Origin of the sequence: Streptomyces sp. NPDC002564, assembly GCF_042889645.1 — a bacterium.
Taxonomy (GTDB): Bacteria; Actinomycetota; Actinomycetes; order Streptomycetales; family Streptomycetaceae; genus Streptomyces.
Window position 1 is genome coordinate 110132 of the sequence record NZ_JBIARE010000006.1, and the last position, 55070, is coordinate 165201.

The 55070-nt window shown below is 73.4% G+C and carries 56 protein-coding genes and 1 riboswitch (2 of these 57 running past the window's edge); of the genes, 26 read left to right on the forward strand and 30 right to left on the reverse strand.

Annotated features, from left to right (window positions below):
* Together ACFYXE_RS22155 and ACFYXE_RS22160 are read left to right on the forward strand one after the other, a co-directional pair.
* Positions 1-785, forward strand: partial view of an aminoglycoside phosphotransferase family protein gene (locus ACFYXE_RS22155; RefSeq protein WP_389314850.1) — the 3' portion only. Its footprint begins 139 nt before the window's first position; the window shows 785 of its 924 coding nt (coding positions 140-924); the start codon falls outside the window, past its left edge; its stop codon occupies positions 783-785.
* 59 nt (positions 786-844) lie between these two features.
* The gene (locus ACFYXE_RS22160; RefSeq protein ID WP_389314852.1) at positions 845-1360 is read left to right on the forward strand and encodes a GNAT family N-acetyltransferase; all 516 of its coding nucleotides are present in this window, start codon (positions 845-847) and stop codon (positions 1358-1360) included.
* Here the strand turns inward: ACFYXE_RS22160 and ACFYXE_RS22165 are convergent.
* Together ACFYXE_RS22165 and ACFYXE_RS22170 are read right to left on the reverse strand one after the other, a co-directional pair.
* Positions 1357-2580, reverse strand: coding sequence for a GNAT family N-acetyltransferase (locus ACFYXE_RS22165; RefSeq protein WP_389315520.1), 1224 nt, complete (start codon positions 2578-2580; stop codon positions 1357-1359). The two genes, ACFYXE_RS22160 and ACFYXE_RS22165, sit on opposite strands and share 4 nt — an antisense overlap.
* Positions 2581-2681: 101 nt before the next feature.
* Entirely contained in the window at positions 2682-3728 is a 1047-nt protein-coding gene (locus tag ACFYXE_RS22170; RefSeq protein WP_389315522.1) for a zinc-binding dehydrogenase, read from the reverse strand.
* Positions 3729-3934: 206 nt separating this feature from the next.
* Between ACFYXE_RS22170 and ACFYXE_RS22175 the strand changes: the two genes are divergently transcribed.
* Positions 3935-4621 carry a pentapeptide repeat-containing protein gene (locus ACFYXE_RS22175; RefSeq protein WP_389314854.1) on the forward strand — a complete coding sequence of 229 codons (687 nt, stop codon included), beginning with the start codon at positions 3935-3937 and terminating at the stop codon, positions 4619-4621.
* Positions 4622-4636: 15 nt separating this feature from the next.
* On the opposite strand, the gene ACFYXE_RS22180 is transcribed toward ACFYXE_RS22175, so the two are convergent.
* From ACFYXE_RS22180 to ACFYXE_RS22190, 3 genes are all read right to left on the reverse strand, one after another.
* Positions 4637-5140, reverse strand: coding sequence for a hypothetical protein (locus tag ACFYXE_RS22180; protein WP_361180887.1), 504 nt, complete (start codon positions 5138-5140; stop codon positions 4637-4639).
* 203 nt (positions 5141-5343) lie between these two features.
* Positions 5344-5985 (reverse strand): response regulator transcription factor, encoded by a 642-nt coding sequence (locus ACFYXE_RS22185; RefSeq protein WP_361180888.1) that lies wholly within the window; start codon positions 5983-5985, stop codon positions 5344-5346.
* On the reverse strand, positions 5982-7301 hold the full coding sequence (locus ACFYXE_RS22190; protein ID WP_389314857.1) for a sensor histidine kinase: 1320 nt from the start codon (positions 7299-7301) through the stop codon (positions 5982-5984). Before ACFYXE_RS22190 ends, ACFYXE_RS22185 begins: the two co-directional genes overlap by 4 nt.
* 428 nt (positions 7302-7729) lie before the next feature.
* Here ACFYXE_RS22190 and ACFYXE_RS22195 point away from each other — a divergent pair, with 428 nt between their 5' ends.
* The 4 genes from ACFYXE_RS22195 to ACFYXE_RS22210 all read left to right on the forward strand — a co-directional run bounded on the left by ACFYXE_RS22195 (position 7730) and on the right by ACFYXE_RS22210 (position 11609).
* Positions 7730-8287 (forward strand): heme-binding protein, encoded by a 558-nt coding sequence (locus ACFYXE_RS22195; protein ID WP_389314859.1) that lies wholly within the window; start codon positions 7730-7732, stop codon positions 8285-8287.
* A 74-nt stretch (positions 8288-8361) separates the two neighbouring features.
* Positions 8362-8964 carry an ankyrin repeat domain-containing protein gene (locus ACFYXE_RS22200; RefSeq protein WP_389314861.1) on the forward strand — a complete coding sequence of 201 codons (603 nt, stop codon included), beginning with the start codon at positions 8362-8364 and terminating at the stop codon, positions 8962-8964.
* On the forward strand, positions 8961-10082 hold the full coding sequence (locus ACFYXE_RS22205; protein WP_389314863.1) for a hypothetical protein: 1122 nt from the start codon (positions 8961-8963) through the stop codon (positions 10080-10082). Before ACFYXE_RS22200 ends, ACFYXE_RS22205 begins: the two co-directional genes overlap by 4 nt.
* A 99-nt stretch (positions 10083-10181) precedes the next feature.
* Positions 10182-11609: a M1 family metallopeptidase gene (locus tag ACFYXE_RS22210; protein WP_389314865.1), complete on the forward strand. Its 1428-nt coding sequence runs from the start codon at positions 10182-10184 to the stop codon at positions 11607-11609.
* Between the two features lie 70 nt (positions 11610-11679).
* On the opposite strand, the gene ACFYXE_RS22215 is transcribed toward ACFYXE_RS22210, so the two are convergent.
* From ACFYXE_RS22215 to ACFYXE_RS22230, 4 genes are all read right to left on the reverse strand, one after another.
* Positions 11680-12189: a GNAT family N-acetyltransferase gene (locus tag ACFYXE_RS22215; protein WP_389314867.1), complete on the reverse strand. Its 510-nt coding sequence runs from the start codon at positions 12187-12189 to the stop codon at positions 11680-11682.
* 52 nt (positions 12190-12241) lie between these two features.
* Positions 12242-13306 carry a hypothetical protein gene (locus ACFYXE_RS22220; protein WP_389314869.1) on the reverse strand — a complete coding sequence of 355 codons (1065 nt, stop codon included), beginning with the start codon at positions 13304-13306 and terminating at the stop codon, positions 12242-12244.
* Entirely contained in the window at positions 13284-13646 is a 363-nt protein-coding gene (locus tag ACFYXE_RS22225; protein WP_389314871.1) for a PadR family transcriptional regulator, read from the reverse strand. The genes ACFYXE_RS22220 and ACFYXE_RS22225 overlap by 23 nt, the downstream gene beginning before the upstream one ends.
* Positions 13647-13879: 233 nt before the next feature.
* Positions 13880-14455 (reverse strand): TerD family protein, encoded by a 576-nt coding sequence (locus ACFYXE_RS22230; RefSeq protein ID WP_055696644.1) that lies wholly within the window; start codon positions 14453-14455, stop codon positions 13880-13882.
* A gap of 234 nt (positions 14456-14689) precedes the next feature.
* Between ACFYXE_RS22230 and arfB the strand changes: the two genes are divergently transcribed.
* On the forward strand, positions 14690-15118 hold the full coding sequence (gene arfB / locus ACFYXE_RS22235; RefSeq protein ID WP_361181696.1) for an alternative ribosome rescue aminoacyl-tRNA hydrolase ArfB: 429 nt from the start codon (positions 14690-14692) through the stop codon (positions 15116-15118).
* Here arfB and ACFYXE_RS22240 read toward each other — a convergent pair.
* Positions 15115-15606, reverse strand: coding sequence for a flavin reductase family protein (locus ACFYXE_RS22240; protein ID WP_389315524.1), 492 nt, complete (start codon positions 15604-15606; stop codon positions 15115-15117). The two genes, arfB and ACFYXE_RS22240, sit on opposite strands and share 4 nt — an antisense overlap.
* Before the next feature lie 465 nt (positions 15607-16071).
* Between ACFYXE_RS22240 and cdgB the strand changes: the two genes are divergently transcribed.
* Together cdgB and ACFYXE_RS22250 are read left to right on the forward strand one after the other, a co-directional pair.
* Positions 16072-17706, forward strand: a complete 1635-nt coding sequence (cdgB, locus tag ACFYXE_RS22245; protein ID WP_389314874.1) for a diguanylate cyclase CdgB — start codon at positions 16072-16074, stop codon at positions 17704-17706.
* Positions 17707-17793: 87 nt separating this feature from the next.
* The gene (locus tag ACFYXE_RS22250; RefSeq protein ID WP_361180349.1) at positions 17794-18777 is read left to right on the forward strand and encodes a carbohydrate-binding protein; all 984 of its coding nucleotides are present in this window, start codon (positions 17794-17796) and stop codon (positions 18775-18777) included.
* Between the two features lie 46 nt (positions 18778-18823).
* Here ACFYXE_RS22250 and ACFYXE_RS22255 read toward each other — a convergent pair whose 3' ends face one another.
* The 5 genes from ACFYXE_RS22255 to ACFYXE_RS22275 form a co-directional block, all read right to left on the reverse strand.
* The gene (locus ACFYXE_RS22255) at positions 18824-19672 is read right to left on the reverse strand and encodes a ketose-bisphosphate aldolase (RefSeq protein ID WP_389314876.1); all 849 of its coding nucleotides are present in this window, start codon (positions 19670-19672) and stop codon (positions 18824-18826) included.
* 98 nt (positions 19673-19770) lie between these two features.
* Complete coding sequence (locus tag ACFYXE_RS22260) at positions 19771-20709, reverse strand: 1-phosphofructokinase family hexose kinase (RefSeq protein WP_389315526.1); 939 nt, start codon at positions 20707-20709, stop codon at positions 19771-19773.
* Positions 20710-20876: 167 nt separating this feature from the next.
* Positions 20877-22016 (reverse strand): N-acetylglucosamine-6-phosphate deacetylase, encoded by a 1140-nt coding sequence (gene nagA, locus ACFYXE_RS22265; protein WP_361180347.1) that lies wholly within the window; start codon positions 22014-22016, stop codon positions 20877-20879.
* Positions 22016-22975, reverse strand: a complete 960-nt coding sequence (locus ACFYXE_RS22270; RefSeq protein WP_389314879.1) for an ROK family protein — start codon at positions 22973-22975, stop codon at positions 22016-22018. Before ACFYXE_RS22270 ends, nagA begins: the two co-directional genes overlap by 1 nt.
* A 798-nt stretch (positions 22976-23773) precedes the next feature.
* Positions 23774-24667: an SIS domain-containing protein gene (locus ACFYXE_RS22275; RefSeq protein ID WP_389314881.1), complete on the reverse strand. Its 894-nt coding sequence runs from the start codon at positions 24665-24667 to the stop codon at positions 23774-23776.
* A gap of 310 nt (positions 24668-24977) precedes the next feature.
* On the opposite strand from ACFYXE_RS22275, the gene ACFYXE_RS22280 reads away from it, so the two are divergent.
* Genes ACFYXE_RS22280 through otsB form a run of 3 tightly spaced genes read left to right on the forward strand, consistent with a single transcriptional unit; the run spans position 24978 to position 27364 of the window.
* A complete protein-coding gene (locus ACFYXE_RS22280) occupies positions 24978-26195 on the forward strand; it encodes an extracellular solute-binding protein (protein ID WP_389315528.1) in 1218 nt (405 codons plus the stop codon).
* 43 nt (positions 26196-26238) lie between these two features.
* A complete protein-coding gene (locus ACFYXE_RS22285; protein WP_361180344.1) occupies positions 26239-26481 on the forward strand; it encodes a DUF3263 domain-containing protein in 243 nt (80 codons plus the stop codon).
* A gap of 19 nt (positions 26482-26500) precedes the next feature.
* Entirely contained in the window at positions 26501-27364 is an 864-nt protein-coding gene (gene otsB, locus ACFYXE_RS22290; RefSeq protein ID WP_389314884.1) for a trehalose-phosphatase, read from the forward strand.
* Here otsB and ACFYXE_RS22295 read toward each other — a convergent pair.
* From ACFYXE_RS22295 to ACFYXE_RS22310, 4 genes are all read right to left on the reverse strand, one after another.
* Positions 27352-28836, reverse strand: coding sequence for a right-handed parallel beta-helix repeat-containing protein (locus tag ACFYXE_RS22295; RefSeq protein ID WP_389314886.1), 1485 nt, complete (start codon positions 28834-28836; stop codon positions 27352-27354). The genes otsB and ACFYXE_RS22295 overlap by 13 nt on opposite strands.
* 124 nt (positions 28837-28960) lie before the next feature.
* A complete protein-coding gene (locus ACFYXE_RS22300; RefSeq protein ID WP_389314888.1) occupies positions 28961-30355 on the reverse strand; it encodes a trehalose-6-phosphate synthase in 1395 nt (464 codons plus the stop codon).
* Positions 30356-30449: 94 nt separating this feature from the next.
* Positions 30450-32522, reverse strand: coding sequence for a hypothetical protein (locus ACFYXE_RS22305; RefSeq protein ID WP_389314890.1), 2073 nt, complete (start codon positions 32520-32522; stop codon positions 30450-30452).
* A 115-nt stretch (positions 32523-32637) separates the two neighbouring features.
* A complete protein-coding gene (locus ACFYXE_RS22310; protein WP_389314892.1) occupies positions 32638-33582 on the reverse strand; it encodes a glucosyl-3-phosphoglycerate synthase in 945 nt (314 codons plus the stop codon).
* A 137-nt stretch (positions 33583-33719) separates the two neighbouring features.
* A riboswitch (SAM riboswitch) is annotated at positions 33720-33868 on the forward strand.
* Here ACFYXE_RS22310 and thrC point away from each other — a divergent pair.
* The 5 genes from thrC to ACFYXE_RS22335 all read left to right on the forward strand — a co-directional run bounded on the left by thrC (position 33862) and on the right by ACFYXE_RS22335 (position 41579).
* Positions 33862-35181, forward strand: coding sequence for a threonine synthase (gene thrC, locus ACFYXE_RS22315; protein WP_389314894.1), 1320 nt, complete (start codon positions 33862-33864; stop codon positions 35179-35181). (Overlaps the previous riboswitch by 7 nt.)
* A 117-nt stretch (positions 35182-35298) precedes the next feature.
* On the forward strand, positions 35299-35574 hold the full coding sequence (locus tag ACFYXE_RS22320) for a ubiquitin-like small modifier protein 1 (RefSeq protein ID WP_361173416.1): 276 nt from the start codon (positions 35299-35301) through the stop codon (positions 35572-35574).
* A gap of 422 nt (positions 35575-35996) precedes the next feature.
* A complete protein-coding gene (locus tag ACFYXE_RS22325; RefSeq protein WP_005315736.1) occupies positions 35997-36200 on the forward strand; it encodes a cold-shock protein in 204 nt (67 codons plus the stop codon).
* Between the two features lie 355 nt (positions 36201-36555).
* On the forward strand, positions 36556-38181 hold the full coding sequence (groL, locus tag ACFYXE_RS22330) for a chaperonin GroEL (RefSeq protein ID WP_361173413.1): 1626 nt from the start codon (positions 36556-36558) through the stop codon (positions 38179-38181).
* 347 nt (positions 38182-38528) lie between these two features.
* Positions 38529-41579, forward strand: coding sequence for a helix-turn-helix domain-containing protein (locus ACFYXE_RS22335; protein ID WP_389314897.1), 3051 nt, complete (start codon positions 38529-38531; stop codon positions 41577-41579).
* Positions 41580-41642: 63 nt separating this feature from the next.
* Here ACFYXE_RS22335 and ACFYXE_RS22340 read toward each other — a convergent pair whose 3' ends face one another.
* The 3 genes from ACFYXE_RS22340 to ACFYXE_RS22350 all read right to left on the reverse strand — a co-directional run bounded on the left by ACFYXE_RS22340 (position 41643) and on the right by ACFYXE_RS22350 (position 45259).
* A complete protein-coding gene (locus ACFYXE_RS22340) occupies positions 41643-42908 on the reverse strand; it encodes an esterase/lipase family protein (protein WP_389314899.1) in 1266 nt (421 codons plus the stop codon).
* Positions 42909-43171: 263 nt separating this feature from the next.
* Positions 43172-43963, reverse strand: a complete 792-nt coding sequence (locus ACFYXE_RS22345; protein WP_389314901.1) for an alpha/beta fold hydrolase — start codon at positions 43961-43963, stop codon at positions 43172-43174.
* 105 nt (positions 43964-44068) lie between these two features.
* On the reverse strand, positions 44069-45259 hold the full coding sequence (locus ACFYXE_RS22350; protein ID WP_389314903.1) for an MFS transporter: 1191 nt from the start codon (positions 45257-45259) through the stop codon (positions 44069-44071).
* A gap of 213 nt (positions 45260-45472) precedes the next feature.
* Between ACFYXE_RS22350 and ACFYXE_RS22355 the strand changes: the two genes are divergently transcribed.
* Positions 45473-46045 (forward strand): TetR-like C-terminal domain-containing protein, encoded by a 573-nt coding sequence (locus tag ACFYXE_RS22355; RefSeq protein ID WP_389314905.1) that lies wholly within the window; start codon positions 45473-45475, stop codon positions 46043-46045.
* Between the two features lie 3 nt (positions 46046-46048).
* Here ACFYXE_RS22355 and ACFYXE_RS22360 read toward each other — a convergent pair whose 3' ends face one another.
* Together ACFYXE_RS22360 and ACFYXE_RS22365 are read right to left on the reverse strand one after the other, a co-directional pair.
* Positions 46049-46264: a DUF397 domain-containing protein gene (locus tag ACFYXE_RS22360; RefSeq protein WP_389314907.1), complete on the reverse strand. Its 216-nt coding sequence runs from the start codon at positions 46262-46264 to the stop codon at positions 46049-46051.
* Positions 46245-47087 (reverse strand): helix-turn-helix domain-containing protein, encoded by an 843-nt coding sequence (locus ACFYXE_RS22365; protein WP_389314909.1) that lies wholly within the window; start codon positions 47085-47087, stop codon positions 46245-46247. Before ACFYXE_RS22365 ends, ACFYXE_RS22360 begins: the two co-directional genes overlap by 20 nt.
* Before the next feature lie 116 nt (positions 47088-47203).
* Here ACFYXE_RS22365 and ACFYXE_RS22370 point away from each other — a divergent pair, with 116 nt between their 5' ends.
* Both ACFYXE_RS22370 and ACFYXE_RS22375 read left to right on the forward strand, forming a co-directional pair.
* Positions 47204-47416: a hypothetical protein gene (locus tag ACFYXE_RS22370; RefSeq protein ID WP_389314911.1), complete on the forward strand. Its 213-nt coding sequence runs from the start codon at positions 47204-47206 to the stop codon at positions 47414-47416.
* Positions 47413-47643: a hypothetical protein gene (locus ACFYXE_RS22375; RefSeq protein ID WP_361173380.1), complete on the forward strand. Its 231-nt coding sequence runs from the start codon at positions 47413-47415 to the stop codon at positions 47641-47643. The genes ACFYXE_RS22370 and ACFYXE_RS22375 overlap by 4 nt, the downstream gene beginning before the upstream one ends.
* Positions 47644-47700: 57 nt before the next feature.
* Here ACFYXE_RS22375 and ACFYXE_RS22380 read toward each other — a convergent pair whose 3' ends face one another.
* The gene (locus ACFYXE_RS22380; RefSeq protein ID WP_389314914.1) at positions 47701-48429 is read right to left on the reverse strand and encodes an SDR family oxidoreductase; all 729 of its coding nucleotides are present in this window, start codon (positions 48427-48429) and stop codon (positions 47701-47703) included.
* A 77-nt stretch (positions 48430-48506) separates the two neighbouring features.
* Between ACFYXE_RS22380 and ACFYXE_RS22385 the strand changes: the two genes are divergently transcribed.
* The gene (locus tag ACFYXE_RS22385) at positions 48507-48896 is read left to right on the forward strand and encodes a MerR family transcriptional regulator (RefSeq protein WP_389314916.1); all 390 of its coding nucleotides are present in this window, start codon (positions 48507-48509) and stop codon (positions 48894-48896) included.
* A gap of 23 nt (positions 48897-48919) precedes the next feature.
* Here ACFYXE_RS22385 and ACFYXE_RS22390 read toward each other — a convergent pair whose 3' ends face one another.
* Positions 48920-49135 (reverse strand): hypothetical protein, encoded by a 216-nt coding sequence (locus tag ACFYXE_RS22390; RefSeq protein WP_389314918.1) that lies wholly within the window; start codon positions 49133-49135, stop codon positions 48920-48922.
* A gap of 219 nt (positions 49136-49354) precedes the next feature.
* Complete coding sequence (locus ACFYXE_RS22395) at positions 49355-49483, reverse strand: hypothetical protein (RefSeq protein WP_389314920.1); 129 nt, start codon at positions 49481-49483, stop codon at positions 49355-49357.
* 614 nt (positions 49484-50097) lie between these two features.
* Here ACFYXE_RS22395 and ACFYXE_RS22400 point away from each other — a divergent pair.
* Positions 50098-50358 carry a hypothetical protein gene (locus tag ACFYXE_RS22400; protein ID WP_389314922.1) on the forward strand — a complete coding sequence of 87 codons (261 nt, stop codon included), beginning with the start codon at positions 50098-50100 and terminating at the stop codon, positions 50356-50358.
* A gap of 83 nt (positions 50359-50441) precedes the next feature.
* On the opposite strand, the gene ACFYXE_RS22405 is transcribed toward ACFYXE_RS22400, so the two are convergent.
* The 3 genes from ACFYXE_RS22405 to ACFYXE_RS22415 form a co-directional block, all read right to left on the reverse strand.
* Positions 50442-51953, reverse strand: coding sequence for a PTS transporter subunit EIIC (locus ACFYXE_RS22405; protein ID WP_389314924.1), 1512 nt, complete (start codon positions 51951-51953; stop codon positions 50442-50444).
* A 42-nt stretch (positions 51954-51995) separates the two neighbouring features.
* Positions 51996-53090 (reverse strand): N-acetylmuramic acid 6-phosphate etherase, encoded by a 1095-nt coding sequence (gene murQ / locus ACFYXE_RS22410; protein WP_389314926.1) that lies wholly within the window; start codon positions 53088-53090, stop codon positions 51996-51998.
* 79 nt (positions 53091-53169) lie between these two features.
* A complete protein-coding gene (locus ACFYXE_RS22415; RefSeq protein WP_389314928.1) occupies positions 53170-54093 on the reverse strand; it encodes a MurR/RpiR family transcriptional regulator in 924 nt (307 codons plus the stop codon).
* Positions 54094-54230: 137 nt separating this feature from the next.
* On the opposite strand from ACFYXE_RS22415, the gene ACFYXE_RS22420 reads away from it, so the two are divergent.
* The 3 genes in view from ACFYXE_RS22420 to ACFYXE_RS22430 are tightly spaced (at most 51 nt apart) and all read left to right on the forward strand, a layout consistent with a single transcriptional unit that may run on beyond the window.
* Positions 54231-54587: a hypothetical protein gene (locus tag ACFYXE_RS22420; protein WP_361173360.1), complete on the forward strand. Its 357-nt coding sequence runs from the start codon at positions 54231-54233 to the stop codon at positions 54585-54587.
* Complete coding sequence (locus tag ACFYXE_RS22425; protein WP_389314931.1) at positions 54584-54850, forward strand: DUF4031 domain-containing protein; 267 nt, start codon at positions 54584-54586, stop codon at positions 54848-54850. The genes ACFYXE_RS22420 and ACFYXE_RS22425 overlap by 4 nt, the downstream gene beginning before the upstream one ends.
* Before the next feature lie 51 nt (positions 54851-54901).
* On the forward strand, positions 54902-55070 hold the 5' portion of the coding sequence (locus ACFYXE_RS22430) for an NIPSNAP family protein (protein ID WP_389314933.1). It continues 134 nt past the right edge of the window; 169 of the gene's 303 nt are visible here — the first part of the coding sequence; its start codon is at positions 54902-54904; the stop codon falls past the right edge of the window.

Genomic DNA, 55070 nt, shown 5'->3' on the forward strand with positions numbered 1-55070 from the left:
ACATCGTCGAGCGCTGGGACCTGACGGTCGACGGTGCTCCGATGCACGGCATGGCCGCGCTCGTGCTGCCCGTGGTGCGCGCCGACGGGACGCCCGCCGCGGTCAAGTTCCAGCTCCTGGACGAGGAGACCGAGGGCGAGCCGGTCGCGCTGCGGGTCTGGGACGGCGCCGGGGCCGTCCGCCTCCTGGACCACGACCCGGAGACGGGCACGATGCTGCTCGAACGCCTGGATTCCGCACGGATGCTGTCGTCGGTGGCCGACACCCGCGAGGCGGTCCTCGTCATCGCCCGGCTGCTCGCGCGGCTGACGGCCGGGCCCGCGCCGCAGGGCATGCGCAGGCTGGGCGACATCGCCGCGGAGATGGTCGAGGATCTGCCGCGGACCCTGAAGGCGATCACCGATCCGGCCGAGCGCGCCGTCGTCGAGCGGTGCGGGGGCGCGGTGCGCGAGGTGATGGGCGAGCCCGGCGACCGGTTGCTGCACTGGGACCTGCACTTCGAGAACGTCCTCGCGGGCGAGCGCGAGCCGTGGCTCGCCATCGACCCGAAGCCGCTGGCCGGCGACCCCGGCTTCGACCTGTGGCCCGCCCTCGACAACCGCTTCGCGGCGGACGAGGTGCTGTGGCGCTTCGACGCGATGACGGACGTCCTCGGCCTGGACCGGGAGCGGGCGCGCGCCTGGACGCTCGGGCGGGTGCTGCAGAACGCGATCTGGGAGGCCGAGGACGGCCGGCCCGTGGCGGCGGACGATATGGAGATCGCGCGGCTGCTGCTGGCGCGCTGACCGCACCGGCCGCGGGGCCCGCGTTGACGCCGGCGGGGCGGGCATGGCTTGCTGCCCCCATGATTCGTACCGCCGCACCCGCCGACGTTCCCGTCATCCACGCCCTGGTCCGTGATCTCGCCGCGTACGAGAAGGTGCCCGACGAGGCCCGGGCCACCGAGGAGCAGCTGCGCGAGGCGCTCTTCGGCGAGCGGCCCGGCGCCTTCGCGCACATCGCGCAGGACGACGCCTCGGGGGAGGCGGTCGGCTTCGCGCTGTGGTTCCTGAACTTCTCCACCTGGCGCGGGGTGCACGGCATCTACCTGGAGGACCTGTACGTACGCCCCGAGGCGCGCGGCGGCGGGCACGGCAAGGCGCTCCTGACCGAGCTCGCCCGCATCTGCGTGGCGCGCGGCTACGAGCGCCTGGAGTGGTCCGTCCTGAACTGGAACGAGCCGTCGATCGACTTCTACCGGTCGCTGGGGGCGCTGCCCCAGGACGAGTGGACCGTCTACCGGCTGACCGACGGCGCGCTCGCCGCGCTGGGGGCGGCGGGCGCGCCGGGGCGGGCGGGCGCGAAGGGGCCGGTCGCCTAGAACTCGTCGACGGTGTGCGGCAGTCGGGGCGTGCGCAGGGCCGCGTCCAGTGCCGCCGCCGTGCCCGGTGTGTGCTCGGTGGCCAGGCCCGCGCCGAGCACGGCCCCGGCGCCGGTGCCGCCCAGGTAGCAGGCGGCCAGGTCGCGCACGTCCAGGGTGAGGTCCGCGGGGTCCCCGGTGGGCGTGTACGTGCAGCCGTCGGGGGACGCCGTCAGGCGGTGGCGGCCCCGGTTGGCCGGGACGCGGTCGTCGCGCACGTCGAGGACGACGTCGACCGGGGCCGCCCAGGAGCGGGCCTCCAGCGCCGCCCGCACGTCGACCAGGCGGACCCACAGGGCGGGGAACTCGCCCGTGACGCGGACCTGGTCGCGGTCGCCGGCGAAGAGGTGCAGGGGGTCGTCCACGGGCCGGCCCCAGGCGCGGACCAGGCCGGTCAGGTCGATCGAGGCGAGGTAGCGCCAGAGGGCGGCCTGGGCGGCCGGGGTGTCCGCCTCCAGCTCGTCCAGGCGGACCAGGCCGGGGGCGTCGTCCCGGGTCCTGGTGCGGTAGATCGCGTACCCGGCGACGGGGCCCGCCGGGTCGCCGAGGACGACCACGCGGGGCGGCGACAGCGCGTCGTCCTCCTCGTCCTCGGTGACCAGCCACTCCTCGCGCCACCACGCCTCGGTGCGGGCGATGCGTCCGGCGCGGTCGGCGCGGGTGCGGTCGTAGTACGGGCCGAGCAGCGCCGGGGCGTCGGCGGGGTCGACCAGGCGCAGCGGCCGGTCGTCCGGGGCGATGCGCAGGGCGAGCGGGCGCCGGGAGTCGATCTCGACGGTGTGGCCGCGGGTGGCGGGGCCGAAGCCGAACCTGCCGTAGATCGCGTCCTCCGACGCCCACAGGGCGGCGATCGGCGCGCCGTCCGCCGCCGCGCGCGCGAACAGCTCGCCGATCAGGCCGGAGAGCACGCCACGGCGCCGGTGGGTCGGTGCCACGGAGACGAACGTCAGGCAGGGGCAGGGCAGTTCGCCGCCCGGCACCGACACCGTGAAGGGGAAGGCGGCGAGCAGGCCGACGAGTTCGCCGTTCTCGTACGCGCCGATGCGGGTGCAGTCGAGCAGCAGGTCGTGGTGGTGCTTGCGCTTCTCCTCCTCCGGCGTCTCGTGGAAGACGAGGTAGGCGAGGGAGAGCGCGCGGTCGATCCCCGCCTCGGGGATGTCGCGGAACTGGACGGATTCCATACCCATATATCGGACGGTAGTTCCTGGATGCCGTACGGGCACGCGCATTTCCGGGGGACGGGGACGGGGCCGGGGACGGGGCCGGGGGAGCGGGGGTGCCGTCAGGGGACGAGGACGACCTTGCCCATCGTGGCGCGGTTCTGCAGCGCGCGGTGGGCGGCGGCCGCGTCCGCGAGCGGGAAGCGCTGCACGGCCGGGGTGAAGTGGCCCTGCGCCGCGGCGTCGAGGGCGGCGAGCTCCAGGACGCGGACGGGGTTGTCGCCGCCCGCCCTGCGCATCATGGCGGGGCCGAGGACGTCGATGCGGGTGATGCCGCGCGCGGCCCGTTCCTCGTCGGTGAACTCCTGCGTGCCGGGCTCCTGCGTGCCGGGCTCCCGGGCGTCGTCGCCTCGCGGGTCCCTGCCCGACCAGCCGAAGACGAGGTGCATGCCGCCGGGGCCGAGCAGGTCGACCGCCGCCCGGCCCGCCGCGCCGCCGACCCCGTCGAAGACGACGGTGGCCGGGCGGCCGCCGTGGTGCGCGGCGAGGTGCGCGCGGACCTCGCCGGGCCAGGCCGGGTCGGTGTAGTCGACGGCCAGGTCGGCGCCGTTCGCGCGGACGCGGTCGGTCTTCTCCGGGCCGCCGGCCAGGCCGATCACGGTGGCGCCCCGGTGCTTGGCGTACGCCGTGAGGAGGGTGCCGATGCCGCCCGCCGCGGCGGGGATCACGGCCACGGTGTCGGGGGTCGGCTCCGCGAACTGCAGGATGCCCATCGTCGTACGGCCCGTGCCGATCAGGGCGACGGCCTCGGCGGCGTCCAGGCCGTCGGGGATGCCGTGCAGGCGGGACGCCTCGGTGACGACGCGCTCGGCGTAGCCGCCGGGGGCGAAGCCGATGTGGACCACGACGCGTCTGCCCAGCCAGTGCGGGTCGACGTCCGCGCCGACCGCGTCGACGAGGCCGGCGACCTCGCGGCCGGGGACGGTGGGCAGGGCGGGGAGCTCGGGCAGCGGGCCCCGTTCGCCCTCGCGGAGGGAGGTGTCCAGGAGGTGCACGCCGGCCGCGGCGACGCTGATGCGGACCTGTCCCGCGGCCGGTTCGGGCACCGGGACGTCCTCGACGACGAGGTTCTCGGCGGGGCCGAAGGCGTGCAGGCGGACGGCGCGCATGGTGGGGACGGGCATCGGTGGCTCCTCGGGGCGGGGGGCCGGTCCGTGGGCCGGCCCCGGTGCTGCCGCGTCGTCGGCAGGCCCCCAGCATCCGACTTCAAGTGGACTTGAGGTCAACGGGACTTGAGGTCTAGGACCGGGGACGGGTGGGGCGTCCTGCCCGAGGGCGGGCTGTCGTTGTCGGTGGGGGCGGGCACGATGGGGGCATGGCTCAGAAGGCGAAACCGGTACGGGTGGTCAAGGCGGCGCGGCGGCCCGAGGTGCGGCTGCCCGCGCTGCGGCCCTTCGAGGGGGCTCGGCTGGCGCCCGACGGGGACTACGACGGGGTGGAGTTCGGCGGCCTCGACCTCGGCGGCCAGGACGGCGGCGGCGCGCTGTTCATGGACTGCGCGCTGACGGGCTGCGCGGTCGACGGGACGCGGCTGGCGCGGGCGCGGTTCGTGGACTCCGTGCTGACCGAGCCGCGCGGCGTCGGGACCGACCTGGTGGAGGCGTCGCTGCGGGACGTGGAGGTGGCCGACGCGCGGCTCGGCGGCGTACAGGCGCACGGGAGCGTGCTGGAGCGGGTGGTGGTCCGGGGCGGGAAGATCGACTACCTGAACCTGCGGAAGGCGCGGCTGCGGGACGTCGTCTTCGAGGGCTGCGTGCTGGTGGAGCCGGACTTCGCGGAGGCGTCGCTGGAGCGGGTGGAGTTCGTCGACTGCGTGCTGCGGGGGGTCGACTTCACGGGGGTGCGGCTGCGGGACGTGGACCTGCGGGCGGCGGCGGAGCTGGAGATCACGCGCGGGATCGAGCGGCTGGCCGGGGCGGTGATCAGCCCGGGCCAGCTGATGGAGCTGGCACCGGCGTTCGCCGCGCAGGTGGGGGTGCGGGTGGCGGGCCCGGGGGCGTGAGGCGCCGGCCCGGCGTCAGTGCGGGACGCGGGGGAAGCGGGAGAGGAGCGTCCAGATCGCCGGGTTGTCGGCGAGCGCGTCGTGCAGGTCGGTGAGGTCGGCGATCAGGTCGTGCAGGAAGTCCCGCGCCTCGCGCCGCAGCTCCGCGTGGGAGAAGGACAGCGCCGGCTCCTCCGGGTCCATCCAGTCCGCCTCCACGTCGACCCACCCGAAGCGCCGCGCGAAGAGCATCCGGTCCGTCGACTCCGTGAAGTCGAGCTCCGCGTACTGGGGGCGGGAGGCCCGGCTGCCCAGCGGGTCCTTGTCCAGCGTCTCGACGATGTCGCACAGCGCCCACGCGAAGTCCAGGACGGGCACCCATCCCCAGGCTGTGGACAGTTCCCGGTCCGCCTTGGTGTCGGCCAGGTACACGTCCCCGCAGAACAGGTCGTGGCGGAGCGTGTGGACGTCCGCCCGGCCGTAGTCCAGCTGGGCGGGGTCGGGAAAGCGGGCGGAGAGGGCGTAGCCGATGTCGAGCACGGGGTCGATGGTGCCACGCCCCGCCCACCCGCTCCCGCCCGCTCCCCTCAGCCACCCGCTCCCGCCCGCTCCCCTCAGCCACCCGCTCCCGCCCGCTCCCCTCAGTCACCCGCTCCCGCCCGCTCCCCTCACTCGCCCCCGCCCGCCCGTTCCCCCGGCCCGCACGGACGTGGCCGTGCATGCGGCCCGGCGAGGGGGCCGTGTCACGGCAGCAGCCGCTGCTCCTTGGCGACCGCCACCGCGCCCGCCCGGGTGTCCACGCCGAGCTTGTCGTAGATGCGGCCCAGATGGGTCTTCACCGTGGCCTCGCTGATGAACAGGGCGCGGGCGATCTCGCGGTTGCCGAGGCCCCGGGAGAGCTGGCCGAGGATGTCGCGCTCGCGGTCGGTGAGGGTGGGGCGCGGGGCGCGCATCCGGGCCATGACGCGTGAGGCCACCGGGGCGGAGAGCGTCGTGCGGCCCTGGGATGCGGCGTGGATCGCGGAGAACAGCTCCTCGGGGCGCTCCGCCTTGAGGAGGTAGCCCGTCGCGCCCGCCTCGATGGCGCGGGTGATGTCCGCGTCCGTGTCGTAGGTCGTCAGGACCAGCACGTGCGGGGCGGGGGAGGGTCCTTCGGGCGCGGTCATGCGGCGGGTCGCCTCCACGCCGTCGATGCCCTCGCCCAGCTGCAGGTCCATCAGGACCACGTCCGGCGTCAGCTTCGCGGCCAGCGCGACCGCCTCCTCGCCGGTGCCCGCCTCGCCGACCACCTCGATGTCCGGCGCGCTGCCGAGCAGGGCCAGCAGGCCCGCGCGGACGACGACGTGGTCGTCGCAGACCAGGAGGCGGACCGGGGTGGTGTTCATCGCTGCGGCTCCAACGGGATCGATACGGACAGGACCGCGCCCTCGCCCGGCGCCGACTCGATCGTCAGTGTGCCGCCGAGCTGGACCGCCCGCGCGCGGATCGCGGGCAGCCCGTGCCCCCGTACGCCCGCGGGGGACCCCGGCACGGCGGGCGGGGTGAAGCCGCGGCCGTCGTCCGCGACGTCCAGGACCACTTGGTCGTCCAGGAGCGTCAGGGTCAGCGCGGCCGTCGTCGCCGCCGCGTGTTCGCGTACGTTCGCCAGCGCGCCCTGCGCGATCCGCAGCAGCGCGGAGCTGACCCGGTCCGGCAGCGGCACCGGCGCGCCCTCCACGTGCAGGCGCACGGTGAGGCCCGTGTCCGACTCGCGCTCCGCCAGGGCCCGCAGGGCCTGTACGAGGCCGCCGCCGCCCGCGAGGTCGGCGGGCGCCAGGTCGTGCACGAAGCGGCGCGCCTCGGCCAGGCCGTGCTCGGTGATCGACGCGGCCGTGCGGACGTGGGTGCGCGCCCGTGCCGGGTCGGTGTCCCAGACGCGGTCGGCGGCCTGCAGCAGCATCTGCTGGCTGGACAGGCCCTGCGCGAGGGTGTCGTGGATCTCCATGGACAGGCGCTGGCGTTCGGCGAGGGTGCCCTCGCGTCGCTCGGTGGCGGCCAGTTCGCGGCGGGTGCGGACGAGGTCGTCGATGAGGTCGCGCTGGCGGGCGGCCTGGCGCTGCATATAGGCGAAGACGGCGGTGGCGATGGCCGACACGGCGGGCGGGCCGAGGATCAGGTCCGGGTCGTAGCGGCCCGCGAGCCGCACCTGGGAGGCGATGACGCAGCCGGTCAGGACGGCCACCAGGGCCAGCGCCGCGCGCGGCGGCAGGGTCCGCAGGCCGGTGTAGAAGAGCGGCACCGCGCACCAGCCGAAGCTCGGCGCGAGCACGACGAGCACGAGCCAGACCGCGACGACCAGCGCCAGCCAGGCGAGCCGCCCGGGCGTGGGGCGGGCGCCCGCCGCGAAGGGCGCGGCGGGCCGCTCCCGCAGGGTGGCGGTGAGCGGCGCGAGGGCGTACAGGGCGGCCAGGACGACGGAGAGCGCGATGATCCACGGGACGCGGGCGCCGCCGGGGTGGCGCAGCAGGAAGCGGGCCAGCGAGGTGGCGAGGAGCAGGTAGAAGGTCGCGTGCATGACGGCCGCGAGCCAGCGGGCGTCGGGGTCCGGCGTGCGGTGGTCGGGGCGGGGCGCCCGGCGGGCGGCGCCGGGGGTCCCGGGAGCGGTCGCCGCGGGTCCGGCAGCGGGGCCCGGGAGTCCGGGGTCCGGGGTGCGGTCTCCCACTGGGGGCTCCCTCTCGTGCTCGTGCTCGTGGCCGTGCCGGTGGTCGCGTACCGGGCGTCACGCGGTCGCTGAACAGGGCGGACAGCTTCATTGTGGCCCGCGCGGACCACCGGGGGGTCAACCGATCGGTTGACCCGGGTGTCGGCCGAGTCGCGTGCCGGTGCCAGCCGGTACGCCGAGGGGTGGGCCCCGGGGGCGGCCACAGGATTGAGGGCAGAGGCAAGAACCCCTCGGCCTCACCGAGAGCCTTCGCACGGAGAGCCTTCGCACCTCGCCGAGAGCCTTCGCACCGAGAGCCCTGGCACCCCGCCGAGCGCCCTCGCACCGAGAGCCCTGGCACCTCGCCGAGAGCCTTCGCACCGAGAGCCCCGGCACCCCGCCGAGCGCCCTCGCACCCCACCCCGCCAAGACCCCCCCTGGAGCCCCCGATGAAGAAGATCTCCCGCCGCGGCCGCGTCCTCACGATCGCCGCCACCGCCGCCGTCCTCGGCGCCGGCACCTTCGGCGCCGTCTCCGCCACCGCAGGCACCCCCGACGCCGCCGCCAAGGCCGCCGTCACCGCCGACGCGGGCAACAAGAACCTGACGCAGTCCACGCACCTGACCGTCGCCGCCGCCACCAAGGCCGCCGAGGCCACCCTCGACGCCGCGAAGAAGGAGAACCAGCGCGTCTCCGTCGCCGTCGTCGACCGCAACGGCAACACCGTCGTCTCGCTGCGCGGCGACGGCGCGGGCCCGCAGTCGCCCGAGTCGGCCGTGAAGAAGGCGTACACCGCCGTCTCCTGGAACGCCCCCACCTCCGAGCTGGCCAAGCGCCTGGAGCAGACCCCGAACCTCAAGGACATCCCCGGCACCCTCTTCCTCGCCGGCGGCGCCCCGGTGACCGCCAAGGGCGCGCCCGTCGCGGGCATCGGCGTCGCGGGCGCCCCGAGCGGCGACCTGGACGAGAAGTTCGCGAAGGCGGGTGTGGCGGCCCTCGGCCGCTGAGCCGCATGCTGCCGAGGCTGTTCCCGGTCCCCGCGCCCGTCCGCGCGGGGACCCGCACGACGAGGAGATCCGCCATGAACACCACCGCAGCCGACCGGCGACTGCTCGACGCCGCCCGGGCCGGGAACGCCGCCGAAGTGCGCGCCGCCCTCGCGGCGGGCGCCCGCACCGAGGTGCGGGACACCGAACTGCGCAGCCCGCTGCTGCTCGCCGCCGCCGGCGACCACGTCGACGCCGCCCGGGTGCTGGTCGCCGCGGGCGCCGACGTCGACGCCCAGGACCACCGCGCCGACAGCCCCTGGCTGGTCACCGGCGTGACGGGCAGCGTCGCGATGCTGCACGTCCTGCTGCCCGCGGGGCCCGACCTGACGCTGCGCAACCGCTTCGGCGGGATCTCCGTCATCCCCGCGTCCGAGCGCGGCCACGTCGCGTACGTACGGGAGGTCCTGCGCGTCACCGACATCGACGTCGACCACGTCAACGACCTGGGCTGGACCGCGCTGCTGGAGGCCGTGATCCTCGGCGACGGCGGGCGCGCGCACCAGGAGATCGTGGAGCTGCTGCTCGCCGCGGGCGCCACGCCCTCCCTCGCCGACCGGGACGGCGTCACCCCGCTCGCGCACGCCGAGCGCCGCGGCTTCGCGGAGATCGCCGGGCTGCTGCGGGCGGCGTCGTGAGGACGCCCCGGCGCGCCCTCGCGGCGGGCACGGCCGCGCTGGCCGCCGTCGTCCTCGCGGGCTGCGCGGCCGCCGACGACGGGCCCGCACCGGCCGGTCCCGGGCCCGCCCGCACGAGCGCCGCGCCGCCCGCCGGGTCCACGACCCCCGAAGGCACCCTCCTCGTCGCCGACTTCGGCTCCGACACGGTGACCTTCGTCGACCCGGCGAAGGGCCCCGTCGCATCGGTGCGGGTCGGCGAGGCGCCGTACGGGCTGGCCGTCGGCGACGACGGCCGGGCCTGGGTGGCCACCGCCGAGGGCGTCGCCGTCGTCGACACGAAGGCCCGCGAGCGGCTCGACCTCATCGCGTACCGGACGAGGACCGGGCCGGTGACGACCGGCGAGTACCGCGGCGGGGGCATGGGCATCGCCCTCGCGCCCGACGGCCGGCACGTCTACGTCGGCGTCAACGTCCCCGACGGCAGGGGCGCGTTGGAGGTCATCGACACGGACGCGCGCGAGGTCACCGACACCGTGCCCGTCGGGCGGCGGCCCTTCGACGTCGACGTGTCCGCGGACGGCCGCGAGGTGTACGCCACCGACCACGACTCCTTCGACGTCACCGTCGTGCGCGCCGACTCGCTGCAGCCGCGCCGCGTCGAGGTCGCCCCCTACGGCACCGAGGGCGGCCTCGGCTCCTGGCTGAAGCCGCACTACACCGCCGTACGGCCGTCCGACGGCAAGCTGCTGCTGCCCTTCGAGGGCGAACGGCTCGTCGTGCTCGACCCGCGCACCGGCAGGTACGACGTCGAGAAGATGACCGCGAACACGCACCAGCACGGCGTGACGGTCACCGGCGACGGCACGCTCTTCGCCGTCGGGACCGGGCCCATCGACCCGGACGCCGACGAGGGCCCCTCGCTGACCGTGCGGACGAAGGACGGCTCGGAGCGGGTGTTCCCGCTCGACGGGCCGCACGAGGACGTCGCCGTGGCGAAGGACGGCAGGACCGCGTACGTCACCGGCGGGTTCACGCGCGACGGCTACTGGAACGGCATCTCCGTGGTCGACACGGAGGACGGGTCGGTGCGCCGACTGCCCGCGGGCGAACGGCCGTTGGGCACCGCGGTCCTCTGAGCGGCACTCCGGGACCGCGGACGGCCCCGCCGCCGGCCCGCGGCAGGGAGGGTTCCATACCGCCTCCGGTCCGCACAATTGCCGCATAAGATCACCGATGTGGACCCGCGATCTCCGGCCGCCCGAGCCGCCGCCGTCAGCTGCGCCCTCACCCTGCTCGCGACCCTCGGCGCCTGCGGCGGCGGGGGCGGCACGCCGGGCGCCGACGGCGTCGGCGACCCGTTCTTCCCGCGCCTCGGCAACACCGGCTACGACGTCCGGCACTACGGCCTGACCCTCGGCTACGACCCCGGCTCCCGGCACCTCACAGGGACCGCCGTGATCACCGCGCGCGCCACGAAGCACCTCAGCTCCTTCCATCTGGACCTGGAGGGCCTGGACGTCTCCGGCATCACCGTCGGGGGCAAGGCCGCCCGCTTCCGGCGCGCGGGCCAGGAGCTGACGGTCCGCCCGGCCGACGAGATCGAGCGGGGCGACACGTTCCGCACGACCGTGCGCTACTCCGGCACCCCGCGGACCATCACCGACAAGGACGGCGCCGAGGAGGGGTGGCTGCCGACGGCGGACGGCGCGCTCGCGCTCGGCGAACCGGCCGGTTCCATGGCGTGGTTCCCCGGCAACCACCACCCGAGCGACAAGGCGTCGTACGACGTGGCGATCACCGTCCCGCAGGGCCTGCAGGCCGTCTCCAACGGCGAACCGGCCGGTGAGACCACCAAGAACGGCCGCACCACCTTCTCCTGGCACACCGCCGAGCCGATGGCGAGCTATGTGGCGACCGTCGCCATCGGCAGGTTCGAGATGCGCACCTCGAAGACGGCCGACGGCCTGCCCGTCATCACGGCCGTCGACCCGACGCAGGCCGCGGCGAGCAAGAAGGTCCTCGCGAAGATCCCGGACATCCTGAAGTGGTCGGCGTACAACTTCGGCCCCTACCCCTTCTCCTCGTCCGGCGCGATCGTCGACCGCGAAGGGGACGCGGGGTACGCCCTGGAGACGCAGAACCGTCCCGTCTTCCCCGGCGCCCCCGACACCGGCACCCTCGTCCACGAGCTGGCCCACCAGTGGTTCGGCGACTCCGTCACGCCCCGGACGTGGCGGGACATGTGGCTCAACGAGGGCTTCGCGACGTACGCGGAGTGGCTGTACGAGGAGGACCACGGCGGCGACAGCGCGCAGCGGACCTTCGACGCGCTCTACGACGGCGACTACTACGAGGACGACGACGACAACGAGGCGATCTGGGCCTTCCCGCCCGCCCGGCCCACCGACGCCGCCGTCATCTCGGACGCGCCCGTCTACGACCGGGGCGCCATGGTCGTCCACAAGATCCGGCAGGCCGTCGGCGACGACGCGTTCTACGACATCGTGCAGGGCTGGACGAAGACGTACCGGCACAAGAACGCCGACACCAAGGAGTTCACCGCGTACGTGGAGCGGCACGCGGGCGGCGAGCGGGCGCGCGCGAAGGTCGCGCGGATCTGGGGGGACTGGCTGTACGGGGACGGCAGGCCGGACCACCGCTGAGCCGGTGGGCGCGCGGGCCCGCCGCCGTGCGCCGCGCTCCGTGCGGAGCGTCCCGCGTCGCCGCGCTCCGTCAGAGCGTCTTGCGCAGGACCGCGCAGGGCCGGTGCAGCGCGCGGTCCTCGCGGTGGCCGACGACGAGGTAGCCGAGCGCGGTCCAGAAGCGCAGCGCGTCCGGGTTGTTCTCCAGGACGGCCAGGCGCACGGCGTCCCGGCCCGCCGCCCGGAACCGCTCCTCGACCGCCGTCGCCACCTCCCGCCCGACGCCCGTGCGGTGCAGGCCCGCGTCGACCATCAGGAGGCCGATCCACGGGTCGGGGTCGGCGGGGTCGGGGTGCCGGGCGAGGGTGACGGCGAGGCCCACGAGCCGCCCGCGCGAGCGGGCGAGCAGCACCTCGGCGTCCGGGTGGGCGAGTTCGTCCGCGAGGGCCCCGGCGACCTGCTCGACGCGGATGTCGTCCGGGTCGGGGAAGTCGCCGCCGAGCGCGAAGAACGCGTGGTTCGACGCGTACAGCGCGGTCACCTCGGTGAGCAGGTGGCCGGGCAGGGCGCCGTCGACGGCGGTGAGCGGTTCGAGGATCATGCGGGCAGGCTAGGACGTGCCGCCCGGGAGCGGGCGGACCCGCCCCGGGGCCTCACGCGTCCGGCAGGGCCGCGCGCTGCTCGCGCAGGGTGCGCCACTCCGAGACCGCGCCCCAGGCGGAGCAGCCGAACGCGCCGACGTAGCAGGCGATCCAGCCGGACGACCGGTCCTGGGCGTCGAGCAGCATGTCCACGGCCAGGACGCCGAAGAGGACGGTGGAGGCCAGGGCGGCCCAGAGCTTCTGGCGGGTGACGCGCTGCTTCCTGCGCGGGCCCTCGGACAGGCGCAGGGCGTAGATCTCGACGTCACCGAAGACGTCCACGGCGCGGCCTTCGCGCGGGGCGGCGGCCAGGTGCTGGCGGGCCTCCCCGACGTGGCCGCGGGCCTCGGCCGCCGTCATGCCGTGCCGGCCGCGCAGCAGGCTCTGCAGACGGGCCAGCCAGCGCTCGTCGTCGGGGCCGCCGTCCGGGCGCGCGGGCGTGAACCAGCGGTCGATCCGGCCGTCGGGCACGACGAAGGCGCAGGCCGCCCACGCGGCGCCGGCCAGCATGAGGACCGGGGCGGGCACCCGGAACAGCCGCTCGTCGGAGAGCGCGTCGGCCAGCGCGATCCCGCCGGCCAGGGCGGCGGCGGCCGTCCCGAGGAACCACCACAGCGCCCGCAGCAGTCCGGCGGCGCGGGCGGCGAAGGCGACGCAGCCGAGGAGGGCGGCCAGGGCGACGCCCAGGAACCCGGCGAGGGAGGACGGGCTCACCGGCACCCACAGGCCGTCCTGGATCCAGGTCAGGCCGAAGAGGGCGAACACGAGGAACCCGAGCGTGCCGACCGAGGCGGCGATCCGCTCCCCGGGGCGCATGCCGTGGGTGTCGATGCGCGCCCGGTAGCGCTCGCTGACGCGCTCGGCGGCGACCGTACGGGCGTACGCGGCGGGGTCGCCGAGCACCTCGGCGGCGGGCTCGCCCGCCTCGCCGACCAGCTGGTGGGCCTCGGCGAGCATCTCCTCGGCGAACCCGACGGGCACGTCCTCGTCGAGGGCGAGCCGCACGTGCACGGCGGCGGCCCAGTCCTCGTCCTCCTTGCGCGCCCAGCTGAGCTCAGGCGTGTGCGTCCTGGTCATTCTTCTCCTCCCCCAGCACCGGCAGGAGGGAGGCGACGGTCCGGGAGAAGTCCCCCCAGGCGGCCTGGTCACGCCGCAGCCTCGCCCGCCCCTGCTCGGTGATCCGGTAGTACTTCCGTCCGGGTCCGCCGTCTCCGGCGCCCCACTCGACCTCGACGGCGCCCGCCTCCTCGAGGCGGGCGAGCGCGGGGTACAGGGTCGCGGCCTTCACGCCGTCGAGCCCCGCGTCGCCGAGGCGGCTGAGCAGCGCGTATCCGTAGCTGCGCGGCTCGGCGTCGAGGATGCCGAGCAGGCAGAGGGGGAGCGCGGCGCGGGTCCACGCGGTGGGCGCGACGGTCATGGTTCCCCCTGGATCTCGGCTCTTCGGTCTTGCCGACTATTCAAGTATCCATAATAGTCGGCGATCTGTACAACCCCCGGGCCGGACGCGGGGCCGGGCGGGCGGCTCGGGGCGGGCGGTGCGGGGCGGGCGGTGCGGTGCGGGGCGGCGGGCGGGGACGCCGCAGGGCCCCGGCAGCGTGTGCTGCCGGGGCCCTGCGAACCGACCGGCCGTCAGGGGCCGGTGACGTCGTCTCAGACGTTCACGCCGAAGTCCTGGGCGATGCCGACCAGGCCCGAGGCGTAGCCCTGGCCGACGGCGCGGAACTTCCACTCGGCGCCGTTGCGGTAGAGCTCGCCGAAGACCATCGCGGTCTCGGTGGCGGCGTCCTCGGAGAGGTCGTAGCGCGCGATCTCGGTGCCGCCGGCCTGGTTCACGATGCGGATGAACGCGTTGCGGACCTGGCCGAAGTTCTGCGAGCGGTTCTCGGCGTCGTAGATCGAGACCGGGAAGACGATCTTCTCGATGTCGGCCGGCAGACCCGCGAGGTTCACGTTGATCTGCTCGTCGTCGCCCTCGCCCTGGCCCGTGACGTTGTCACCGGTGTGGACGATGGTCTGGTCCGGCGTCGCCTTGTTGTTGAAGAAGACGAAGTGCTGGTCCGAGAAGACCTTGCCCTGGGTGTTCACCGCGATGGCGGAGGCGTCCAGGTCGAAGTCGGTGCCAGTGGTGGTGCGGACGTCCCAGCCGAGGCCCACGGTGACGGCGGTCAGGCCCGGAGCCTCCTTGGTGAGCGAGACGTTGCCACCCTTGGACAGGCTTACTGCCATTGTTGGGAGTCCCTTCCCTCGTTAATCACGCGCCGCCGTAGGGGCGGCGCGCACGGGCTTCGTACTGGGGACGAAGCTACCTTCACTGGTACCAACGCCGACCGGGGTCCCCAAGGTTCCACTCGGCTTTACTTTCTTTACCTGCGGCCCCGGGCGGCCTCTTCGCACCGCACGGAAAGCGCCGCGCGGAAAAAGAGCGTGACGCGAACCCGACAGGCGCGGGACCATGGGGGCATGTCCGGTCCCCATGTCATCCGCGGCTCCGTCTCCCTGCCCGAGGCCGAGCTCATGTGGCGTTTCTCGCGGTCGTCGGGGCCGGGCGGGCAGCACGTGAACACCAGCGACTCCCAGGTCGAGCTGCGGTTCGACCTCGCGAACACGGACGCGCTGCCCGCGGTGTGGAAGGAGCGCGCCCTGGAGCGGCTCGCCTCCCGGCTCGTCGACGGGGTCGTGAGCGTACGGGCGAGCGAGCACCGCTCGCAGTGGCGCAACCGGGAGATGGCCGCGGTCCGGCTCGCCTCCCTGCTCGCCGAGGCGACCGCGCCGCCGCCCAAGCCGCGGCGCGCCACGAAGGTGCCCCGGGGCATCAACGAACGCCGCCTGCGCAACAAGAAGGCCCGCAGCGAGACCAAGCGGGGGCGCTCGGGACAGGGCTGGGGCTAGCCCAGACCGCGGTAGCGGCCGCGGAAGTAGGTCAGGGGGCCGCCGTCCGCGCTGGGGAGGGACGCGGTCAGGACGCGGCCGATGACCAGGGTGTGGTCCCCCGCGGTCACCGTCTGCTCGGTCCGGCACTCCAGCGTGGACAGCGCGCCGCCGATCAGCGGGGCGTCGGACGCCGCGCCCCGTACGTAGGGGATGTCCTCGAAGAGGAGCCGGTCGCTGATGCGGCCCTTCATCGCGAAGCGGCCCGCGATGTGGCGCTGGCTCTCCGCGAGCACCGAGACCGCCCACAGGGGCTGCTCGGCGAGCAGGTCGTCCATCCGGGAGCCCTCGCGCAGGCTCACCATGACCAGGGGCGGGTCGAGGGAGACGGACAGGAAGGCCGTGGCCGTCATGCCCACGTCCTCGCCCGCCGGGGCGGTCGGGTCGTCCGGGTCCAGGCCGGGCTCGCGCGCCGTCACCAGGACCACACCCGCCGCCAGACGGGACATCGCCGCGCGGAACTCGTCGTTGCTCACCCCATCAGCATGCCCACCCGGTGACGGGACGTGGGGGGCGGGCGGGGCCGGAAGAGTCTTCAGTACGTGAGCCACGAGAGGGACGCTAGCCCGTGGATCATCCGCGAAACATCGGGCTGTGGGACCATCCGGGACCTAGGTCCCGGGGCCGAGCCCGGCCGCCGACGGTGTTGATCACCCGCTGTAGGTAAAGAACTCCGGAATGTGGCACGCGGTGCCGTGAAATGAGGTGGACTAGCCCAAGGGTCTGGACCAACGGCGGCTCCCCACCTGTGACTTGAGTCACAGGACCCATATTTTGTTGACCCTGTGTACCGAGTGGAGAGCTCGCTGTGATTCAGTGACGGTGGCAATAAGACACTGAGGGCACAAGGGCGAAAGAACACTGCGGGCGCTGCGCATCCTGGAGTTGCTGTCGAGGTCTCGGGGAGAACGAGCATGGAGACCGAGTCGGAGCCGTACGTCCGTCTTGCGACCCTGCGGCAGCTGCACCAGGTGGTAGCGGAACTGAACACCGCCCGGAGCCTGGCGGACACGCTGCAGACCGTCGCCGACGGCGTCGTCAACGGCCTTGGCTATGAACTGGCGTGCGTGAACCTCGTGCGCCCGGACGGCGATCTCGTCGTGGCCGCCTTCGCGGGCAATCCCTCCGCGGAGGCCCTGATCACCGGCCGCGTCGGCTCCCGCGACGCCTGGGAGCGCCGCCTCGCCATGGGCGAGGCCTGGGGCGCGCTGCGCTTCATCTCGTACACCGAGGGCTGGGTCCTCGACGACGACGACGTGCCGCAGTGGTACACCGAGGGGCCCGAGCCCCGCTTCGAGGACGAGTGGCACCCCTCCGACCGCCTCTTCGCGCCCATGTACGCGACCGGCGCGGCCGGCGGCGAACTGCTCGGCGTGATCTCCGTGGACCGCCCGCGCAACGGCCGCAGGCCCGGCGCCTGGGGCCGCGAGGCCCTGCAGATGTACGCCTTCCAGGCCGCCATCGCGATCAGCAACGCGCGGCTGCGGGCCAACATGCAGCGCGCCCTGGTCCGCCTGGAGCGCGAGCAGCAGGCACTGCGGGCCAGCGAGGAGTCCTTCCGCCAGGCCTTCGAGTACGCGCCCTCCGGCATGGCCATCGCCGAGATGGGCGGCGACCAGCACGGCCGGATCCTGCGCACCAACGACGCGCTCTGTCGCCTCCTCGGCAGGCCCGCGTCGGCCATGCGGCGCTACTCCTTCTCCGACCTCGTGCACCCCGAGGACATCGGCACGCTCCTGCGCACCTCCGCCGAGGGCGGCCGCGCCGAGCTGCGCCTCGCCCGCCGCGACGGCACGTACGTCTGGGTGTCCCTGCGCAACTCCGTGGTGGCCGACGCGGCCGACGGGCCCCGCTTCCTGCTCACCCACGTCGAGGACATCGAGGAGCGCAAGCGCCGCGAGCTGCAGCTCGCCCACCGCGCCAGCCACGACTCCCTCACCGGCCTGCCGAACTCCGCCGAGCTGCGCGCCCGGCTCAGCGCCCGGCTCTGTCGCAGGCCCCATGCGGGCCAGCCCAGCGCCGTGGACTCCCTCGACGCCGCCTACGAGCACGGCTTCGACTTCGGCCCCTCCGCCCAGCAGGACGAGGGCTTCGACCACCACGTGCACACCGTCGCCCCCGAGGGCGGGGAGAACGACGTGGACGACGGCACCAAGGGCCTCGCCGTCCTCTTCTGCGACCTCGACGGCTTCAAGTCGATCAACGACCGGTTCGGCCACCACACCGGCGACGCCGTCCTCATCGAGGTCGCCAGGCGCCTCACCAGCGGCGTGCGGGACGGGGACACGGTGGCGCGGCTCGGCGGCGACGAGTTCGTCGTCCTCGCCGACGGCCTCGGCCGGGCCGACGCCCAGGACCTCGCCGTCCGGCTGCGCAACGCGATCATCCCGCCGATCCGGGTGGACGGCCGTGCGGTCCGGGTGGGGGCGAGTTTCGGCATCGGATGGGCCCACTGCGGGATGTCGGCGGACGAAGTGTTGCACTCCGCCGACCAGCGGATGTACGTGGAGAAACGCTCGCGTGCCAAACAGCACCGCCGGGCCGGATAGCGCCCTGGATGAGGCCCACGCCACCCCTTGGCCCCGCACGGACCGGGTAGGCTCCCCGCGTCAGCGATGTGAGGGAGTGACCTGGGAATGACGCCCGGCAATAACGGCGACAACACGCCGAGCGCGCCGCAGGGCGACGACGATCCGTTCGGCTACCTGTACGAGGACGGACAGGCGGCCGGAGCGACCCCGCCCAGCGGCGGGGGTGGCTACGGGTACCCGGGTCCCCGCTCCTCGTACAACCAGGTCAGAGCAGTCGGCGACCGCAGGCCGTACGCGCCCCAGCAGGGCCAGCAGACCTACGGCCAGCAGGTCCCGCAGCAGCACGGCCAGCAGGGCTACGGCCAGCCGAACGCGCACTACACCGCGCCCGAGGCACAGCCCGGCGGTACGCCCGTCGCCTCCCCCCAGTACGCGCCCGCGGGCGGCGGCCGGGGCCGCGGGCCCAACACCAAGGGCCTGCTGATCGCCGCGGTCGCCGTGGTGGCGGTCGTCGCGCTCGGCATCGGCGCCGCGCTGCTCACCGGCAACGACGACGACAAGGGCGACGAGGCGAAGCCGGGCGGCGAGCCCTCGCAGGCGCAGAGCGTCTCGCCGAGCGAGAAGCCGTCGAAGAAGCCCGACGACAAGGTCGACCTGCCCAAGACGGACGCCAAGGCCCTCAAGCTGGAGGGCGGCACGACCACCGCGTCCGACATCGACGGCGCCAAGGCCGCCGGCGGGGTCTACGTGGCCGGGTTCGACAAGGTCGGCGCCCAGCTCACCTGGACCGTCAACGGCATCCCCAAGGCCGGTGCGTACAGCCTGCGCGTGAACTACGGCGTGCCCGGCAAGGACTCCAACGCCACCATCCTGGTCAACGGCAAGAAGCAGACCCGGCCGCTGAACATGAAGAACTTCTCCGGCGCCGAGGAGGACGACTGGGAGAAGGGCTGGACCAACACCTGGGCGGTGGTCCAGCTCACCAAGGGCACCAACACCGTGACGCTCACCTGCGACCAGAGCAACCTGTGCGGGAGCGTCGGGGCCAACATCGACCAGATGTGGCTCGTCGAGGGCAGCAACGGCTAGTCGCGCGTCCCCTCCCGGGGGCCCCTTCCCGGGGCCCCGGCCGGGGCTAGGAGAGCAGCCCCAGGAATCCCGCCACCGTCCCGGCCATCGCCTCGCGGGCCGGGGCGAGGTATTTGCGGGGGTCGACGCCCTTCTCGTGCGCCGTCAGGTGGGCGCGGACCTCGCCGGTGAACGCCGTGTTGAGGGCCGTGCCGACATTGATCTTCACCATGCCGGACGCGACGGCCTGCCGGATCTCCGCGTCCGGCACGCCACTTGAGCCGTGCAGGACCAGCGGGACGGGCACGGCGGCCGCCAGGGAACCGATCAACGCGTGGTCCAGGGCCGCCGTGCGCTCCGTCATCGCGTGCGAGGAGCCCACCGCCACCGCGAGGGCGTCCACGCCCGTCTCCGCGACGTACGCGGCCGCCTCCGCCGGATCGGTCCGCACCCCCGGCGCGTGCGCGTCCAGCGGCGCCTCACCCTCCTTGCCGCCCACCTTGCCGAGCTCCGCCTCCACCCAGATGCCGCGCTCGTGCCCCCAGCGCACCGCGTCCGCCGTCGCCTTCACGTTCTCGCCGTACGTCAGCTTCGACGCGTCGAACATGACGGAGCTGAAGCCCTCCGGGTGCGCGGCCCGCAGCAGCTCGACGTCCGTGACGTGGTCCAGGTGCAGGGACAGCGGCACCGACGAGGCGCGGGCCACCGCGGTCGTCGCCGCCGCGATCGCCGCCAGGCGGCCGCCGTGGAACTTCACGGCGTTCTCGGATATCTGCAGGATCGCGGGCGCCCCGGCCCGCTCGGCGCCGAGGGCGACCGCCTCCGCGTGCTCCAGGGTGATGACGTTGAACGCGGCGACGCCGTGCCCCGCGGCGCGGGCCTTCGCGACGAGTTCTCCGGTGCTGACCAGTGGCACGGTGCTCCCCAAATCCCAGGGCGCTGCGCCCCGTTGTGCGGTGCGGATACGGCTCGGTGCGGATACGGCTCGGTGTGGCGGCGGCCCGGGAGGCCGCCCTAGGTGTGCGCGGTCACGGCTTCGCCCACCGCGACCCGCGGCAGCAGGTCCTCGTACGTGGCGGGGTCGAACTCGCCCGCCACCGGCGCCGCGACCGTGGCCGCCGACAGGGCGACCGCGCGGGCCAGGCGGTCCGGCCACGGCAGGCCCTCGGCGAGCCCGGACAGCAGTCCCGCGACGGCCGAGTCGCCGGCGCCGGTCGGATTGCCGTGGACCCGCTTCGGGGGCAGCGCGCGCCAGGCGCCGTCCGGGGTGACGGCGAGCAGGCCGTCGGCGCCCAGCGAGGCGACCACGGCGTGCGCGCCCCTGCGGCGGACGTCGCGGGTGGCCCGGCCCGGCTCGTGCGAGCCGGTCAGCTCGGCGAGCTCGTCCGCGTTGGGCTTGACCAGGTCGGGGCGGGCGGCGACACCGCGGCGCAGCGGCTCCCCGCTGGTGTCCAGCAGGACGGGGACGCGGGCCGTGCGGGCGGCGCGGACGAGCCGGGCGTACGCGCCCACCGGGACGCCCGGGGGCAGGCTGCCGCACAGGGCGACCGCGGCCAGGCCCGGTCGGTGCGCCAGCTCCTCGTACGCGCCCAGGAAGGCGGTCCACTCGGCGGGGGTGACGGCCGGGCCCGGTTCGTTGAGCTGGGTGGTGTCGCCGGTCGTCGCGTCGACCACGGCGAGGGTGCGGCGGGTGGCGCCGGCGACCGGGGCGAGGGCGTCGGTGACGCGCGGCTCGGCGGCCAGGCGCTCGCGCAGGGTGCGGCCGGTGTCGCCGCCCGCGAAGCCGGTGACGGTCACGTCGTGGCCGAGGGCGGCGAGCACCCGGGCGACGTTCAGGCCCTTGCCGCCGGGGCGTTCGGTCACCTCGGTGACGCGGTGCGAGGCGTGCGGGACGAGGGCGGGCACGCGGTAGGTGATGTCCAGGGCGGCGTTCAGCGTGACGGTGAGGATCATCCTGGCCACCCCCGAAGTACCTTTCCACCGGCCTCTCTAGGGTGCTGATCATGCCAAACGGAAAGCGGTTGGCCCAGAGGGGAGGGCCAACCGCCTTGTGTTCCGCACGAGATGACACGAGATGATCCGTGGGGGATGAACGGGTGCTCACATCACCCGTGTTGGGGCTAAAAGGGTGCAACCACCCATTCGCCCTTGCGCATCACGCCCTTGACGTCGAAGGACGCGTCGAGGACCACCAGGTCCGCGTCCTTGCCGGGCTCCAGCGAGCCGACCGTGTCGTACATCCCGAGGAGGCGGGCGGGGTTGGCGGAGAGGGCGCGGACGGTGTCCTCGACGGACAGCTTGTCGACGGTCACCGAGCGCTTGAACGCGCGGTCCAGGGTGAGGGTGGAGCCCGCGATCGAGCCGCCCTCGACGAGCCGCGCGACGCTGTCCTTCACCTCGACCTCCAGCGGGCCCAGCATGTAGCGGCCGTCGCCGAAGCCGGCCGCGTCCATGGCGTCGGTGATCAGCGCGACGCGGGCCGCGCCCGCGTGGTGGAAGGCCAGCTCGAAGGCGGCCGGGTGGAGGTGCGTGCCGTCGTTGATCAGCTCGACGGTGACCCGCTCGTCCTCCAGGAGCGCGGTGATCGGGCCCGGCGCGCGGTGACCCAGCGGCGGCATCGCGTTGAACAGGTGCGTGGCGACGGTGGCGCCCGCGTCGATGGCCTCGGCCGTCTGCTCGTACGAGGCGTCCGTGTGGCCGACGGCCGCGATCACGCCGTGCTCGGCGAGGAGGCGCACGGAGTCGATGCCGCCGGGCAGCTCGGTGGCCAGGGTGAACATCTTCGCCCGGCCGCGGGCCGCGTCGAGCAGCTTGCGGACGTCGGCGGGGTCGGGGTCGCGCAGCAGGCTCTCGCTGTGCGCGCCCTTGCGGCACGGCGAGATGAAGGGGCCCTCGAAGTGGATGCCCGCGATGTCGCCCTGCTCGGCGAGCTCGGAGAGCACCCCGGCGCGCTGGATCAGGAAGTCCATCTCGCCGGTGACGGTCGAGGCGACGACGGTGGTCGTGCCGTGCAGGCGGTGCGTGTGCACGCCCTTGAGGACGTCCTCGACGGTGCCGGAGGTGAAGGAGGCGCCGCCGCCGCCGTGGTTGTGGATGTCGACGAAGCCGGGGACCAGCCAGTGGCCGGTGAGGTCCACGGTCTCGGCGTCCCTGGGAGCGCTCCCGGCGATGCGTGTGCCGTCGACGATCACGCGGCCGTCGGTCAGGGTCCCGGTGGGGAGAACCACCTGTGCACCGGCGAGAACCTTGCTAGTGGCCATCAGGTGGCTACCTCCGTGGGGTGGGGGGTGTCGGTCTGGCGGTCGATGAGGTCCCAGGCGAGCAGGCCCGCGCCCAGGCACCCGGCGGTGTCGCCGAGGGCCGCGGGGACGATGTCCGGCAGCGTCTGGAACTGGACGATGCGGGCCGTGACGGCGGCGCGCAGCGGCGTGAACAAGGTTTCCCCCGCCTCGGCCAGACCGCCACCGATGATCAGCGTGTGCGGGTCCAGCAGAGTGAGGGCGGTGAGCAGGCCGTCGGCCAGCGCGTCGACGGCGTTCTGCCAGACCTCCTGGGCGCGGGGGTCGCCGGACTCCACGGCCTTCGCGCAGTCCGCGGCGTCCGCGGCGGGGTCGCCGCTCGCCTCGGCCCAGGCCTTGCTGACCGCGGAGGCGGAGGCGAGGCGCTCCAGGCAGCCGCGCTGGCCGCAGCCGCAGGGCGGGCCGTCCGGGCGTACGACGATGTGGCCGATCTCGCCCGCCGAGCCGTGGGCGCCGGGTTCGATGGCGCCGCCGATGCCGATGGCGCCGGCGATGCCGGTGCCCAGGGGGACGAAGAGGAAGCGGTCGGCGCCCTTGCCCGCGCCGATGCGGCCCTCGGCGAGGCCGCCCGTGCGGACGTCGTGGCCCAGGGCCACGGGGGCGCCCTCCAGGCGGGCGCTGAGGAGGTCCCGCAGGGGGACGTCGCTCCAGCCGAGGTTGGCCGCGTACACCGCGATGCCGTGTTCGGCGTCGATGATGCCGGGGACGGCGACGCCGGCCGCGGCGGCGGGTTCGCCGAAGCGGGTGATGCCGTGGGCGCGGAGGTCCGCGGCGAAGTCGAGGATCGTCCCGACGACGGCGTCGGCGCCGCGTTCCCGGTTCGTGGGGCGGCGGGCCTCGTGCAGCAGGGTGCCGTCCGCCGCGACCAGGGCGGCCTTCATTCCGGTGCCGCCCACATCGAGGGCGATGACGTGTCTCACGCGGACAGTCTCGCGCGTCACCCGCGAGAGGTCTAGTCCACTCCGCCGTCCCGTCCCGGGCCCAAGGTCCCTTTCCCCCTCGCTGCCCCGCTTTCTCCCCCGATCACGTTGTGCTCGCCGGGGGCGTTGGGGGGGGCTACGTGGTCCGGCTCTGGGCCGCCCGTGCGACGGACGTGGGCCGTCCTGCCCCGCCGCTGCGCGGCGGCTTTCTCCCACCCACCCACCCGACTCGCTGCACCGGGCGGTGGGCGTAGGGGCCCGGGTGGTCCGGGGCTGGGTCGCCCGTGCGGTGGATGTGAGACGTCCTGCCCCGCCGCTGCGCGGCGGCTTTCTCCCACCCACCCACCCGACTCGCTGCGCCGGGCGGTGGGCGTAGGGGCCCGGGTGGTCCGGGTCGGGGTTGTCCGTGTGGTGGGCGTGGGACGGCTTGTCCCGCCGCTGCGCGGCGGCTTTCTCCCACCCACCCACCCGACTCGCTGCACCGGGCGGTGGGCGTAGGGGCCCGGCTCCTACGGTGCTGGGCGGTGCGGCGAGTCGGGTGGGTGGGTGGGGGAGACCGCCGCGGAGCGGCGGAACAGGGCTGCCACCCTGCGAGCGGCAGGCGGGGGAGACGCTCAGCACCGGGCGGGGGCCACCCCGGCGCAGGCAGCGAGGCGTGAGGCCCCCGCCCCGGCGCCCGGGCCACCCCGGCGCAGGGGGCGAGCGTGAAGCCCCCGCCCCGGCGTCAGGGCCTCCCCGGCGCAGGGAGGCGTGGCGTGAGGCCCCCGCGCCGGGGTGGTCCGGGGCGTTCCGCCAGGGCTACGTCAGGATCACGCTCCGCGTCAGGTTCCGCGGACGGTCCGGGTCGTAGCCGCGCGACTCCGCCAGGGCCACCGCGAGCCGCTGCGCGCGGACGAGGTCCGCCAGCGGGTCCGCCTCCTCGCGGGCGACCAGCTCCCCGCCGACGCGGGCGACGTCCGCCGCGAGCCCCTCGGGAAGCGTGCCGAACATCCACGCCACCCGGCCGGGCCCGGTGATGGAGATCGGGCCGTGGCGGTACTCCATCGCCGGGTACGCCTCCGTCCACGCGCCCGCGGCCTCCCGCATCTTCAGGCCCGCCTCCAGCGCGAGCCCGTACGTCCAGCCGCGCCCCAGGAACGTCCACTGCTCCGCCCCGAGCACCGCGTCCGCCAGCGGCTCGGTCACCGCGAGCTCCGCGTCGACGGCCGCCTCGGCCACCGTCTTGACGCCGGGGACGTAGCCGAGCCCGGCGCGCAGGAAGGCCAGCGCCGTGGTCGCGAAGCGGGTCTGGACGACGGACTCCTCGTCGGCCCAGTCCAGGACGGCCACCGCGTCGGCCGCGTCCATGACCGGCGTCTTGGGATCGGCGGTCAGGGCGACCGTGGCGACCTTGCCCTTGAGGGCCCCGAGCAGGTCGAGGACCTCCGTCGTGGTGCCGGAGCGGGTGATGGCGACGACCCGGTCGTAGGAGCGGCCGGCCGGGAACTCCGAGGAGGCGAACGCGTCGGTCTCGCCCAAGCCCGCCGCCTCGCGCAGCGCCGCGTACGCGATGGCCATGAACCACGACGTCCCGCACCCGGTGACGGCGACCCTCTCACCCGGCTTCGGCAGCCCGTCGAAGGCGGCGGCCACCTCCTCGGCCCGTCGCCAGCATGCGGGCTGGGTGGCTATTTCTGCTGCGGTACGCGACATGCGCCAAGGCTCCTCGTCAGTGCGGGACTGGTGCGGGATTTCCGGTGTGCTGTGCATGAACGTGACGTGCATAGCAGCAGCCGGGCGCGCGCGGCAATGGCCGCAGGCCCGGCGGTGGCGGCGCCGGGACCGCCGGGGAGGCCGTTGCACAAGTGATACGCGGGTGGTGTAGACCTTGTGTCCGCAGTAGAGGGAAAATCGCAGTTCAAGAGCGCCGGGGTGGGAAGCCCCGGGACGCGGAAGCAATGAGGGTGGGACAGCTGTGCAGCGGCGCGTGACAGGACTGACCGCGGCGGTGGCCGCACTGGGCATGGCGGGTGTGCTCGCCGGCTGCGGCGGTCCCGGCGACTCCGGCGACGTCACCCTCAAGCTGGTGGCCGCCGACTACGGCGACTCCGCGGCGAACAGCTCCCAGAAGTACTGGGACAAGGTGGTCGAGGGCTTCGAGAAGGAGAACCCCGACATCAAGGTCGAGGTGACCGTCCACTCCTGGAACGACGTGGACCGCGAGGTCAAGGAGATGGTCAAGAAGGGCGACGCCCCCGACCTGGCGCAGATCGGCGCGTACGCCGACTACGCCGCGCAGGGCAAGCTCTACGAGGCCGACGAGCTCCTGTCGATCAACACCCAGGCCGACTTCCTGGGCCCGCTCGCGCAGGCCGGCGAGGTCAACCGCACCCAGTACGGCATGCCGTTCGCCTCCTCCACCCGCCTGCTCTTCTACAACACCAAGCTCTTCAAGGACGCGAACCTCACCCCGCCGCAGAGCTGGAGCGAGCTGCAGGCGGACGCGAAGGCCCTCAAGGCGCGCGGCGTGAAGATCCCGTACGCGCTGCCGCTGGGCCCCGAGGAGGCGCCCGCCGAGACGCTGATGTGGATGCTCAGCGGCGGCGGCGGCTACACCGACAACGTCGGCTCGTACGACATCGACTCCAAGCAGAACGCGAAGACGTTCGCCTGGCTGCGCGACAACCTCGTCGGGGAGGGCCTGACCGGCCCGACGGCGCCCGGCAAGATGAACCGCGCCGAGGCCTTCGCGGCGTTCTCCCGCGGCGACGTCGGCATGCTCAACGGCCACCCGACGCTGATGAAGATGGCCGCGAAGAAGGGCGTGAAGTTCGGCATGGTGCCGGCGCCCGGCGTGAACGGCAAGGCGCAGGCCACGATGGGCGTCGCCGACTGGATGATGGCGTTCAAGCAGAACGGCCACCGCCAGGAGACCGGCAAGTTCCTGGACTACGTCTACAGCAAGAAGAACGTGCTCGACTTCTCGAACGAGTACGACATCCTGCCCGTGACGCGCTCCGCGTCCGAGGCGATGGCCGCCGACCGCGGCCACACCCCGCTCGGCAAGTTCCTCGACGAGCTGCCGTCCTCGCAGCTCTACCCGGTGGGCAAGACGTCGTGGGCGCAGGTCTCCGCGGACGTCAAGCAGGACATCGGCAAGGCCGTGGAGAAGGGCGCCGACCCCTCCTCGGTGCTCACCCGGATCCAGAACCGCGCGGCGGCCGCGGAGAACGCCGAGTAGCGACGGAGCGTTCCCGGGCGCGGGCGGGGCTACCGTGGAGGCCATGAGCGAGCAGCAGCCGGCGGAGCTCTCCGGGCGGGACCGCGCCGTCCTGGCCCTGGAGCGGCGGTCCTGGCCGGGCCCCGGGGCCAAGGAACGCGCCATCCGCGAGGAGCTCGGCATGGTGCCGGTGCGCTACTACCAGGTCCTGAACGCCCTCCTGGACGACGCCCGCGCGCTCGCCCATGACCCGATTACGGTCAATCGGCTGCGCCGGGTACGGGAGTCACGGCGCGACGAGCGCTGACGCCGTTAAGGTCGGGCCCATGGGTGACCCTACGTATCCGCAGCCGGACGGGTCCGGACTGCCCGAGCCCCTGACGACCGCCGGGCGCGACGGCCTCGCCGCGCTCCTGGCCCGGCCCGAACGGGCCGTCGTGGCCCTGGACTTCGACGGCACGCTCGCCCCGATCGTGCCCGACCCCGAGCAGGCCCGCGCCCACCCGGACGCCGTGCCCGCGCTCGCCGCGCTCGCGCCCCGGCTGCGCTCGGCCGCCGTGGTCACCGGCCGCCCGGCGGGCGTCGCCGTCCGCTACGGCGGCTTCGCGGGCGTGCCGGGCCTGGAGCACCTCGTCGTGCTCGGGCACTACGGCGCCGAGCGCTGGGACGCCGTCACGGGCACCGTGCACGCCGCCGAACCGCACCCGGGCGTCGCCTCGGTGCGCGCCGAACTCCCCGGTTTCCTCGACGCGATCGGCGCCTGGCGCGGCACCTGGATCGAGGAGAAGGGGCGTGCCGTCGCCGTGCACACGCGCCGCGCCCGCGACCCGCAGGCCGCCTTCGACGCCCTGCGCGCGCCGCTCGCCGAGCTGGCGGCCCGGCACGGGCTGATCGTCGAGCCGGGCCGGATGGTCCTCGAACTGCGGCCGCCGGGCATGGACAAGGGCGTGGCGCTGGGCGCGTACCTGCGCGAGGTGGGCGCCGAGTCCGTCCTGTACGCGGGCGACGACCTCGGCGACCTGCCCGCCTTCGGGGCGGTGGAGAAGCTCCGCTCGGACGGCGTGGCGGGGCTGCTGGTGTGCAGCGGCAGCGGGGAGGTCGCCGAACTGGCCGGGCGGGCCGACCTGGTGGTGGACGGGCCGGCCGGGGTGGTGCGCCTGCTGTCCGCGATCGCGGCTCACCTTCCCTGATCGGCACCGATGTTGGGCGGGTCGGGGATGCGGTTGCCGAAGTAGTCGCGCGTCGTGCCGTCGGCGATCGGCGTGCCCGCGCCCCGGGCCGGTGAGCCGGGCCGCAGGCGGACGTCGCCGGGGGCGCGCGGCGCGGTGGCGGCGAAGCGCGGGTCGGCCGTGACGGCGCGCGGGTCGCGAGGCTGGGCGGTGTTCCAGTACAGGTTGCCCTCGTAGGTGCTGACCGTGTCCTTGATGGGGGAGCCCGCGCCGGGCGCGCCGACGAAGACGTTGTCCTTGAAGGTGACGCCGGTCGGCCCGTTGTTGGAGACCAGGGCGGTGTCGGCGCGGTCGGTGACCACGGTGTTGCGGTAGATCAGGGTGTCCGTGGAGGCGCCGCACACCACGGAGATGACGCCGTAGGGCGAGGCGGTGTTGCGGTCGTTCACGCTGATGTTGTCGTGGACGCGGTTGCCGTCGCTGACGGTGTCCTCGGCGTTGCACACCAGGAGGAAGCCGCCCTCGTTGTCGTGGCTGTAGTTGTAGCGGTAGACGTTGCGGTGGTTGCCGCCGTCGATGTCGTACGCCATGGAGTCGCGCGTCCCGTGGCCGCCCGTCACCTCGTTGTACTGGTAGACGACGTCGTCGGACTGCCAGGCCCACAGGCCCGCGTTGTAGCCGGCCGAGCGCATGTTGAAGCCGTCGACCCGGTTGCGCTCGGCGAGCGCGCCCCGCGCCTTCTGCACGACGATGCCGTCGCCGCCCACGTCCCGCACCGTGTTGCGCAGGAACCGCACACCGGTGGAGAGCGCGTCGGCGTCGCGGCCCCAGGTGGAGGCGGTGCCGATGCCGGTGCGGTCGACGTGGCGCACGGTGGAGTCCGTCACGCGCACCCCGTCGAAGCGGGTGGGCCGCGCGGAGCCCTGGACGGCGAAGAGGATGCCGCCGGAGGGGTCGGGGTCCTTGAAGTCGGCGCCGTTCACGTCGTGCACGTCGACGCCGTCGACGACGAAGTGGTGGGCCACGCCGTAGTCGGTGAGCTGGACGTACAGGCCCGCGCGGCGCTCGGTGGTGGTGGCGGGGCCGGTGTTGGACAGGTCGAGGTCGCGGATCTCCCACTGCTCGGTGTTCACCAGGTGCAGGGCCGCGCGGGCGCCGCCGCCCTCGATGCGCGGTTTGGCGGCCCGCGCGGGGCCGTAGTCGTCGATGCGCACGGGGGCGCCGGCCGCACCCGCACCTTTGGGAGCCAGCACCCCCGTGCAGCTTGTGCCCCGCTTGAGCAGGAGCCGGTCACCGGGGCCGAAGGTGTGCCGGCCGGCCCGGGCCACGCTGCGCCAGGCCGTCCCGGCGGAGGTGCCGGACGCGGTGTCGTCGCCCGCGGCGCAGTCGACGTGGTACGCCGTGCCGGTCCGCGCGGTGGCGGCCGGGGCCGGGCCCGCGGCCGTCGCGGCGAGGGCGGTGAGGATCACGATGCTCGTGCGACGCAGGGTCATGCGGTGGACCGTAGTGAGGGCGCCCGCGCCGGGCCCATGGACAAACGCGAGCACTCCTTGGACGCACGGGGACCTACAGGGACGCACGGGGGCGTACGGGCTGCGGACCGCCCGGGCGCCGGGGTCAGCCGGTGAGCGCGTGCAGTTGGTCCAGGAACCACTGGGCGGGCGGCAGCGCCGTCGCCGCCGAGGCGAGGCGCTTGGTGCGCTCGGCGCGCTCGTCCCGCGGCATCGTCAGGCCCGCGTGCAGCGCCCGCGCGGTGGCCGACACGTCGTACGGGTTCACGGTGAGCGCGTCCTCGGCGAGCTCCTCGTGGGCGCCCGCCTCCCGGGAGAGGACCAGCGCGCAGCCCTCGTCGGAGACCACCGGCACCTCCTTGGCGACCAGGTTCATGCCGTCGCGGATGGGGTTGACCAGGGCGACGTCCGCCAAGCGGTAGGCGGCGAGGGAGCGCGCGAAGTCGTCCTCGACGTGCAGCACGACCGGCGTCCAGTCCGGCGTCCCGTACGCGGAGTTGATCTCCCCGGCGACCCGGGCGACCTCGGCGGTGTAGTCGCGGTAGACCGCGAGGTCCTGCCGGGAGGGGTAGGCGAACGCGAGGTGCACGACGCGCTCGCGCCACTCGGGGCGGGTGTCCAGGAGCTCGCGGTAGGCGTGCAGCCCGCGCACGATGTTCTTGGACAGTTCCGTGCGGTCCACCCGGACGATGAGCCTGCGGTCCGCGCCGGTCTGCTCGCGCAGCGCCCGCATCCGCTCCTCGACGTCGTCGCGCCGCGACCGCTCGCGCAGGAAGTCCGCGTCCGCGCCGAGCCCGTGCACGCCGATCCGGGTGCCCGTGGTGCCGCCGACCAGCCGCACGCAGCACTCGGTGAAGGCGTCCGCCCAGCGCCCGGTGAGGAAGCCGAGCCGGTCGGCGCCGAGCATCCCGCGCAGCAGTTGCTCGGACACGTCGTCGGGCAGCATCCGGAAGTAGTCGACGGGCGCCCAGGGGGTGTGCGAGAAGTGGCCGATGCGCAGGTCCTCGCGGAGTTCGCGGAGCATGCCGGGCACCAGCGCCAGGTGGTAGTCCTGCACCAGGACGGCCGCCCCCGGCGCGGCCTCGGCGGCCAGTGCCTCGGCGAAGGCGCGGTTGTACGTCTCGTAGGCGGCCCACTGCGCGCGGAACTCCGGCCCGAAGGACGGTTCCAGCGGGGTCTGGTAGAGCAGGTGGTGGACGAACCAGAGCACCGAGTTGGCGATGCCGTTGTACGCGTCGGCGTGCACGTCCGCGTCGATGTCCAGCATCCGCACGCCCGGTTCGCCGACGCCGCGCCGCACGGCCTCGCGGTCCCCGTCGCCGAGCGCCGAGCACACCCACAGGGCGTCGGCCTCGTCGCCGATGGCGCTGAGGCCGGAGACCAGGCCGCCGCCGCCGCGTTTCGCGGTCAGCTCCCCGTCCTCGCCGAGGGTGTACGTGACGGGGCCGCGGTTGGAGGCGACCAGGACCTGTGCTGCTGACGAACCGGACTCGGAGACCATGTGGCAGAACGTAGCCCGTCCCGGAAACGCTCAAACGTACGGCGGCCGGACTCCCGGTGCGGGAGTCCGGCCGCCGGGGCGCGGGTGGCGCGGTTCAGTCGCGGCGCCGGCGCGCGGCGGCGAGCACGAGCACGCCGAGCCCGCACAGCGCGACCGCGACCCCGCCGTACAGCAGCGTGGCGGAGTCGCCGGTCTCGGCGAGCGAGCCGCCGTCGGTGCCGTCCCGGGGCGCGGCGGGCTGCTGCGGCGGCGCGGGCCGCCCCTGCACCCGCCGGGCGAGGATCGCCGTGGTGCACGGGTCGTCGCCGCCGCGCCGGTTCTTCGCGCAGTTGCTGCCCGGCGCCGTCACCGTGATGACGGTGACCTCACCCGGAGTACACGACACTTTGACGTGTTGGGTGACGGAGACCTTGCCGTGCGCGGGAACGGTGCCCCGCCACACGTACCGGGAGCCCTCCCGGACGACCTTTCCGGCGCTCGGGACGGGCGTGGAGCCGCGGGTCACGGGCCAGGAGGCGGTGGCGCCGATGCGCGGGTTCCGCGAGGTGTTCCTGAGGGTGATGGTGTTGGTGGTGGAGCCGCAGGCCGGGACGGTGCGGTCGCGGGGCGAGGAGACGACGGTGAGCGGCGGCCGCGGGACGTCGATGACCGGCTCGGCGGAGCACTTCGGGTCGGTGCTGCCCTTCTCGCAGTTGGAGCGCGGGGTCTCCACGTCGACGTTGTTGAGCAGCTTGCCGTCGCCGCGCACCGGGTCGTGGACGGTCAGCGAGTAGGTGACGGTCGCGGTCTCGCCGGGCCCGATGTCGCCGACGTAGCCGATCCGGGGTCTGGTGTACGAGACGGTGCCGGTGGAGGCCTTCGCGTCCTCGTTGTACGTGGCGTCGTCGAGGTTGCCGCTCAGGTCGTCGCCGAACCGCGCGCCCGGGTAGGGCAGCTTGCTGATGTTCTTGGCCTTGACCGTGTACGTCAGCTTGTCGCCGGGCCGCACCTTGGCGGGCGCGGCGGTCTTGGTGACCTCCAGGTCCGGCACCGGCACGGAGAGCGCCAGCTGGGAGGGGACGTACACGTCGCCGGTGCTGGTGAAGGTCAGCCTCGCCGACCTGGCGCCGACGGGGATCGCGCCGTCCGGCACCTCGAAGGCCTTGGCGTCGATGCTCAGGTTGTTGCGGTGCTTGGGCTTGACCGCGCCGTCGTCCTGGCTGATGAAGAAGTTGTCGCTCTTGCCGGTGTGCGGCTCGGTGACGGGCTTGCCGTCGACCAGGAACTGGTCGCCCTTGGTGTTCCAGTCGCCCTCGTACGCGGTGACGCTGGCGTGGATGTCGCCCTCGGTGCGGTAGAAGCCGTCGACGGGGACGGTGGTGGAGCCGTCCGGGGCCGCGGCGCGCCCCTTGGTGGAGCGCTGGATGACGTGGCCGCCCCAGAGGTAGACGTTGCGGCGGTCCGGCGCGTACTCCTCGTTCGGGCCGTCGTACTTGTAGACGACGGTCAGCGACCAGCCGCCGACGCAGCCCTGGCCGGCGGGCGCCCACACGTTGCCGACCGCGACCTCGACGGGGCTGCCGGTGGTGGCGCCCTGGAAGGCGTTGGTGACGTCGGCCTCGGCGGTGTAGTAGTGCGGGCCCTGGGTGGCGGCCGGGGAGCGGACCGCGTTCTCCACGCTCACCGTGTTCTCCGCGCCGCCGTCGACCCGGATGACGGGGGCGGTGGTGAGCGGGTCGCCGGGGGCCGGGTCCACGGGCTGGTTGCCCTCGCGGTTGAGGTCGCAGATGGTGCGCACGGTGCTGCCGAAGCGGTGCGTGCCCGCGTTGCCGCCCCAGAACAGCCGCGCGTAGTCGACCTGGGCGCCCGGCGGGATCGTCACCCGGCCGGTGCTGGAGTCGAAGGTGCCGGAGAGACCGGCGGTGTCGATGCGGCGCTCGGCGAAGTTGTTGTTGTTCTTGGTGCCCTGGGCCTGTTGGGTCTCCTTGCAGGCGGCGGCCACGTCGGCGGGGCTCGTCGGGCAGTCGAGGACCGTGTTGCCGATGGTCTTGAAGTCGCCGTACAGCGATTCGTCGTAGCGCTTGGCGAAGGGCTCGATGACCTCCGCGGACGCGGGCGTCGCGGTCACGGCGAGCGCGCCCGCCGCGACGGTGGCGGAGGCGAGCGTGAGCACTCCGGCCCGCCGCATGGCTTTCAGTGCATATCTGACCCACATAAAGGGGCAATGTAGGCAAAACGCATCATCTGCTGTGGTTGCGCCACGCGGCGGCCCCCGTGGTTACGCCACGCGACGGCCGCCGCGGTCACGCCACGCGGCGGTGCGCGTACTCGGCGACATCGGTCATCGGCGGGCGTTCCTCGGTGTCCACGGGATGGGTCCGCGGCACGAAGCCGTCCGCGCCCCGCTCGAACTGGGTCAGCTCGGGGCGCAGCAGATGGCCGCGGGCCAGGCGCAGCTGCGCCGTCCGGTAGATCGCCGCCGCCATCCGGCCCAGCGCCTGCCCGTCCTGGTGCCGGTGCCTGCGCACCCCCACATCCACCTGCGCCAGCGCGTCCAGGCCCACGGTGTGCAGCGCGTCCACCAGCAGCCCCAGCTCCACCCCGTACCCGACGGGGAACGGCAGCCGTTCCAGGAGCGACCTGCGCGCCGCGTACTCGCCGCCCAGCGGCTGGACGAACCCGGCGAGCCGCGGCCAGTGCATGTTCAGCAGCGGCCGCGCCATCAGCTCCGTGACCCGCCCGCCCTGGCCCGCCGCCGAGCCCAGCGGCCGGTCGTACATCGCCTTGACGAAGTCCACGTCCGGGTCGGTGAGCAGCGGGCCCACGATCCCCGAGACGAAGTCCGCGGAGAACTCCCGCAGGTCCGCGTCGACGAACGCCACGACGTCCCCGCTCGTGACGAGCAGCGAGCGCCACAGCACCTCGCCCTTGCCGGGGACGGGCGCGATGCGCGGCAGGATCTCGTCGCGGTGCACGACCCGGGCGCCGGCCGCCGCGGCGACCTCGGCGGTGCGGTCCGTGGAGCCCGAGTCGATCACGACCAGCTCGTCGACCAGCGGGACCCGCTCCATCAGCGCCCGGCGGATCTCGGCCACGATCTCGCCGACCGTGCCCTCCTCGTCGAGCGCGGGCAGGACGACGCTCACCGAGGTGCCGGACGCGTGCTTGGCGGCGGCCAGCCGGTCCACCGGACGGTCGGCGACCGACCAGGAACGCCTGCTCAGCCAGTGCTCGACCTCTTCCAGCACGGTCCTGGTCCTCCCATATGTGATCCATCTCGCGGTTCGGACGACTATCTCAAGGGTCCGGGGCTTCGGTTACAGTCTTGAACAACGCCGGTGACCATCGCATGTCGGGGGTCGTGGGCGTCACCACAATCGAATACCGCTCATCCAGAGGGGCAGAGGGACACGGCCCGTTGAAGCCCCGGCAACCCTCCGGTCGGACTCGTCGCGATCAAGCGCAGCGAGGCTCCCGGCTCGGGAAGGTGCCAATTCCGTCTCGCGGCGAGATGCGTCGCGAGGAAGATGAGGAGAAAGGGCCTCGCCTCCATGGCTGTGCAGACTGTCGCCACCGAAAGCACCACCTCTTCCGTAGACCTCGGCCCCGCCTCGGGACTCTCCTGCCGTGAGTGCGGCACCGCGTTCCCGCTCGGTCCGATCTTCGCCTGCGTCGAGTGTTTCGGCCCCCTCGAAGTCGCCTACGACCTGCCGCTCGGCGACCCGGAGGCCCTCCGCAAGCAGATCGAGTCCGGCCCCGCCAACATCTGGCGCTACGCCCCGCTGCTGCCCGTCCCCGCCGACGTCGCCGACAAGCCGAACCTCAACCCGGGCTGGACCAAGCTGGTCAAGGCCGACAACCTCGCCGGGGAACTCGGCATCGAGCAGGGCAAGTTGTTCGTCAAGGACGACTCCGGCAACCCCACGCACTCCTTCAAGGACCGGGTCGTCGCGCAGGCCCTGGAGGCCGCCCGCGCCTTCGGCTTCACCACCCTGTCCTGCTCCTCCACCGGCAACCTCGCGGGCGCCGTCGGCGCCGCCGCCGCCCGGGCCGGCTTCCGCTCCTGCGTGTTCATCCCGCACGACCTGGAGCAGGGCAAGGTCGTCATGGCCGCGGTCTACGGCGGCGAGCTCGTCGGCATCGAGGGCAACTACGACGACGTGAACCGCTTCTGCTCCGAGCTCATCGGCGACCCGCTGGGCGAGGGCTGGGGCTTCGTGAACGTGAACCTGCGGCCGTACTACGGCGAGGGCTCCAAGACCCTCGCGTACGAGATCTGCGAGCAGCTCGGCTGGCAGCTGCCCGACCAACTGGTCATCCCGATCGCCTCCGGCTCGCAGCTCACGAAGATCGACAAGGGGCTCAAGGAGCTCATCGCGCTCGGCCTGGTCGAGGACAAGCCCTACAAGATCTTCGGCGCGCAGGCCGAGGGCTGCTCCCCGGTGTCCGCCGCCTTCAAGGCCGGTCACGACGTGGTGCGCCCGCAGAAGCCCGACACCATCGCCAAGTCCCTCGCCATCGGCAACCCGGCCGACGGGCCGTACGTCCTGGACATCGCGCGCCGCACCGGCGGCGCGGTGGAGGACGTGAACGACGAGCAGGTCGTCGACGCGATCAAGCTGCTCGCGCGGACCGAGGGGATCTTCGCCGAGACGGCGGGCGGCGTGACGGTGGGCGTCACGAAGAAGCTCGTCGAGGCGGGGCTCATCGACCCCTCGCTGACGACGGTGGTCCTCAACACCGGGGACGGCCTCAAGACGCTCGACGCCGTCGCCGAGACGTCGCAGGCCACCGCGACGATCAAGCCGAACCTCGAGGCGTTTCGCTCCGCCGGGCTGGCCGGTTAGCCGCCGCGGGACCTGATCGCCGTCGCCCGACCGCCGGTCGCGGCCCGTCCGCGCGCCGTTCCCCGCGCCCCTTGCGGGGCGCGTCCCTCCGCCCTCCGTACTTCTGAGGTGAACCCCATGAGCGTCAACGTCCGCATCCCCACCATTCTCCGCACCTACACCGGCGGCAAGTCCGAGGTCGCCGCCGAGGGTGCCACGCTCGGTGAGGTCATCGCCGACCTGGAGAAGAACCACACCGGGATCGCCGCCCGGGTCCTGGACGACCAGGGCAAGCTGCGCCGCTTCGTGAACGTGTACGTGAACGACGACGACGTCCGTTTTGAGCAGGGCCTCGAGACCGCGACGCCGGACGGCGCGGGCATCTCGATCATTCCCGCCGTCGCCGGCGGCTGATCTTTTCGCAAGTACCCTGCGTTATCTGAATTGCCCCCTCCGTACGAGAAACGGAGGGGGCAATTCTGCATGGTTGAGCACGGTACAGTTGGGAAGCGTGCTTCGCCGTCAGTGCCGAGCGCATATACGAAGTCGGCCCGGAGCCGACAAGAAGTAGCCAAAGAGCGCTGCCCATTCGAACCTTATGCGGCTTTTGCCTGGCCCGACTTGCCCCGAATTCAGCGAATTCTTCGCATATTACCGTTCACGCGTGCCCGGAATTCTCGTCCGATTGACCTGTTGCAGACGGCAGTTGGACAGATACATTCAGCGGCGGTCGACGCGTTCCGGCGCACACCCCCATCATCCAATGGGCGGTGGAGGTCTGACCCGGGTCCGCGAAGTGCGGTCCTGTGCAAGGGCCAGTAATAGGGGAGTTAGGCATGGCTCAGGGCACCGTCAAGTGGTTCAACGCGGAGAAGGGGTACGGCTTCATCGCGGTCGACGGTGGTGCGGATGTTTTCGTCCACTACAGCGCGATCCAGATGGACGGGTACCGCACCCTTGAAGAAGGTCAGCGAGTCGAATTCGAGATCTCGCAGGGCCAGAAGGGTCCGCAGGCGGACATGGTCAAACTCGCCGTCTAGCTCGGCGCGACCGACCACCGAAGCAAGCATCGCCAGGGGCTCGTATCCCGCCAGGGGTACGGGCCCCTCGTGTGCGCCCGCGGGCGCCGGGGCGCGCGCCGGAGAGCTGTCCGAGATCCGTGAGAGGCGCTTGCACTCGCAGGGGTCGAGTGCTAATCATTGGGCTTAGCACTCTCCGCGTGAGAGTGACAGAACTTGGATCGGGTCGGTGAGGCCCGCAGGCCGGGTGGGGCAAGGAACCACAAGGGCTGCAGGCCGTCCGTCGCGGGCACCAGCACGATCCGTTTGCGTTTCCTCCCCCAAGCTCCTTGAGGGAGCTGGGGGGGACCCCCATCGTCCGGGAGGACCACTTCACATGGCCAAGATCATCGCGTTCGACGAGGAGGCACGGCGCGGCCTCGAGCGCGGCATGAACCAGCTCGCCGACGCCGTCAAGGTGACCCTGGGCCCCAAGGGTCGCAACGTCGTCCTCGAGAAGAAGTGGGGCGCCCCCACGATCACCAACGATGGTGTGTCCATCGCCAAGGAGATCGAGCTCGAGGACCCGTACGAGAAGATCGGCGCCGAGCTGGTCAAGGAGGTCGCGAAGAAGACGGACGACGTCGCCGGTGACGGCACGACGACCGCGACCGTCCTGGCCCAGGCCCTGGTGCGCGAGGGTCTGCGCAACGTGGCCGCCGGTGCCAACCCGATGGCCCTCAAGCGCGGCATCGAGAAGGCCGTCGAGGCCGTCTCCGGCGCCCTGCTCGAGCAGGCCAAGGACGTCGAGACCAAGGAGCAGATCGCTTCCACGGCCTCCATCTCCGCCGCCGACACCCAGATCGGCGAGCTCATCGCCGAGGCCATGGACAAGGTCGGCAAGGAAGGCGTCATCACCGTCGAGGAGTCCCAGACCTTCGGTCTGGAGCTCGAGCTCACCGAGGGCATGCGCTTCGACAAGGGCTACATCTCGGCGTACTTCGCCACCGACATGGAGCGTATGGAGGCGTCGCTCGACGACCCGTACATCCTGATCGTCAACTCCAAGATCTCCAACGTGAAGGACCTCCTTCCGCTGCTGGAGAAGGTCATGCAGTCGGGCAAGCCGCTGCTGATCATCGCGGAGGACGTCGAGGGCGAGGCGCTGTCCACGCTCGTCGTCAACAAGATCCGTGGCACCTTCAAGTCCGTCGCCGTCAAGGCCCCGGGCTTCGGTGACCGCCGCAAGGCCATGCTCGGCGACATCGCCATCCTCACCGGTGGCACCGTCATCTCCGAGGAGGTCGGCCTCAAGCTGGAGAACGCCGGTCTCGACCTGCTCGGCCGCGCCCGCAAGGTCGTCATCACCAAGGACGAGACGACGATCGTCGACGGCTCCGGTGAGAGCGACCAGGTCCAGGGCCGCGTCAACCAGATCCGTGCCGAGATCGAGAACTCGGACAGCGACTACGACCGCGAGAAGCTGCAGGAGCGCCTGGCGAAGCTCGCCGGCGGTGTTGCGGTCATCAAGGCCGGTGCCGCGACCGAGGTCGAGCTCAAGGAGCGCAAGCACCGCATCGAGGACGCCGTTCGCAACGCGAAGGCGGCCGTCGAGGAGGGCATCGTCGCCGGTGGTGGCGTGGCCCTGCTGCAGGCCTCCGCGGTCTTCGAGAAGCTCGAGCTCGACGGTGACGAGGCGACCGGCGCCAACGCCGTGAAGCTCGCGCTGGAGGCCCCGCTCAAGCAGATCGCCGTCAACGGTGGTCTCGAGGGTGGCGTCGTCGTGGAGAAGGTCCGCAACCTCACCGTCGGCCACGGCCTCAACGCCGCGACCGGTGAGTACGTGGACATGATCGCCGAGGGCATCCTCGACCCGGCGAAGGTGACGCGTTCCGCCCTGCAGAACGCCGCCTCCATCGCCGCGCTGTTCCTCACCACCGAGGCCGTCATCGCCGACAAGCCGGAGAAGGCGGGCGCCGCCCCGGCCGGCGGCGGCATGCCGGGCGGTGACATGGACTTCTGATCCTCGCGGATCGGCTGTTCATCGCTTCACGCGACCCGAGGGCGGCACTCCTTCTCCGGAAGGGGTGCCGCCCTCGGGCTTTTCCGTGCGCGGGCACTCACCCCGCGAACAGGGTCCGCACCGCCACGGCGAGCAGGGCGAGATCCAGGACGGTCGTCACGACCAGGGACAGCGCCGTCAGGGCGGCGAGACGGGACGGGGTCACGAAGGCTCCTCGGTACGGGGGTGCGGTGCGGGGCGTCCGGCCGGGACACCAGGACTGTCCCGAACTCCGTGTCCGGCGGGGTGCGTCCGGACGAAGATGAACGTCGGCGAACACACCCGACGGACACCCAGGGGGCGGCGACGTGACGGACGGCGCGGCACGGGGCGCGCTCGCGCTCCTGCGCAAGGAGCTGCGGCAGGCCCGCGCCGATCAGGGCTGGAGCATCGACCGGCTCCTCGCGCGCACCGCCGCGCAGGGCGTCCCGCTCGGCCGCACCACGGTCAGCCAGGCCCTCAACGACGGCCATCCGCGCCCCTCTTCCCGCACCGTGGCCGCCCTCGCCCGCGCCCTGGGCGTCGACCCCGCCCCGCTGCACGACCTGTGGGAACGCGCCTCGCCCCGGGCCGCCCCCGCCCCGGCACCCGGCCCTCCGCGCGCACCCGGCGCCGCCGACACCGGCCCCGCCCTCCTCGAAGTGCACGAGGCGCCCCTGCCCGGCACGGACCCCGGCGCGCTGCCCTTCCTCACCCCGTACCTGCTCCGCCCCCACGACGAGGAACTGCGCCGCGCCCTGGCGCCCGCGCTCGCCGGGGAGCGCTCCGTCCTGCTCCTGGCGACCGGCGGCTCCTCCACCGGCAAGACCCGGGCGCTCTACGAGGCGCTGTGCGCCCTCGCGCCCGGCCGCCCGCTGCTGCGGCCGCACGACCACGTCGGCCTCCTGAACCTGCTGCACGCAGGGGAGGCGGGCCCGGGGCAGGTCCTCTGGCTCGACGAGGCGCAGCGGTTCCTGCACGGCGGGCCCGTCGCCGAGGAGGCCGCCGAGCTGCTGCGGCGACTGCTGCTCGACCGGCCGGGCGTGGTCGCCGCGGGCACCCTGTGGACCGAGCCCTACCAGGGGCTCGTGGCCCGCCCCGGCACGGTCGCCGACCCGCACGGCCGGGTCCGGGCCCTGCTCACCTCGCCGGCCACGCGCAAGGTCGCCGTGCCCGGCCGTCTCACGGACGCCGAGCGGGAGCGCTGGCGGCGCCTCGCCGCCGACAGCGGGGACCCGCGCATGAGCGACTCCCTGCACGCCGGCGCCCGCGACGGCCGGGTCGTCCAGCACCTCAGCGGCGGGCCCGAGTTGTACGAGGCGTTCCGCGCGGGGCCCGGCGCGCACTTCAGCGTCGCCGAGCACGCCCTCGTCAGCACCGCGCTCGCCGCGCGCGGCCTGCGCCACTACGCCCCGGTGCCGGGCCCGCTCCTCGCGCAGGCCGCCGACGCCGCGCTCGACGCACGGCACCGCAGCGCCGACCCCGACTGGGCGGCGGCCGCGCTGCGCTCCCTCACCCGCGGGGTGCGCCCGGACGGCCGCCGCACCGACATCCGGTCCACGCTGACCGCGCTGGTCGCGGTGCGGGCGGCCGCCGGCGAGGAGCCCGCGTACGAACCGGCCGACTACCTGGAACAGGCACTGCGCGCCGACAAGGCGCTGCCCGCGCCCACCCCCGCGCTGTGGCGGGCCGTCGAGGAGCACACCACGGACCCCCACATGCTGTTCGCGGCGGCGCAGGAGGCCCGGTGGCTCGACCACCGCAAGCAGGCCGTGCTGCTGATGCGCAGGGCGATCGCCGCCGGGCACCCGCACGTCCTGCAGAGCCTGATGCTCGCCCTGCCCCGCGGCTCCTGGCAGGGCGAGGAGGTGCTGCTCTGGGTCGCCGACCACGCGGGGCTCGCCCGGCGCGACGGCATCCGGCTCTTCCTGTGGAGCCTGCACGACCCGGTGTGGCCGAAGGCCGGGGCCCGGATCGCGCGGCGGGCCGTCGCGCAGGCCGACGTCACCGACCCGGACGAGGTCGCCGCGCTGCTCTCCGAGCTCGGGCAGATCGGGCAGCAGGGCCTCCTGCTCGCCCGTGACCCGGTGACGCACCTGCGGCTGCCCGAAGCGCCGCTCGCCGCCCGGCTGCTGCACCTCTTGTCGTCCCGCGGGCACGTGGCCGACGCCGTCCGCCTCGCCGACCGGCTGCTGCCCGGCGCCGACCTCACCCGGCCGGACCTCGCCGCCGAACTGCTCGTCGCGCTGCGGGCCGCCGGGGGCCGGGAGGCCGATGTCGCCGCGGTGGCCCGCGAGGCGGCGCGGCACGTTGATCCGGGCGACACGGAGAGCGCCCTCGCGGTCCTCGAAGAGCTGGCGGAGGCGGGCGAGGACGATGCGGCCCGGCTGTTCGCCGGCCGTCTCGCGGAGTCCGCCGACGTCGCCGACGCGGAGTCCGCCGGGTACGTCCTGGAGGGGCTGCGCGCGTGCGGGGGCATGCCCGGGGCCGCCGTACGGATCGCCGAACGGGCCGCGGGACGGTGCGACCTGAGCGTCCCGGAGGACGTCGCGTTCCTGCTCGACGGGCTGCGCGCGCACGCCGTGGGCCCCGCGCTGACGCGGCCGTTCGTCCGCGAGGCGGTGGGGGAGGGCGACGTCGGCGACGTCACGGGCGTGGTGCTGCTCCTGTGGTCGCTGCGGGAGCTCGGCGAGACGGCGCAGGCCGTCCGCCTCCTGGACCGGGCGGTGCGGGAGCGCGTCGGCCTGTCCGACCCCGAGTACGCCGCGTACTTCCTCCAGGAGCTCACCGCGCACGGCCTGGCGCACGTGGTCCCGCAGGTCGCCGAGCGGGCGGCCGAGGAGGCCGCGGTGGAGCGGGGCGGGGTGGGGTTCCTGCTGCGCGAACTGCGGGCCGTGGACCGGCCCGGGCTGCTGGCCCGGCTGGCCGCGCGCTGCGCCGACAGCAGCGAGCCGAGGGTGGCCGGGCAGCTGCGCCACGTCGGCCAGGACGCCTGCGCGCGGCGCGTCATCGACCGCGCCCTGGACCGGACCGACCTGCGCAGCCCGCACGCACCGGCCCGCCTGGTGGCCGGGCTGGCCGCCGAGGGCGAACTCGACGCGGCCCGCCGCCTGGCCCGCGCGGCCCTGGACGCCGACGAGCCCTCGCCCGACCTGGTCGCCGCCCTGCGCAAGGCGGGACTCCCGCAGGAGGCCGCCCTCCTGGAGCGGCGCCTGGCGGACCGCCCGCCGCCGCCCCCGGCGCGCCCCGGGCCGACGTCGTACGGTCTGGAGACGGACGGCACGCCCGCGGCCCCGTGGCGCTGGAGCGACCTGCCGCCGGTGGACGAGGACTGGTGCGCCCGGGCACGGGCGGCGTCCCGCGAGACGCGCTGGCTGTAGGGGGTGCCTCTGCGCGGGGACACCCCCTGGGGCGGCGGGACGTGCGCCGTGCCCGGTGTCCGGCTACGGCAGCCGGTCCGCGATCCAGGTGCAGAGTTCCTCGGTGACCAGGGTGTGGCCCTCGTTCCGCGAGGCGCACAGGAACTCGTCGAGTTCGCTCTCCTCCTCGGCGGCGGCCGTCACCGGCCCGTACAGCTTCTCGTGGGTGTCGATGTCGCGCAGGGCGATCGCGCTGACCGTCGGCACGAAGCAGTGGGCGCGGATCTCCGCCGCGGCGCCGAGACCGATCAGCGCGGGGATCTTGTTCAGCTCGTCGGCGAGGATGCCGAAGCCCTCCAGGGTGCCGCCGGGGGCGCCGTCGATCTCCGGCAGTCCCGAGGTGCGGATCCGCGGCCGGCGCAGCGTCACCACACGCAACTGCGCCACGAGTTGGTCCTCGCCCGCGGACTGCGTGTACAGGTGGGTGCCGGTGATTGCCAGGCCCTTGCCGTGGAAGGCGCGGTCGCCGGGCCGGATGCCGTTGCTCTCGCCGATCCGCACGCCGTTGGCGACGCCGATCCGCTTCGGCCGCGACGGCCAGCCGCCGACCCGGTCCAGCTCGGCGAGGAACGTGCCGCGCTCCTTGTCGGTCTCCGGGGTGTCGCCCCATTCGCTGATGTGCTGCCACAGCAGTTGGCGCGCGGCCGGGCTGTTCATCTGGTTCGAGAAGGCCGCGTTGAGCTTGCGGATGTAGTGCGCGAACGACTGCAGCGCGACGGGGATCCAGGCGCCGCGGTGCGGGCTGTCGTACGAGAAGTACAGCTCGGTCTGGTGGTCGTTCTCCGTGCCGCCGTCGTGCTCCATCTTGGCCAGCGCGTACCGCGTGACGAGCCCGCCCATGCTGAACCCGCCCACCGCCAGCGGGTGTTCGCCCCTGCGCCGCGCGATGGCCTCCAGGATCGCGGACCTGGCGACCTCGGCGTTCTCCAGGATCGACGCGCTGCGCTCGTCGAACCCGAGCAGGACGACGTCCCGGCCCCGCGTGCGCAGTTCGCTCAGGAACGGGTACGGTCCGCGCTCCAGGATCTCCCAGGAGAAGTCCAGGTCGCTGGGCCCCGAGTTGAACCCGTCGGCGAGGATCACCGGGCGGGTCAGGCCCCGGTCCCGGTCGGCGAGGTACACCCAGGCGGTGCCGCCCGGCAGCGTCCACTCCTCGTCCGGCGCGGGGGCTCCGGCCGGCGCCTCCCGCGCCTGCCTCGGCCCCGGCGCGAGGGTGATGCGGGCGGCGCTGCCCAGCGCCTCGGCGATCTGCTCGTCCGCGGGCCAGGTGGGTTCTTCGGACTCGGTCATGTGGGTCCCCTCCGGTCGTACCGGTGCGATGGCATGCGGGTGGACATGACGTCCGCTGCCATCCTTGGGCAGCCGCCGCGGCTGCCGGGACCCTTTCGGACAGGGGCACTTCGGCCGTGCCCGGCTGTGACGGGTGGGGTCGGCCGCCGTGGCCTGGGGTGTCCGGGCGGGCTTCGCGTACGGGGGACGGCGCGTCGGCCATTCCGCGGCGGGTCCGGGGCGCGGCGCCGGCCGCCAACTCTGTCGCGAAGGCGACGGGGCCGTCAGCCTCCGATGCCGGCCAGCAGGCGTGCCGTCTCCCGCGGGGCCTCCACCGGGAAGTGGTGGCTGCCCAGGTCGACGGGCACGATCGTGAAGCGGTCGCCGTAGCGGTCGATCGCCTCCTGCGCGATCAGGTCGCGCACCGCGTACACGGTGATCGGCTGCTTCGTCCCGCGCAGCGCCGCGTCCATGTCCCAGCGCACCAGGCCCTCGATGGCCCGGGTGCCCGCGGGCTGCCGCACCGCGCCCATCCTCGCGACGTACGCGTCCTTGAGCGCGGGATCGGTCCCGGTGGGCGAGCCGCCTTCGACGAGGCCGCGCACCGCCGCCGGGAAGTCGTCGCGGAACCTGCCGATGGCGGCGGCGGTCCGCCGCTCGTCCTGGGCGGGGAACAGGCCCAGGTAGTGCAGCCCGTCCAGCGCGACGACGTGGGTGACCGTGCCGGGGAGCAGGCGGCCGACCTCGACGGCGACGGCGGCCCCGAGGGAGTGCCCGGCGACGACGGCGGCGGTCACCGCCTCGGCGTCGAGCACCGCCGCCACGTCGCGCCCGAACTCCTCGATGGTCCACACGTCCCGCGTCGAGCGGGACGCGCCGTGCTCGGCGAGGTCGACGGCCAGGACCCGCCGGTCGTCGGGCAGATGGCCGGTGACCGCGCCGAAGTCCCCGCGGTCGCAGCCCCACCCGTGGATCAGGACCAGGGCGGGACCGTCGGCGGGGCCGGTGGCGGTGTACCGGATGGTGGTGTGGTCCGACCGGCGGACGGTGCGGGTCGTCGGGTCGACGGGTGTCACGGCGTTTCCTTCTTTCGTCGGGATGCTTTCGGCACGAGGTCTTCGGTACGAGGCCGCGGGGGCGCCTTCGGCATGCGGCCCGCGGGGGCGCCCGGCCCGGGTGAACTAGGCGCGCCGGGAGCGGAGTCGGCGCAGTTGCAGGAGGAAGGCGGCGGCGACGACCGCCACGATGGTCCCCGCGTAGATCTCGGTGGCGGTCCGCAGGCCCAGGGTGGTGACGGCGATGCCGCCGAGCACGGCGGGCACGCTGTTGCCGAGGTAGCTGAAGATGTTCGCGGAGACGAACACCGCGCTGCGCTCGTGCGGTCCGGCGATCCGGGCGAAGGTGCCGAACGTCGCGAGGACCGAGGCGCCGAAGCCGGCGCCCGCCACGACGGTGCCCGCGGCGGCGAGCCACACGAGGTCCGCCAGGGTGCCGACGAGCGCGGTGAGGACGCCGAGCCCGAGCACCGCGGAGGCGGGCGCGAGCAGCGAGGCGGCGGACCGGGCGCGCAGGACGGCGACCGTGAGCGCCCCGGTGCCCGCCAGCAGCGTCACGACGATCCCGCCGACGAGGCGGCTGTGCAACCCGAGCAACTGGCCCGCCACGGACGGGCCGAGGGAGAGGAACAGCCCGGCCAGCGCCCAGCCCGCGACCATCACCGGCACCACCGGGACGATGTCCGCGCGCAGGTGGGCGGGCAGCGCGGCGCGTGGCCGCAGCGAGGCGACGGCGCCGGGCCTGCGCGGCGAGGTCTCCGGCAGCAGTACGGTCACCACCGCCGCCGCCCCCATCGCGGCGAGCAGCAGCCCGTAGACCAGCCGTGTCGGGGCGGGGCCGAACTCCACCAGTGCCCCGGAGCCGAGGGCGCCGAGGGCGAGTCCGCTCAGGGGGGCCACCGAGGTGATGACGCCTGCGCGGCCCCGTGCGTGCGGCGGTTCGAGGTCGACGAGGGTGGCGCTCAGGGTGGTCGTCGCCGCGCCGGTGGCGATGCCCTGCAGGACGCGGGCGGCGGCCAGGACGGTCACGTTTCCCGCGGTGAGGAACAGGACCAGCGCGAGCGTCTCCAGCGCGATGGCGGCGCCGAGGACCGGGCGGCGGCCGAGGTGGTCCGACAGCGCGCCGACGACGAGCAGCGAACCGAGCAGGCCGACGACGTACAGGGCGAAGACGACGGTCAACACCCAGGCAGCGAAGTGCCATTGCTGCTGGTAGAGGGCGTAGAGCGGCGAGGGCACGCTGGACGCCGCGAGGAAGGCGACGAAGATGGCGGCGGCGCCGGGGAAGGCGGTCCGCCGGGACCGTGTCGACGACATCGACGACGGCCGTGGTGCTTGTGATTCCTGGGGCGCTTGCGGCGCCTGGGGCGCCTGGGGCGTCGGGCAGGGGGGAGGTATCGCGGATACGGCAGAGTCAACGGACATGTCAGTCCCACGTCTCGCAGTGATCTGTGCGTTAGTGGCTCGACGCTAACACAAACGCAGCGATCGCTGCAGTATTGACGCAGTGATCAGTGCGATACTGGGCGGGTGTCCACCACTGCTTCCTCCGCCCCGCAGGCCGGGCGCCGGCCGGGCGGGCGCTCCGCCCGGGTGCGCGCGGCCGTGCATCGCGCCGTCCGGGACCTGGTCGCCGACGACCTGGGCGAACAGCTGACGATCCCGGTCGTGGCCGCGCGCGCCGACGTGCACGCGACGACGATCTACCGGCGCTGGGGCACGGTCGGCGACCTCCTCGCCGACGTCGCGAGCAGCCGCTTCACCGGCGACATCGTGGTGCCGGACACGGGGAGCCTCCGCGGCGACCTGGAGCGCTACGCGTGCGACCTCGCGAAGGACCTCTGCGACCCGGACACGCTCGCGCTGGTGCGCGCCACGATCGGCATCGGCGGGGAGCAGGGCGCGGCCGCGTGCCGCGGGGAGCGTCAGCAGCAGCTCGAAGCGGTGCTCGAACGGGAGCGGGGCAGGGGTGGGCGGCCGCCGGCGCTGGAGCGCACCACGGACGGGCTGCTCGCTCCCCTCTACTACCGGGCCGTCTTCACCGACGAGCCGCTCACCCCCGAGTGGGCCCGGGGTCTGGTGTCCCACCTGCTCCCGGAGTGAGGCTCAGCTCTCCTTGAGGTGCGCGACGAACGCGGACCAGGCCGCGGTGCGGAAGGGGATGCGGGGGCCCCGGGGGTTCTTGGAGTCGCGGACGGGGGTGACGTCCGGGTGCCCGTCGAGCACTTCGAGGCAGTCGCTGCCGCTTCCGCCGCTGTGCGTCGACTTGCGCCAGAGGGCTGAGCCCAGGTCGCCTTCGTACTCACGGGTGCTGTTCTCCATGCTCGTAATCCTGCGCCACTGAATCGATCAGAGCCAGGGATTCCTTCGGTGACAGCGCGGCAGCCTGGAGGAGGTTGAGCATCAAGGTGTGGCGGGCGACGGTGGCCGGGTCGTCCTGCAGCTTTCCCATGTCGGGGCCCTCGACGAAGCAGAGCGGTGGGGCGTCCGCGAACTCCATGAGTTTCAGTGTTCCTGCCATTGACGCGTGCGCCCCCGCCCTGAAAGGCAGCACCTGCACGATGATGCGGTGCCTGTGTGCGAGTCCTGCCACGTGACGTAACGCCTCCGCCATCACCGCGCCCCCGCCTACCCTCCGTCTGAGTGCGGCCTCGTCAAGCACAGCCCACAACAGCGGCGTTGTTGGGTCATCCAGGAGGTGGGCACGTTCGAGGCGGGCGGCCACGTCGGAGTCGATTGCTTCCTGCGTGGCCGTCGGATGGTAGGCGCGGAACACCTGCTCCGCGTACAACCGGGTCTGCAACAGCCCAGGGATCAGCAACATCGCGTACTGCCGAATCGCAATGGCAGCCGCCTCCGCCTCCGCTGCCTCGGCGAAGTGGTCGGGGTACTTGGACTTGGCGACGGCCTGGCAATTGCGGGCGAAGAAGCCCCCCGTCCCCAGCACCTCATCGAAATGCGCCGCGTACTCCACGTGCATGCGGCGCGTGCCCGCCTCCAGTTGACCGATGAAGGAACCACTGACGAAGAGGGGCGCCCCCAGGGCCTCCTGGCTGAGGCCGGCCCGTTCCCGTGCGTGACGGAGTTCCGCGCCGAGGAGGGCGCGGGGGTTGGAGGAGGGGTCGAGGTCCTTGGGTCGGGTCATGGACGACTCCCGGGCTGAACACGCCGCGTTGTTGGGTCACCAGCGCTTTTCAGACTACGCAGGGGCGGCCACTCTGGGTGAGCGAAAGGCAACACCGAGTACGAAGGGCGGAGTTCATGGCGCTGACGGCGGAGGAACGGTTCAGGGCGGCGGAGGAAGCCGTACGGCAGTTGAGGGCGGGCCTGACGAGGGCCGGGGTCACGCTGCCGTCGCTGCGGGTGGACCCGCTGACCGCCGCGGGCGAGGGCGCGCTGCCGCTGGTGGAGTTGGGGCGCTGCAACGTGGACACGGCGCTGCGGCTGGCGACGGTGCTGGAGGGGGCGCGATGAGCGAGGACCCGTATGTGCCGGAGGCGGGGACGTACGCCGTGGACTACCGGGACGGCAGCGTGGGGCAGGTGATGGGCTGCGAGGGGGGACTCGTGCAGCTCAGGCCGGTGGGCGGGGGCCGGGAGTGGGACTGCCCGCCGGATTCGGTGGGGGACGCGCCGCCGGGTGACGTCCTGCGGGAGAAGGTCCGGGACCTGAACCGCAGGGCGCAGACCCGCCCGACGTGAGCGGGCCGCGGCCGGGCGCCCCCCGCGGGGGAGGCGCCCGGCTCGCGCGAGGGATCCTCAGGTGGCGACGAGTGCCGCCAGGGCGCGGTCCATCGCGGCGTTGAACTCCTCGGGGGCCAGCGGCAGTCGGGACTTGACGTCCCGGCTCCACTGGTCGGCGAGGACCTCGGCGGAGCCCGCCTCGACGCCGTCGAGTGCCGCGTCGGCCAGGTCCGACGGGGCGAGCTTGGCCACGGGCCAGCCCGCGGCCATGTCGGTGTCGGCGAGGCCGAGGTGGACCGCGGTGACGAGGGTGCCCTGGTCGGCGAGCTCCAGGCGGACGCCGTTGGTCATGGCCCAGGCGGCGGCCTTGGTGAGGTGGTAGGCGCCCGCGCCCTTGCCTCCGAACCACGACATGGCGGAGAGGACGTTGACGATCGCGCCGCCGCCGTTCCCGGCGAGCGCCGGTGCGAATTCCCTGACCATGGCCAGGTGGCCGAACAGGTTGGTCTCCAGTTCGTGCCGTACGGCGGCCAGCGGACCGGTCACGAGGTCGGTGCCCGTGCTGACTCCCGCGTTGTTGACGAGCAGCGAGACGTCCGGGGCGGCCTCGGCGGCGGCCCGCACGGATGCGGGATCGGTGATGTCGAGGGGCAGTACCTCGACCCCGGGAAGGTCCACGGTCTCCGGTCGGCGGGCCGTTGCGTAGACCTTGCGGGCGCCCCGTTCGAGCAGGCGCTGGGCGAAGGCGCGGCCCAGGCCGCGGTTGGCTCCGGTGACAAGGGCGACGGAGTTGTTGATGTCCATGGCCGGTACGCTAAAACCTGACGTTGGCGTCAGGGGCAAGGGCGGGCGCCGGGGCCGGGGGGGGGAGAGGAGTCACCATGACTGTCACGGCGGACGCGGGCGCGGACGCGGGCGCGCGAATGATGCGGATCGGCGAGGTGGCGCGGGGTGCGGGCGTCTCGGTGCGTGCCGTGCGCTATTACGAGCAGCAGGGGCTGCTCGTGGCGGAGCGCAGCCCGTCGGGCCAGCGCCTGTACCGGCAGGACGCGATCGCCCTGGTCCGCTTCTTCCAGCAGATGTACGCCGCGGGCCTCACCAGCCGACGGATCGGCGAACTCATGCCGTGCTGGGACTCCGGCCACACGGACGCCGAGCAGCGGGCCATGCTCCGCACGGAGCGCGAACGCATCCAGACCAAGATCGACACCCTCCGAACCGCCCTGGCCCACCTCGACGAGGTCATCGCCGTCACAGACACACACCCGTAGCCAGGGGCGGGCGGGCCGTTCCGTCAGCTCCGGCGACGCCGGGACGAGATCCTGAACCTCGCGTAGTCGAAGAGGAATTGGACCGCGAACCAGAAGAGGAAGGTGGAGATCGCGGAGGCGAGGACGTAGGGGAAGGGCTTCCCGAGGAGCAGGCACAGGACGACCACCAGTACACAGATGGTGATCCCCACGCCGACCGCGTCCCGAAGCATCTTCACCGTCGGCGACCCGGCCGCCATCAGGACCCTCCGTGTTTCTCAAGAGCGTTGTGGCTCGCCGGTGGCTTCGGGCGCGCTGATTCACCCATGACCGAGTGTCTGCTCAATTCCGCCTGCCTCCCATCGATGCGCGGGGACGCTGTCACACCTCCACGTACCCGTCAGGTGGCCACTCCGACGCACCCGCACGGCGTCCGCGCTGAAGACGCTGAAGGCCGATGAGGCGAAGCCCTGCGGTCGCTACTTGGCGATTCCGGCGATGGCGCCGACGGCCGCCACCAGGATGAAGACGACTCCGATCGCCACCCAGACGATGCGCGTCACGTTCCGCGTGACGCCGGCGTTGGCCTCACCTGCCCTGTCGGCCACCATCTTCCCCTGTGCACGGGAAGCGTAAATCCCGATGAGGACGCATACGGCACCCGCCAGTGCCATGACAATCGGACCCACCACCATGGCGTCGGCTCGCTTTCTCGCGCATCAGAAGTGTCCTTCGGTGAAATCTCCGGCGGTGCCCCTCCGGTGGTCACGAGGAGCGCCCAACTTTCCACTCAACGGGCGCAGACGGGCCGCCGTGCCCCGGAACGCATATGCCATACGGCCCGGAATCGGCCCCTCCTCGGTGGGGGTGCAAGGCGGACTTACCCCGCATGGGGGGCGGTTTCGTGGGGGTTGTTGCGCTCAGCGGAACTGCTTTTGCCGCCAGAGTGACCGAAAAGCTTCGGTGCGTGATCCGGGGAGGGTGGGCCGGGGGTCACTTCGGTTATTTTGAGCCAGGTCTGAACCAATCCGGTGTCCGACTTCATCGCGATATGGATCGGTTTGGGTGGCAACTCGCCCCGTATTGGGCGGATTTACCGAATGGCACGAATGCTCGTGTATCGCTGCGCCCAATATGGGCAACCGTGAACACAACCCCACATGCTCCGCCCTTCCCCCCACTCCTGTCCTGTCACTACCGATCGGCCGCCAGGAGTCCCACGGTGCCCACGAACAGAGCCGACGCAGCGGCCCGCCACACCGGGCGGCTGCTGTGTCTGCACCTCGCCCTCGCCATGAGCCTCACGGCCGGGTCCGCCGTGTTGGGCGTCGACGACCACCGGCTCGGGCTCTACCTGCTGTGGGCCGCCCTGCCGCTCAGCGCCGGTGCCTGGGCCCTCGCCCGGTTCCGGCAGAAACGGGTGCGGCACGAGGAGCGCAGTCACCACGTGGGCCACCCGGCCGACTGGGAGTCGGTCGCCTAGCGGCCGTGGGACGCGTTCCCGCGTACCGCACCCGTGCCCGTGAGGGATCGCGCGTACGAGAGGGCGTACGAGAGGTGCGGGCGTCAGACCGTCGCCGGCGCCTTCGTCGGCTCGCCGCCCGCAGGCACCGGCTCCGCCTCCGCGCGGGCCGCGGGGGACTCGCCCGCGTCGACGTCCGCGTCGAGCTCGACCAGCATCTGCTTGCTGAAGCCGAAGAAGTACGTGGCGAAGAAGCCCACCAGGTAGCCGACGAGCAGGCCGCCGCCGTAGATGAGGACCGTCAGGCCGAGCCCCTTGTTGCCGTCGAGCAGCGGGAACAGCGCCCAGCCGGACGGGCCGATCGCCGTGGAGCCGACCTTGTCGCCGATCATCGAGAAGAACCCGATGAACGCGCCGCCCGCCGCGCCGCCCACGCACGCCGTCACGAAGGGGCGGCCGAGGGGGAGCGAGACACCGTAGATGAGCGGTTCGCCGACGCCCAGGAACCCTGCCGGGAGAGCGGACTTGATGGTGCGGCGGATCGACGTGTTGTGCTTGAGGCGCCGGTAGACCGCGATCGCGCAGCCCACCTGGCCCGCGCCCGCCATCGCCAGGATGGGCAGCAGCACCGTGAAGCCCTGCTGCTCGATGAGGGTGGTGTGGATGGGGATCAGCGCCTGGTGCAGGCCCAGCATGACCAGCGGCAGGAACAGGCCGCCCAGGACCAGGCCCGCGAAGGCGCCCGTGTTGTCCAGCAGCCAGTTCGCCGCCGTGCCGATGCCCGTGGAGACCTCGCCCGCGAGGAACATCAGGCCGAAGATCGTGACCAGGCCGGAGACCAGGACGGTCAGCGTCGGGGTGACGAGCACGTCCACCGCCTCCGGCACCCACTTCCTGCACCACTTCTCGACGTACGTGGCGAGGACCGCCGCGCCGAGCGCGCCGAGGACGCCGCCCTGGCCCGGGGAGAGCTTCTGGCCGAACGCCTCGATGTTCGCGACCCCCGCGTACACGATGATCGCCGCGACCGCGCCGCCCAGGATCGGCGTACCGCCGAACTCCTTGGCCGTGTTGAAGCCGACGAACACCGCGATGAGCGCCATGAAGCCGGAGGCGATGGCGGCGAGCGCCGGGGTGATGCCCGGCAGCCACTCCAGGTTGACCAGCAGGCCGTTGATGCCCGCGATGATGCCGCAGCCGATCAGGGCGGGGATCAGCGGCACGAAGATGTTCGCGATGCGGCGCAGGAAGAGCTTGAACGGCGTCGCGTTCTTCGCCTTCCGCGCCTCCTTGATCGCCGCGCCCTGGGCCGCCAACTCCTCGGCCGTCAGGGTGTGTTCGGCCGGGGCTTCGGTGCGCCCCTCCGCCACCATGGCCTCGAACTCCGGGGTGACCCGGGCGACCGTGCCCGGGCCGAGCACGATCTGGTAGGTCTCGTCCTCGACCACGCCCATCACGGAGGGCAGGGCCTTCAGCGCGTCGTCGTCGACGAGCGAACGGTCGGCCAGACCCAGGCGGAGCCGGGTCATGCAGTGGGCTACGGACGTGACGTTCTGGGCGCCGCCGACGAGGGGGAGGATCGCGGCGGCGGTGGCGCGGTTCTTGTCAGGTGCCATGGTGCGGTGCCTTGCTGTGCGGGTGGCGCTGTGCTGGAGGGGTCAGGTGGTGCGGGGGGTGTCTTCGGTGTGGTTGGTGGTGGTGCGAGGGGTGTTTTCGGTGTGGGTGGTGGTTTCGAGGCCGTCCTCGGTGTGGGCCCGCTCACCGCGGTGGCGGTCCAGGGCCACGCGGAGGTGGCCGTCGGACGCGGCGAGCAGCTCGGCCGCGGCGGGTCCTTCGACCTGCCCGAGGATGGTGAGGATGGCGTTCTTCACCTCCCCGTCGGTGGCGGCGAGCGCCGCCTCGATCTCGTCGTCCCCGGCGCCGGTGGCGAGGGCGACGATGCGGCGGGAGCGGGCGCGCAGCTTCTCGTTCGACGCGCGCACGTCCACCATCAGGTTTCCGTAGGTCTTGCCGAGCCGGATCATGGTGATCGTCGACAGCATGTTGAGCACGAGCTTCTGTGCCGTGCCCGCCTTCAACCGGGTGGAACCGGTGAGGAGTTCGGGGCCCACCACGACCTCGATGCCGTGGTCGGCCGCGGCCGCGAGCGCGCTGTCCGCGTTGCAGGACAGGCCGATGGTGAGCGCGCCGCAGCGCTCCCGCGCATGCTCGACGGCGCCGATCGCGTACGGGGTGCGGCCGGAGGCGGAGATGCCGACGACGACGTCGTCCGCGGTCAGCTTGAGGGCGTCCAGGTCCTCGGCGGCGAGTTCCTTGCTGTCCTCCGCGCCCTCGACCGCCGTGACCATGGCGCTGGGGCCGCCCGCGATGAGCCCGACGACCTCGCTCGGGTCGGTGTTGAAGGTCGGCGGGCACTCGGAGGCGTCCAGCACCCCGAGCCGGCCCGCGGTGCCCGCGCCCGCGTAGATCAGCCGGCCGCCGCGGGCCATGCGCTCGGCGGTGCCGTCGATGGCCGCGGCGATGCGGGGCAGCTGCTCGGCGACGGCGGCCGGGACGGTGGCGTCCTCGGCGTTCATGATCCGCGCGATCTCCGCCGTGGGCAGCCGGTCGATCTCGGAGAGCTCGGGGCGGAACGCCTCGGTGGTGAGGGTGGCCAGCTGGGCGCGGAGTTCCCCGTAGGTGTCGGAGTCCCCGGGCCGGGAGTCGTCGGAGTCCCCGGGCCGGGAGGGGATGGCGTCGGTGGTGGAGGTCATGGCGTCTGCGGCTCTTTCGTGTCCGGTGCGGTGAGGGGTCGGCGGTGGGGGCGGGGGGTGTATCGGGGAGGGGCGGGCGTCAGCGGCTGCCGCCGCGCGGGTTGTGGCGGTGGGCCAGCGCCTCGTAGGAGGCGGCGAGCGCGGGCGCGGCCGTCTCGTACGTGCGCTGGGCGACGCCCACGAAGAGGCAGTCCACGACGAGGAGCTGGCTCGTGCGGGACGACATCGCGGCGGGCCGCAGCTCGCTCTCCCGGGCGGTGGAGGTGGTCAGTATGTGGTCGGCGTACTGGGAGACGGCCGCCGTGGGCCTGCCGGTGATCGCGATCGTCGTGGCGCCGTGCTCGAAGGCGACCCGGAGGGGTTCGATGACGTCGCCCGTGGAGCCGGAGTGGGTGATCGCGATGGCGACGTCCTTGGCGCGCAGCGTCACCGCGGTGGTGACGGCCAGGTGCGGGTCGGAGTGCGCGTGCGCGATGTGCCCGATGCGGAGCAGCTTCTGGGCGAGGTCCTGGGCGACGAGCCCGGAGGCGGCGACGCCGTAGATCTCCACCCGGCGGGCGGCGGCCAGGGCGGCGACGGCGGCGCCGAGCTGCACGGTGTCGAGCCCGGCGGCGGTGTCGGCGAGGGTCTGCTGCTCGTCGTAGGCCAGCTTGGCGACGACGTCGGCGATCGGGTCGTCGACGGCGATGTCGGCGGTGACGGCGGGGGCCCGGCCCGACTGCTGCTGGGCGGCGAGGCCGGCGAGGGCCAGGCGCAGGTCACGGTAGCCGGGGTAGCCGAGCAGGCGGGCGGTGCGGACCACCGTCGCCTCGCTGGTGCCGGTGAGCTCGGCGAGGCCGGTGACCGTGAGGGCGGCGCATCCCGCGGGGTCCCCGGCGACGGCCTCGGCGACGCGCTGCATGGAGCGGGTCATCGACGGCGCGAGGGTGCGCACCTTGGCCGCGAGGGCGGCGGGGGCGGGCGGGGCGGCCCCCGCGAAAATTTCCTTCACATCATGGGTCACATCTGAAAGATATTTTCGGACGGGTGACCGGTCAAGACCCCTTTGGTCCCCGTACCGGCCGTGACCAAAGGCCCACGGGCAGTCCCCGGCGCCCGGCGGGCCGCGGGGCGGCGGGCGCACGGGGTGACAATGGCTGCATGGACACGATCGACCCCCTGGAGCAGGCGTTGCACGCCGCCCGCGCACTGGTCCTCGCCGACCTCGCCGCCCGTGAGGTGGCCGAGGCCGAGGTCGTCTCGATGGTCGAGAAGGCGGTGGCGCACCGCCGCTGGTGGGTGGAGCAGTGGCCGGAGGGCGTCGACTACGTCGCCGGGCTCGTCGCCCAGGACGTCCAGGACGACCTCCTCGAACGCTACGGGCGGTGGCCGCTGTGCCCCGTCTGCGGCTCGGGCGACCCCCACGCGCTCGACGTGGAACCGGAGTTGGGCCCGGACCCGCACTGGGTGTGCGGCAAGGCGGGCGTCGTGGTCGCGCCGGTGGGCGGGCTGACGTGACGGTCTACATAGACCCGCCGACCTGGCCGGGCCACGGCCGCATGTGGTCCCACCTGGTCAGCGACGTCTCCTTCGACGAGCTGCACGCCTTCGCGGCGGGAATCGGCTGCCCGCCGCGCGCCTTCGAACGCGACCACTACGACGTGCCCGCGCACCGCTACGACGACGCGGTGCGCGCGGGCGCGGTGGAGATCGGCTCCAAGGAACTGGTGCGCAGGCTCACGGGGGCGGGGCTGCGGAGGCCCAAGGGGCGGCCGGCCTAGGGGGTGCGGGTGGCGGCCGGGCGGGGTCCGGGGCCGCTTAAGGTCGGGCGCATGATCACCGTTCACCTGAAGTACGAGATCGACCCGGACCGCATCGCCGACTTCGAGGAGTACGGGCGCCGCTGGGTCGGCCTCGTCGACCGCTTCGGCGGCACGCACCACGGCTACTTCCTGCCGAGCGAGGGCGACAGCGACATCGCGTACGCCCTCTTCTCCTTCC

Coding starts and splice junctions, on each gene's coding strand:
- ACFYXE_RS22175 (WP_389314854.1), top strand. CDS start 3,935: ATGGCTCAGAAGGCGAAACCGGTACGGGTGGTCAAGGCGGCGCGGCGG.
- ACFYXE_RS22275 (WP_389314881.1), bottom strand. CDS start 24,667: ATGTCGCGTACCGCAGCAGAAATAGCCACCCAGCCCGCATGCTGGCGA.
- cdgB (WP_389314874.1), top strand. CDS start 16,072: ATGGAGACCGAGTCGGAGCCGTACGTCCGTCTTGCGACCCTGCGGCAG.
- otsB (WP_389314884.1), top strand. CDS start 26,501: ATGGGTGACCCTACGTATCCGCAGCCGGACGGGTCCGGACTGCCCGAG.
- groL (WP_361173413.1), top strand. CDS start 36,556: ATGGCCAAGATCATCGCGTTCGACGAGGAGGCACGGCGCGGCCTCGAG.
- ACFYXE_RS22385 (WP_389314916.1), top strand. CDS start 48,507: ATGACTGTCACGGCGGACGCGGGCGCGGACGCGGGCGCGCGAATGATG.
- ACFYXE_RS22280 (WP_389315528.1), top strand. CDS start 24,978: ATGGCGGGTGTGCTCGCCGGCTGCGGCGGTCCCGGCGACTCCGGCGAC.
- ACFYXE_RS22375 (WP_361173380.1), top strand. CDS start 47,413: ATGAGCGAGGACCCGTATGTGCCGGAGGCGGGGACGTACGCCGTGGAC.
- ACFYXE_RS22380 (WP_389314914.1), bottom strand. CDS start 48,429: ATGGACATCAACAACTCCGTCGCCCTTGTCACCGGAGCCAACCGCGGC.
- ACFYXE_RS22325 (WP_005315736.1), top strand. CDS start 35,997: ATGGCTCAGGGCACCGTCAAGTGGTTCAACGCGGAGAAGGGGTACGGC.
- ACFYXE_RS22295 (WP_389314886.1), bottom strand. CDS start 28,836: ATGACCCTGCGTCGCACGAGCATCGTGATCCTCACCGCCCTCGCCGCG.
- ACFYXE_RS22260 (WP_389315526.1), bottom strand. CDS start 20,709: ATGATCCTCACCGTCACGCTGAACGCCGCCCTGGACATCACCTACCGC.
- ACFYXE_RS22320 (WP_361173416.1), top strand. CDS start 35,299: ATGAGCGTCAACGTCCGCATCCCCACCATTCTCCGCACCTACACCGGC.
- ACFYXE_RS22405 (WP_389314924.1), bottom strand. CDS start 51,953: ATGGCACCTGACAAGAACCGCGCCACCGCCGCCGCGATCCTCCCCCTC.
- arfB (WP_361181696.1), top strand. CDS start 14,690: ATGTCCGGTCCCCATGTCATCCGCGGCTCCGTCTCCCTGCCCGAGGCC.
- ACFYXE_RS22165 (WP_389315520.1), bottom strand. CDS start 2,580: ATGGAATCCGTCCAGTTCCGCGACATCCCCGAGGCGGGGATCGACCGC.
- ACFYXE_RS22305 (WP_389314890.1), bottom strand. CDS start 32,522: ATGCGGCGGGCCGGAGTGCTCACGCTCGCCTCCGCCACCGTCGCGGCG.
- ACFYXE_RS22200 (WP_389314861.1), top strand. CDS start 8,362: ATGAACACCACCGCAGCCGACCGGCGACTGCTCGACGCCGCCCGGGCC.
- nagA (WP_361180347.1), bottom strand. CDS start 22,016: ATGGCCACTAGCAAGGTTCTCGCCGGTGCACAGGTGGTTCTCCCCACC.
- ACFYXE_RS22185 (WP_361180888.1), bottom strand. CDS start 5,985: ATGAACACCACCCCGGTCCGCCTCCTGGTCTGCGACGACCACGTCGTC.
- ACFYXE_RS22170 (WP_389315522.1), bottom strand. CDS start 3,728: ATGCGCGCCGTCCGCCTGCACGCCTTCGGCCCCGCCGAGAACCTCGTC.
- ACFYXE_RS22350 (WP_389314903.1), bottom strand. CDS start 45,259: ATGTCGTCGACACGGTCCCGGCGGACCGCCTTCCCCGGCGCCGCCGCC.
- murQ (WP_389314926.1), bottom strand. CDS start 53,090: ATGACCTCCACCACCGACGCCATCCCCTCCCGGCCCGGGGACTCCGAC.
- ACFYXE_RS22240 (WP_389315524.1), bottom strand. CDS start 15,606: ATGTCCCGTCTGGCGGCGGGTGTGGTCCTGGTGACGGCGCGCGAGCCC.
- ACFYXE_RS22340 (WP_389314899.1), bottom strand. CDS start 42,908: ATGACCGAGTCCGAAGAACCCACCTGGCCCGCGGACGAGCAGATCGCC.
- ACFYXE_RS22250 (WP_361180349.1), top strand. CDS start 17,794: ATGACGCCCGGCAATAACGGCGACAACACGCCGAGCGCGCCGCAGGGC.
- ACFYXE_RS22420 (WP_361173360.1), top strand. CDS start 54,231: ATGGACACGATCGACCCCCTGGAGCAGGCGTTGCACGCCGCCCGCGCA.
- ACFYXE_RS22230 (WP_055696644.1), bottom strand. CDS start 14,455: ATGGCAGTAAGCCTGTCCAAGGGTGGCAACGTCTCGCTCACCAAGGAG.
- ACFYXE_RS22195 (WP_389314859.1), top strand. CDS start 7,730: ATGAAGAAGATCTCCCGCCGCGGCCGCGTCCTCACGATCGCCGCCACC.
- ACFYXE_RS22390 (WP_389314918.1), bottom strand. CDS start 49,135: ATGGCGGCCGGGTCGCCGACGGTGAAGATGCTTCGGGACGCGGTCGGC.
- ACFYXE_RS22160 (WP_389314852.1), top strand. CDS start 845: ATGATTCGTACCGCCGCACCCGCCGACGTTCCCGTCATCCACGCCCTG.
- ACFYXE_RS22225 (WP_389314871.1), bottom strand. CDS start 13,646: ATGACCGTCGCGCCCACCGCGTGGACCCGCGCCGCGCTCCCCCTCTGC.
- thrC (WP_389314894.1), top strand. CDS start 33,862: ATGAGGAGAAAGGGCCTCGCCTCCATGGCTGTGCAGACTGTCGCCACC.
- ACFYXE_RS22285 (WP_361180344.1), top strand. CDS start 26,239: ATGAGCGAGCAGCAGCCGGCGGAGCTCTCCGGGCGGGACCGCGCCGTC.
- ACFYXE_RS22360 (WP_389314907.1), bottom strand. CDS start 46,264: ATGGAGAACAGCACCCGTGAGTACGAAGGCGACCTGGGCTCAGCCCTC.
- ACFYXE_RS22365 (WP_389314909.1), bottom strand. CDS start 47,087: ATGACCCGACCCAAGGACCTCGACCCCTCCTCCAACCCCCGCGCCCTC.
- ACFYXE_RS22300 (WP_389314888.1), bottom strand. CDS start 30,355: ATGGTCTCCGAGTCCGGTTCGTCAGCAGCACAGGTCCTGGTCGCCTCC.
- ACFYXE_RS22370 (WP_389314911.1), top strand. CDS start 47,204: ATGGCGCTGACGGCGGAGGAACGGTTCAGGGCGGCGGAGGAAGCCGTA.
- ACFYXE_RS22215 (WP_389314867.1), bottom strand. CDS start 12,189: ATGATCCTCGAACCGCTCACCGCCGTCGACGGCGCCCTGCCCGGCCAC.
- ACFYXE_RS22220 (WP_389314869.1), bottom strand. CDS start 13,306: ATGACCAGGACGCACACGCCTGAGCTCAGCTGGGCGCGCAAGGAGGAC.